General features: G+C 38.2%; 43 protein-coding genes and 1 pseudogene (1 of these 44 only partly in view). 19 read left to right on the forward strand and 25 right to left on the reverse strand.

Annotated features, from left to right (window positions below):
- The 7 genes in view from I6F54_RS13850 to I6F54_RS13880 are tightly spaced (at most 21 nt apart) and all read right to left on the reverse strand, a layout consistent with a single transcriptional unit that may run on beyond the window.
- On the reverse strand, nt 1-1,476 hold the 5' portion of the coding sequence (locus I6F54_RS13850) for a TssA family type VI secretion system protein (RefSeq protein ID WP_165739404.1). The gene continues 96 nt to the left of window position 1, outside the view; the window shows 1,476 of its 1,572 coding nt (coding positions 1-1,476); the start codon lies at nt 1,474-1,476; its stop codon lies beyond the left edge, outside the window.
- A complete protein-coding gene (gene tagF, locus I6F54_RS13855) occupies nt 1,473-2,465 on the reverse strand; it encodes a type VI secretion system-associated protein TagF (RefSeq protein WP_197141886.1) in 993 nt (330 codons plus the stop codon). Before tagF ends, I6F54_RS13850 begins: the two co-directional genes overlap by 4 nt.
- A gap of 11 nt (nt 2,466-2,476) precedes the next feature.
- Nucleotides 2,477-6,148, reverse strand: coding sequence for a type VI secretion system membrane subunit TssM (tssM, locus tag I6F54_RS13860; RefSeq protein ID WP_197120036.1), 3,672 nt, complete (start codon nt 6,146-6,148; stop codon nt 2,477-2,479).
- A gap of 8 nt (nt 6,149-6,156) precedes the next feature.
- A complete protein-coding gene (icmH, locus tag I6F54_RS13865; protein WP_007584493.1) occupies nt 6,157-6,879 on the reverse strand; it encodes a type IVB secretion system protein IcmH/DotU in 723 nt (240 codons plus the stop codon).
- A gap of 15 nt (nt 6,880-6,894) precedes the next feature.
- A complete protein-coding gene (gene tssK / locus I6F54_RS13870) occupies nt 6,895-8,235 on the reverse strand; it encodes a type VI secretion system baseplate subunit TssK (RefSeq protein ID WP_165729450.1) in 1,341 nt (446 codons plus the stop codon).
- Complete coding sequence (gene tssJ, locus I6F54_RS13875; RefSeq protein WP_165729449.1) at nt 8,235-8,702, reverse strand: type VI secretion system lipoprotein TssJ; 468 nt, start codon at nt 8,700-8,702, stop codon at nt 8,235-8,237. Before tssJ ends, tssK begins: the two co-directional genes overlap by 1 nt.
- Nucleotides 8,703-8,723: 21 nt before the next feature.
- Nucleotides 8,724-9,221 carry a hypothetical protein gene (locus tag I6F54_RS13880; RefSeq protein WP_231609714.1) on the reverse strand — a complete coding sequence of 166 codons (498 nt, stop codon included), beginning with the start codon at nt 9,219-9,221 and terminating at the stop codon, nt 8,724-8,726.
- A gap of 274 nt (nt 9,222-9,495) precedes the next feature.
- Between I6F54_RS13880 and I6F54_RS13885 the strand changes: the two genes are divergently transcribed.
- The 8 genes from I6F54_RS13885 to I6F54_RS13920 all read left to right on the forward strand — a co-directional run bounded on the left by I6F54_RS13885 (nt 9,496) and on the right by I6F54_RS13920 (nt 18,391).
- On the forward strand, nt 9,496-13,059 hold the full coding sequence (locus I6F54_RS13885; RefSeq protein WP_197141888.1) for a contractile injection system protein, VgrG/Pvc8 family: 3,564 nt from the start codon (nt 9,496-9,498) through the stop codon (nt 13,057-13,059).
- A gap of 9 nt (nt 13,060-13,068) precedes the next feature.
- Complete coding sequence (locus I6F54_RS13890; RefSeq protein WP_197141890.1) at nt 13,069-13,815, forward strand: PoNe immunity protein domain-containing protein; 747 nt, start codon at nt 13,069-13,071, stop codon at nt 13,813-13,815.
- Between the two features lie 5 nt (nt 13,816-13,820).
- A complete protein-coding gene (locus I6F54_RS13895) occupies nt 13,821-14,627 on the forward strand; it encodes a PoNe immunity protein domain-containing protein (RefSeq protein WP_197141892.1) in 807 nt (268 codons plus the stop codon).
- A 9-nt stretch (nt 14,628-14,636) separates the two neighbouring features.
- On the forward strand, nt 14,637-14,981 hold the full coding sequence (locus tag I6F54_RS13900) for an immunity protein YezG family protein (RefSeq protein WP_197141894.1): 345 nt from the start codon (nt 14,637-14,639) through the stop codon (nt 14,979-14,981).
- A gap of 511 nt (nt 14,982-15,492) precedes the next feature.
- Nucleotides 15,493-16,926: an HNH endonuclease gene (locus I6F54_RS20475; protein ID WP_331461807.1), complete on the forward strand. Its 1,434-nt coding sequence runs from the start codon at nt 15,493-15,495 to the stop codon at nt 16,924-16,926.
- A gap of 4 nt (nt 16,927-16,930) precedes the next feature.
- The gene (locus I6F54_RS13910; protein ID WP_165729443.1) at nt 16,931-17,407 is read left to right on the forward strand and encodes an SMI1/KNR4 family protein; all 477 of its coding nucleotides are present in this window, start codon (nt 16,931-16,933) and stop codon (nt 17,405-17,407) included.
- A gap of 87 nt (nt 17,408-17,494) precedes the next feature.
- Complete coding sequence (locus I6F54_RS13915; protein ID WP_197141896.1) at nt 17,495-17,827, forward strand: immunity protein YezG family protein; 333 nt, start codon at nt 17,495-17,497, stop codon at nt 17,825-17,827.
- A gap of 219 nt (nt 17,828-18,046) precedes the next feature.
- Nucleotides 18,047-18,391 carry a PEGA domain-containing protein gene (locus tag I6F54_RS13920; RefSeq protein ID WP_007586203.1) on the forward strand — a complete coding sequence of 115 codons (345 nt, stop codon included), beginning with the start codon at nt 18,047-18,049 and terminating at the stop codon, nt 18,389-18,391.
- Nucleotides 18,392-18,446: 55 nt separating this feature from the next.
- Here the strand turns inward: I6F54_RS13920 and I6F54_RS13925 are convergent, their stop codons facing one another.
- Nucleotides 18,447-18,839 (reverse strand): DUF1294 domain-containing protein, encoded by a 393-nt coding sequence (locus I6F54_RS13925; RefSeq protein WP_165729441.1) that lies wholly within the window; start codon nt 18,837-18,839, stop codon nt 18,447-18,449.
- A 52-nt stretch (nt 18,840-18,891) separates the two neighbouring features.
- On the opposite strand from I6F54_RS13925, the gene I6F54_RS13930 reads away from it, so the two are divergent.
- Entirely contained in the window at nt 18,892-19,422 is a 531-nt protein-coding gene (locus I6F54_RS13930) for a hypothetical protein (protein ID WP_197141898.1), read from the forward strand.
- A 67-nt stretch (nt 19,423-19,489) separates the two neighbouring features.
- Here I6F54_RS13930 and I6F54_RS13935 read toward each other — a convergent pair whose 3' ends face one another.
- Nucleotides 19,490-20,032 (reverse strand): carboxymuconolactone decarboxylase family protein, encoded by a 543-nt coding sequence (locus I6F54_RS13935; protein ID WP_197141900.1) that lies wholly within the window; start codon nt 20,030-20,032, stop codon nt 19,490-19,492.
- A gap of 112 nt (nt 20,033-20,144) precedes the next feature.
- Here I6F54_RS13935 and I6F54_RS13940 point away from each other — a divergent pair, with 112 nt between their 5' ends.
- Nucleotides 20,145-20,732, forward strand: coding sequence for a TetR/AcrR family transcriptional regulator (locus tag I6F54_RS13940; RefSeq protein WP_010553549.1), 588 nt, complete (start codon nt 20,145-20,147; stop codon nt 20,730-20,732).
- Between the two features lie 103 nt (nt 20,733-20,835).
- Here I6F54_RS13940 and I6F54_RS13945 read toward each other — a convergent pair whose 3' ends face one another.
- The 5 genes from I6F54_RS13945 to I6F54_RS13965 form a co-directional block, all read right to left on the reverse strand.
- Nucleotides 20,836-22,956, reverse strand: a complete 2,121-nt coding sequence (locus I6F54_RS13945; RefSeq protein ID WP_197141902.1) for a methyl-accepting chemotaxis protein — start codon at nt 22,954-22,956, stop codon at nt 20,836-20,838.
- Nucleotides 22,957-23,061: 105 nt separating this feature from the next.
- The gene (arsJ, locus tag I6F54_RS13950; RefSeq protein ID WP_197141903.1) at nt 23,062-24,279 is read right to left on the reverse strand and encodes an organoarsenical effux MFS transporter ArsJ; all 1,218 of its coding nucleotides are present in this window, start codon (nt 24,277-24,279) and stop codon (nt 23,062-23,064) included.
- Between the two features lie 24 nt (nt 24,280-24,303).
- Nucleotides 24,304-25,314, reverse strand: coding sequence for an ArsJ-associated glyceraldehyde-3-phosphate dehydrogenase (locus I6F54_RS13955; protein ID WP_197141905.1), 1,011 nt, complete (start codon nt 25,312-25,314; stop codon nt 24,304-24,306).
- 39 nt (nt 25,315-25,353) lie between these two features.
- Nucleotides 25,354-25,707 (reverse strand): metalloregulator ArsR/SmtB family transcription factor, encoded by a 354-nt coding sequence (locus I6F54_RS13960; RefSeq protein WP_165729438.1) that lies wholly within the window; start codon nt 25,705-25,707, stop codon nt 25,354-25,356.
- Between the two features lie 163 nt (nt 25,708-25,870).
- Nucleotides 25,871-26,299 carry an organic hydroperoxide resistance protein gene (locus I6F54_RS13965; protein ID WP_197141907.1) on the reverse strand — a complete coding sequence of 143 codons (429 nt, stop codon included), beginning with the start codon at nt 26,297-26,299 and terminating at the stop codon, nt 25,871-25,873.
- A gap of 122 nt (nt 26,300-26,421) precedes the next feature.
- Between I6F54_RS13965 and I6F54_RS13970 the strand changes: the two genes are divergently transcribed.
- From I6F54_RS13970 to astB, 3 genes are all read left to right on the forward strand, one after another.
- Nucleotides 26,422-26,856 (forward strand): MarR family winged helix-turn-helix transcriptional regulator, encoded by a 435-nt coding sequence (locus I6F54_RS13970; RefSeq protein WP_197141909.1) that lies wholly within the window; start codon nt 26,422-26,424, stop codon nt 26,854-26,856.
- 47 nt (nt 26,857-26,903) lie between these two features.
- Nucleotides 26,904-28,019 carry an L-dopachrome tautomerase-related protein gene (locus I6F54_RS13975; RefSeq protein WP_197141911.1) on the forward strand — a complete coding sequence of 372 codons (1,116 nt, stop codon included), beginning with the start codon at nt 26,904-26,906 and terminating at the stop codon, nt 28,017-28,019.
- Between the two features lie 634 nt (nt 28,020-28,653).
- Nucleotides 28,654-30,000 (forward strand): N-succinylarginine dihydrolase, encoded by a 1,347-nt coding sequence (gene astB, locus I6F54_RS13980; RefSeq protein WP_197141913.1) that lies wholly within the window; start codon nt 28,654-28,656, stop codon nt 29,998-30,000.
- 44 nt (nt 30,001-30,044) lie between these two features.
- Here the strand turns inward: astB and I6F54_RS13985 are convergent, their stop codons facing one another.
- The 3 genes from I6F54_RS13985 to I6F54_RS13995 all read right to left on the reverse strand — a co-directional run bounded on the left by I6F54_RS13985 (nt 30,045) and on the right by I6F54_RS13995 (nt 34,566).
- Nucleotides 30,045-31,094: a hypothetical protein gene (locus tag I6F54_RS13985; RefSeq protein ID WP_197141914.1), complete on the reverse strand. Its 1,050-nt coding sequence runs from the start codon at nt 31,092-31,094 to the stop codon at nt 30,045-30,047.
- Between the two features lie 5 nt (nt 31,095-31,099).
- Complete coding sequence (locus tag I6F54_RS13990; RefSeq protein WP_231616594.1) at nt 31,100-33,358, reverse strand: thrombospondin type 3 repeat-containing protein; 2,259 nt, start codon at nt 33,356-33,358, stop codon at nt 31,100-31,102.
- Between the two features lie 353 nt (nt 33,359-33,711).
- Nucleotides 33,712-34,566 carry a mechanosensitive ion channel family protein gene (locus I6F54_RS13995; protein ID WP_197141918.1) on the reverse strand — a complete coding sequence of 285 codons (855 nt, stop codon included), beginning with the start codon at nt 34,564-34,566 and terminating at the stop codon, nt 33,712-33,714.
- A 273-nt stretch (nt 34,567-34,839) separates the two neighbouring features.
- Between I6F54_RS13995 and I6F54_RS14000 the strand changes: the two genes are divergently transcribed.
- Nucleotides 34,840-35,520 carry an SDR family oxidoreductase gene (locus tag I6F54_RS14000; protein WP_197141920.1) on the forward strand — a complete coding sequence of 227 codons (681 nt, stop codon included), beginning with the start codon at nt 34,840-34,842 and terminating at the stop codon, nt 35,518-35,520.
- A 131-nt stretch (nt 35,521-35,651) separates the two neighbouring features.
- On the opposite strand, the gene I6F54_RS14005 is transcribed toward I6F54_RS14000, so the two are convergent.
- Nucleotides 35,652-35,990, reverse strand: a complete 339-nt coding sequence (locus I6F54_RS14005; protein ID WP_197141922.1) for a carbon starvation protein CstA — start codon at nt 35,988-35,990, stop codon at nt 35,652-35,654.
- A 133-nt stretch (nt 35,991-36,123) separates the two neighbouring features.
- Here I6F54_RS14005 and I6F54_RS14010 point away from each other — a divergent pair.
- Nucleotides 36,124-36,261: pseudogene (locus I6F54_RS14010) on the forward strand (short-chain dehydrogenase); the annotation flags it as partial.
- 155 nt (nt 36,262-36,416) lie between these two features.
- Here the strand turns inward: I6F54_RS14010 and I6F54_RS14015 are convergent.
- Together I6F54_RS14015 and I6F54_RS14020 are read right to left on the reverse strand one after the other, a co-directional pair.
- Complete coding sequence (locus I6F54_RS14015; RefSeq protein ID WP_197120062.1) at nt 36,417-36,653, reverse strand: hypothetical protein; 237 nt, start codon at nt 36,651-36,653, stop codon at nt 36,417-36,419.
- Between the two features lie 93 nt (nt 36,654-36,746).
- Complete coding sequence (locus I6F54_RS14020) at nt 36,747-37,592, reverse strand: hypothetical protein (protein ID WP_197120061.1); 846 nt, start codon at nt 37,590-37,592, stop codon at nt 36,747-36,749.
- A gap of 403 nt (nt 37,593-37,995) precedes the next feature.
- Between I6F54_RS14020 and I6F54_RS14025 the strand changes: the two genes are divergently transcribed.
- Nucleotides 37,996-39,309 carry a M20/M25/M40 family metallo-hydrolase gene (locus I6F54_RS14025; RefSeq protein ID WP_197141924.1) on the forward strand — a complete coding sequence of 438 codons (1,314 nt, stop codon included), beginning with the start codon at nt 37,996-37,998 and terminating at the stop codon, nt 39,307-39,309.
- Nucleotides 39,310-39,373: 64 nt separating this feature from the next.
- Here I6F54_RS14025 and I6F54_RS14030 read toward each other — a convergent pair whose 3' ends face one another.
- The 4 genes from I6F54_RS14030 to I6F54_RS14045 form a co-directional block, all read right to left on the reverse strand.
- Nucleotides 39,374-40,171 carry a response regulator gene (locus I6F54_RS14030; RefSeq protein ID WP_197141926.1) on the reverse strand — a complete coding sequence of 266 codons (798 nt, stop codon included), beginning with the start codon at nt 40,169-40,171 and terminating at the stop codon, nt 39,374-39,376.
- Nucleotides 40,172-40,323: 152 nt separating this feature from the next.
- Complete coding sequence (locus tag I6F54_RS14035) at nt 40,324-41,040, reverse strand: SIR2 family NAD-dependent protein deacylase (RefSeq protein ID WP_197141928.1); 717 nt, start codon at nt 41,038-41,040, stop codon at nt 40,324-40,326.
- Entirely contained in the window at nt 41,037-42,053 is a 1,017-nt protein-coding gene (locus tag I6F54_RS14040) for a Kelch repeat-containing protein (protein WP_197141930.1), read from the reverse strand. The genes I6F54_RS14035 and I6F54_RS14040 overlap by 4 nt, the downstream gene beginning before the upstream one ends.
- Before the next feature lie 444 nt (nt 42,054-42,497).
- Nucleotides 42,498-43,376: a sensor domain-containing diguanylate cyclase gene (locus I6F54_RS14045; RefSeq protein WP_197141932.1), complete on the reverse strand. Its 879-nt coding sequence runs from the start codon at nt 43,374-43,376 to the stop codon at nt 42,498-42,500.
- A 483-nt stretch (nt 43,377-43,859) separates the two neighbouring features.
- Here I6F54_RS14045 and I6F54_RS14050 point away from each other — a divergent pair, with 483 nt between their 5' ends.
- The 3 genes from I6F54_RS14050 to I6F54_RS14060 are packed head-to-tail and all read left to right on the forward strand — an operon-like array spanning nt 43,860 to nt 48,483.
- Entirely contained in the window at nt 43,860-45,920 is a 2,061-nt protein-coding gene (locus I6F54_RS14050) for a TonB-dependent receptor plug domain-containing protein (protein WP_197141934.1), read from the forward strand.
- A 9-nt stretch (nt 45,921-45,929) separates the two neighbouring features.
- Nucleotides 45,930-46,457 (forward strand): YfiR family protein, encoded by a 528-nt coding sequence (locus I6F54_RS14055; RefSeq protein WP_010553524.1) that lies wholly within the window; start codon nt 45,930-45,932, stop codon nt 46,455-46,457.
- A 4-nt stretch (nt 46,458-46,461) separates the two neighbouring features.
- Nucleotides 46,462-48,483: a putative bifunctional diguanylate cyclase/phosphodiesterase gene (locus I6F54_RS14060; protein WP_197141936.1), complete on the forward strand. Its 2,022-nt coding sequence runs from the start codon at nt 46,462-46,464 to the stop codon at nt 48,481-48,483.
- A gap of 253 nt (nt 48,484-48,736) precedes the next feature.
- Here the strand turns inward: I6F54_RS14060 and I6F54_RS14065 are convergent, their stop codons facing one another.
- Complete coding sequence (locus tag I6F54_RS14065) at nt 48,737-49,372, reverse strand: methyltransferase family protein (protein ID WP_010553522.1); 636 nt, start codon at nt 49,370-49,372, stop codon at nt 48,737-48,739.
- Between the last annotated feature and the right edge of the window lie 724 nt (nt 49,373-50,096).

The raw sequence follows: 50,096 nt of genomic DNA on the forward strand, positions 1-50,096 counted from the left end.
CAAACTTGCATAACACTGCTTGGAAAATCGCCATACTTCCATGCAAAAACATTGTTGCCATTGCGCTAAGTCATGCGCTTTTATTTGTTTTAGTAACACGTTTAATAATGCTAAAGCATGTTCGTAATGCTCAGCTTTTATTAATAATTTTGCCTTTAATAATTGCGCTTGAGCTTTATCAAAATCGTTTAAAATATTTATTTGATCGACTTTAATTAATGCCGTCGATAACTGCCCTTTTTCGACGTCTTGTATTAACTCGCTATACTGCTCATCAAACGCACTACTTTGAGAGCTAACAGACTCTGTTTTTGCAGAATGTGATAACTCTTTTAAAAACTCTTTATTTACAGATGAACACAACGGACTTCCATCGTCATACTGTAGGGAAACTAAAGCAGGAAACTGCTCATTTAAATTAACTAATTGTTGCTCAAGCCAATGAACAAGCGGCAATTTATTTAATTTTTTTAATGCATTTAAACTAAGCACTTGGAGATTTAAATTAAATTGCATAGCCCCTTCCATAAACAACCCTTCGGCTAAATTTAAAGCTTGTTCAGGTTGCTCACTTGCCAATGCATTTTCAATTGGAGCAAATGCTGCAGCTCTAGGAGCGGGTAAACGCGTTTTTCCATTTTCGTTAGCCGGTAATGCCAATCTTGTCCAACGTGCAGCTCGCGATAACTTTATTACTCGTTCAATGTTATTTTGTTCTTTATCAAAGTTAAGTAGCTGCCTAACCGCACTTAAATACGCTGTATCTGAGGCAATATCAGCATTACCAATACTAACCTGGCTAGCAACTGCGGCTGGTGCCGAATTATTAGTTTCTGATTTTGGAGCCGTTACAGCTGAATTCTCAGCTAATTTTTGCTCTGTGCTAATCGCTTTTTCTTCTTGCTCTGGTTCAGCTACAGGCACTGGGTTTCGTTTTTCTTGTTCTTTAGCCCACTCATTCAAAGTCGATAGAGGGCCAGATTCGTTGTCTAATAACGCAACACACTGCTCATTGTATTGAGTCAAGGCAGCTATAAGTTCAGGCCATTGTTCAGCGTTTGTATCATGCCCTTGGGCAACACCCTTTAAACGTTCTTGCTGTTGTAAAAACCATGTATTAACTGCAGCGCGCATTCTGGCTTTTAGTGGGTGTACCTCATCCGTATAAGTAGTCAACAAACGATTAAATAACAATAACGTATGCGTTAAACCTGTAACCCCAAACTCACTTGTTGCCGCAAGTGCTAAATAACTAACAATGCGTAAATCTTTACTTTGAGTGTTGAGTAAATCGGATGCTTGTATAAACATCACTTTAAAGTCAACTTCCCCCACCCCTGATGAAGATGCTTTTAATGCTTTAAATGTTTCTTCATATTTTAAATCTTCTCCACACTTGTTCCCCGGCAGAGGAGCACTTAATGCTTCAAGCCATTCAATCCAGGTGGTATGTGTATGCGGCGCTTTATTACTCATGATTTACACCAACGACGAAGTGCATCGTAAACACTCACGTTATCCATATCAGCAAAATTAAGTGTTTGTGAAGACGGCTGTTTTTCTACTTTTAAATTACATAGATCAACAATATCGTTTGTTTTTTTATCGTATTCCCACACACTATTAAAGTATGACGCTGGAATAGGCCTACAAAAAATAGTTAAACTAGGCGCTTGATTCTCATCACCTAACTGATAAAAAAACCAAGGCTGCCAATTATGATCTGCCACCATAGATGCAACTAAGTGCAACCAAAACCCGGCAACTAAGGCACTTTCATGACTAAAACTAGGCATTGGTAGGCGAATACCAAACTGGCTTCTTAAACACCCTCTATTTGCAATCGATTTAAGCACAGCCGAGAGTTCTTCAATTAAAATTGCTCTTTTAGCAATATCGTTCAAACCTAAATGCTGCCAAAAAACACTCATCGGAATCGTTCTAAGTTTATTAAGCTCTAGAGTTAAATTTGGTTGCTGCTTAAGTGCATCAGCTACACGGTTATAATCTTGTGCTTTTTGCTCCATTTCATTAATACTGGCAGCTTGTTTAATATTTTCATTTACACCTAAAAGGTGCTCTATTACTTGGCTTGCAAATAAAAATAAAAAAGCCGGGTGACGCTTATATGTATCAAGCCCACTATGCACAAAAGAGCTAAATGGGTAAAAACGCCCACTGCTATCTTTACTTGGCTGTAAAACCCCAAGTAAGCCACCATCATCAGCATTACCCGATATAAAAAACAACGACTTAGTTCCATTCAAATGGCTTGTATCTGTCGTTTTTCTGCCTCGGTTTAAATGCGCAAAACCTTCTTGTAACCAATGATCAAATGCAACCGATTCTCTTGATGAAATATTAAGCTTTACAAAGTCAGGTCTTACCGGCGTTTTACCCATAAAACCAAAACTATGTTGCTTAACCAGTGTCGGTATTTTCTTTTTAGTAAATAAATTAAACATTGCTAGGCGGCCTATTGCATCGTTCGCGATTGCGATTGAGCCAAACTAGGGCTTTGCGAAAACAAAGAGCTTGGTAATGCAAACGACGTGAGCATGTATTTAGAGAATATACCGCTGTTGCGACCTGATTTAAGAGAAAACTGCACCGTTAACGGCTTTTCAGATTTATCTTTTAATTCCCACGTTGCTAAAAACTCCGTGCCTTTAATCCATTTAACATTGGCTGAGTTAAGTACTTTTAGTAGTGCCCAAGGCCCGTCTTGCTCAATAGAAATACGGCGCCCTTTGTTATCTAAACCATACAGAACCGCTTTTTCTGCAGCCCCTCGACCAGGCCACGAAAAATTACGCCATTCTTCAGGCTCATTACGATAACGATAACCTTGCTCACTAAAGCCTAGGTACGTTTCACGAATACCTCGGTGTGGAACCGGCATCATTTGAAAAGTAAAACCAGCACTATCAGCACCACTAGAGAACAACGAACGAGTTACTTTATTTGCTTTAGTTAAACCATCAAGTAATTGCGCGCTAAAACCAATACCTACACCGTTCCATTGTTTTTCTTCCCATACACCGCGGCGTACTTTCATAAATGGTTTGAGTTGGGTATTAATAAAGCTCCATAAAATCCCAGATTCAGAATTTAAAAACTCAGAAACATCTGCTATAGCAGCATCAGGGCCTGTTAAGTTAAACGGGTATTTACCAGCTAAACTACTGTTGTACATAGTATAAACTTGGTTTTCCCATTCTTGATTAAGCTGAGTACGTGCTTTTGCCATGACAGTCGCTATACCACCGTGAAGCGGGGCTTTAAATAACTTATCTAGCGTTTCTTTAGTTTGAGGGTCTAATGCTCGGGTTTGGCTCTCAATAATAATCCACGAAGACTGCAATGCATTACTTTGGCTGTTACCTGAAAGTAAGTCCTGCGCAAATATCATTGCTTGAGCATCATCTTCATTACTCGCTGCCATAGCTTTAATATCTGAATGAATACTACTTAATGAACTAATGTACTGCCTTAAGTAATCAGAAGAGTTTTTATCTTCATTTGGCTGTGCAAAACGTCTTAAATCAGCAAATCGGCTTTCAAGCTCTGGCGCTCTAACCGTACTCATTTGAGTGATTGTTGGTGTATTTAAAGCTAATTTATTTGCAACATCAGCAGCGGTCTTGCCTATTGAAGCTTGGCTTTTCAAAGGCGCGTCAGCAAGCGTAATATTGTCGTTAATCAGTTTCATTAAATCGTTAAAAGGGCCGTCCATCGATGAAAGGCGTGCAAAGTCGATACTTGCATCGTTTAGATCTCTAAATGCAGGTACTTTTATGCTATCTATAAAAGCAAACCAAGTATTGCCGTAGTCTTTAAAGTAATATGCACGCATAGCCTTTGCCAAGGTTTCAGCTTGTGCTTCGTCAACAACATTTTGACCATTTTCATCGCTTGAACCCATAACCCAGTCACCTGAGAATACCAAACGTGAAATACGTTTAATCTCTGGGAATACATATTCCTGCCAACCTAAGTTTGTATAAACATACGGGATTTTATACTTACTTTTAAATACATCACGATTTTTAGAAATCATAAAATCGTTTAATAACAATGGCTTTTTACGTTCAGCAAAACTTGTAATTACTTGTTGATATAACGGGAAAGCCTCTGGCTGGGTATTTAAGTTATCGCGCGCGAGTGCTATTGATGTTTCGTTAGTTTGCCAAAATGCAATTTTACCTGGTTGCTCTATATCGCTACCCATATTTTGTAGGTACATATCAACTAAGCTACTCAGTTGTGTATAAATTGGCGCTTGCTCTTGTGCATTTATGTCTATATGAAAATGCTCAGCAATAAAATTAAGCAATTGCTCTTTAGCAAACTCCGTTGAAATATGCTCAGGGTTCGTACTCATCATTAAATGCATTTTTAGTGCATCATAATACTGCTGACGAATAGTTGCTTTTGCTTCATCTTCATTGTCAAACCACTGAGTTTCGTACTGCTTTATTTGTGCAAGTAGATGTTCTTCACCTGGGTAAGTAATAAGTTGATTCATTTGATTAAATAGTACATTTGCAACACTATTTAAGGTTTCATCACCTTCATAAATACCAAATATAAAATACCACGGAAGTGAATCTTCGTAAGTTTTAAGCTGACCATAGTGCTCAAATAAAGCTAGCGTAGCCGCGAGCTTTTGCTCATCTTTAGCCTTACTTACATTAGCTTCAACAACAGCTTTTACACGTGACTCACCTTGATTAAGTAATAGTTGATTACTCGTGTATGACGTAATAAGAAGTGCTGTAATTGCGGCAATAGATGCCAAGCCCGAAGTAACGGTTAAACCTTTTAACCAGCGTCCTACTAACCGTTTTTTTCTGTTTCCTCGCGTTAAATCCTGCAGCTTAAAAATAACATCATTAAATACGCGGTTAATAAAATAACTTTGAGTAATACTTTCTTGTTTTTGGTCAACTACAACCGCACCAAATTGATCTCGTACACCATTAGTAATGCGTTCAATAGGCGTTCCTTCTTGCGTACCCGATGTAAAATAAACACCAGCAAACCAAGGAACTTCTTGATACGGATTAGACTTAAACAGCAAGTTAACAAACTCAGTTAACTTAGTTGAAGCCGATTGAAATTGGTTAGGAAAATCTAGTATTAGTTGCTTACGATGCTCATTGCGCTCGCGTGCAACTTTACTTAATCGTTGCTCGCACAGTCGCTCATATAGCTCCTGCATACGAACTTCAAACATTTCCGCAGGATCATTTTTTTGATCTTCACTAATATCGAGTAAGTAAGCACCAAATACTTGCTCACGCTCTTTTTCAGATAAGTCGCTAAAAAAAGGTTCAAAACCACTTATTAAGTCAGTTTTAGTAAAAGTAATATATACAGGAAAGATAACGCCAAGTTGAGTAATTAGCTCCTCTATACGCTCACGTACTAATTTTACATGTTGACGAATTTCTTCACTGTCGGAAGTTAATACATCTGCAACGCTAATAGCCACCATTACGCCATTTATAGGCAGCTTTGGCCTGTATTTTTTAAGGAGCGCTAAAAATGACAACCACTCTTTGTTTTCTGACTGCTCAGTTGTGTAACGCCCTGCTGTGTCAATTAAAATAGCTTGATCTGAAAACCACCAGTCACAATTGCGCGTTCCACCAAAACCTTGGATATGCAATTCACTCGAATTAGAGTAAGGAAAATGTAAGCCCGAATTTGCAAATAAAGTACTTTTCCCTGTAGCCGAAGGGCCAATAATCATATACCAAGGCAAAGCGTATAAAGCGGTATTACCACGATAACCCGCACCTAAATGAGATGCTTTTAAAGACCCCAATGCTTCTTGCATTTTTTCTTTAATTTCGCTTAATTCAGCACTCGAACCGGCATTATGACTTGCTAATTCAGAAGCTAACTTATCGCCTGAGCGCTTAGTCCATAACCAACGAATAAAAATAAATAAAACAAAAACAGCGGTTACAGCACCCATCGCAATTAATTTTTTATCGGTAGTATCTAAACCCACCATGCGACCGGCAAACCACACAATACTCAAAACGGCTATAAAGCCAATAAGTTGACCCGTTGCACGCGATGATACCAAGCCCAATAAAAAATGAACTAAACCGCTTTTATTAACTCTTCCCTGCATTGTGTTACCTATCGTGTTTCGTTGGTTTTATTGAGCTGAGTCAGCACTTCAATTTGGTTGTCTATTACCTGAGTACTCTGCGTTGCTTGCTTATTAATTACATAATGAAATCCAGCAAATAATGAGGCAATAGAACCCAAGCAAATAGCCAAAATCACCCAATAAGGAATATTACGCCCCACCTTCATAGCAAACCCTTCTGCAGGTATACCGTTATCAGATAATTGAGAACTCGGTGTTCCTTTTATATCTTCAATTTGAGCTCTAACATCAACAATTAACGCTTTTAATTGCTCAATGCCTTTAACTTTGTAAATGCCTTCAAAGCCAAGCTGCAGACAAATATAATAAACCTCTAATGCAGCTAGCTTTTGCTCTCCGCCGGTACGCAACTTACCTAAACGTTCAAAAAATTCTTCACCAGCTCGGTTGTTACCAAAAAATTCAAGCTGTAGCGGTCGAGACATCCAATCCATTCTAAAATGAGCACCTGAACTCATAACAAATTCATCACACATAGCCGTAAGAGCAAACTTAACTTCTTGCATTAAACTTGTTGTTACCTGTTGCGAGTAACAATTACGCTCATAGTCATCAAAACTAGTTAGTAAATTTTCTCTAAACTCTTCAAGCTCTAAGTTAGTAGATTGCTTTAGTTTTAATGGTGTTAGCGCATTAATTACAGGCGAAATACACGCGACTAAATCTTGTTCTTTTTGTGCTTCTTGCATAATTTCAACTCAACGTTAATTACGTGCTACGGTAACAATTTCAATTTGTGCACTTTGCAATCCAAATGGTACAAATAGGCTTAATGATTGCTCTTCAATAATTTGCTGCCAAATGAAACCATGCGACTCAAGCCTGAAGTATTCATACCCACTTTTTATGGCCAGCTTATTCGGAGGTCGCTGACAATGCGTTAGTTGTACACCCGCTAAAGCAGATGAAATCATGATATCGAGCTTTTCGCTTGCTCCAACTTTTACTTGGTCACTAAATGTTTCAATCCATTTTGTGTCTTCAGATTCAAAATACACAGCTAAATAAAAGTCGTTATTTGTAAAAGTGGCAGAATCAATAGTGGCAACTTGATAAATAGCGTTAGAGGTTTTTTCAAGTTTCAAGCCCACCATTTTCTTAGGAACAACCCCTTCAAGTAAACGAGTTAATAGGCCATCAAGCTGACCGAATACATTACTTAAATTTTTATGCTGGTATGGTGGTACTTGGTTAACTAAATCGCTGTGCTCAAACATTGAAACTGAACTAATTAAATCAACAAGCTCACAATACAAACGTTCCGGATGAACCAATGACAAGTTTTTAAGATGATCTAAACGCTTGGCTGATGGAGCCATTGCATTAAGTAACAAAAATGTATTCATTTCATTTGGCCCAAAGTCAGTAACTGAGCCATAATTTTTACGTCTACTAAGCAGCACGTTAACTTTTGCATTAACTAAATTAGCAGTTCTGTTTAATAATTCAGTCAAATAAGCAGACGCACTAATATTTAATAAAGGAGGCACAAACTGTTTATTTAAAACAAATGATCCATCTTCCGAGCGACTTATTTTCAAACAGGCAATGGTGTCAAAATAAGTTTTTACATCTGAGTCAGACAGTAATATAAATTTAGGTTTTGCAACTAATACCTCACGACTACGCGACGCATCATGATTATCTTCTAAATCAATATAATCCGCTTCATATGCGCTCAATTGCCCACTCGCCGCATAACCTTCAATATTGCTAACTGTTTTATTTGCAGCAATAGCAATATAAATAACACTCTCTTGGTGGTTATTATCAAGCTCTAGTTTTAAATCATCTTGATGTTGACGATCGAAATCAAGCAAACGGCCATTTTCTAAAAGTAGCTTAAAACTGGTCACTTTTAATATGCCGCGAGCAAGTGCTGATTCATCAATAGCAAAATGCTGTAAACCAAATGCCAACGGTGATATTAGCGCTTGACGTACAACCTGATTTTGATCGTGATAATCGTCAAATAGTTGAAAATGTTGCTGGGCAAGCAAAACACCTTCAGCCCAAACGGGCTTTGCGGGAGCTTTTAAATTCATTACTCAGCCTTATCCACGCCAGGTAACTGAACTTCGTTATTGGTAACCAAAACATCTAATGATGTAGATAACTTAACAGGGCCATCTGCAAGCGGGTAATACGCTTTCCAGTTGTCTCCACTGCGGTCTCTAAATAAAGCCACAATAGCAACAAATCTTGCATTTTCAGCCTGTTCAAACTTAATTTTAGATTGTTCAGAAGGGTGAATTGTTCGCTCTTCTAATGTAATTAAACTATTAGCTAAAACTGACTTATCTGACTTCCATAATTCTTCAAACGTAGCTGTTTTAAAGGTTTGTATATCCGACAATTGATATACCTTTAAAACGACTGGTAACGCTTCATCAAATTGGTTTAAATTTAAGTTATCTGTTGCCTTAACATCTAAACTTACGTTAGTACTCATACAACCAGTTAACATTATAGAAAGTGATAAACCTATAATCGCATTTAAAATAAAGCGCATTTTTTACCTCAATAAATATTTTTATTTAAAATTAAAATTAGTTTTGCAAAGAGTAGCTTCATAAACTGGGCAAATAACTTTATTGAATCTTACATTCGCACAATCAGACCATTTATTAGTTTTAAAAAATCCGAACAAGGTCTTCTTTCTGCTTTTTTCTTGAGAATCAACTAGCAAAGACTGCGTAACAACATCATCTATAGACATAATTAACTTAGTATTTATTAGCGAAAGCTCTTTTATATAAACAGAAACATCACCGTTAATTAAAGTAACTTTTTCATTGCTTTTAGGAGGATTATTTAAAAAAAAGAAAAAGTGTTCTATAGAATTTTCAGAAAAAACGCGATGGGCAGGAATACCTACCTGGTCTAGCAGCGAAGAAACGCTGGCTGTAAGTGACCAAGCTAAGGAGTACAAGCTATTTATTTGATTTATAAACTCTTTTTTATTCACAACATGCTCCTTGTCATCAGTTAAACTAAAAAACTCATAGTCTAAGGCTAGTAATAAATCCATTTATTTGGCGCATAATACAAACACCCTACCGCTATTGTCAACCTATATAAGGTTTAAAATATTAGAATATTAATGTAATTAATTAATTAGAATAAACACTCTAATTAATATTTATAAATGATAAATACGCAACAAAAACCCACTATCCTTATTTGCGAGATAATCAAAAGGTAATCTAATTAAATTTTTTATGGTTACAATTATCCAGTTGATCATTAACACACAAAAAGGTATGTTTACGCCACTAATTTTACTGAGCAGGGATTGCAACGTTTTGACTAAATCTAATTTTTTTTTGAAGGTTAATGACAAAGACTTTAATGTTACTTACCTACATGGCTACGAAAAAATTAATAAAGGCTTTAGTTATTCACTCACCGTTGAATCTTCAGTAAAAATTAATACAGATATCCTACTTGCTAATGCCAGTGTTATTTTTGTTAATAAAAACAAAAAATATCGAGAGCAATGCGGCTTGATTACATCTGTTACCAATATGGGTGTATTCAACAATCTACATCGCTTTAAAATAAACATTCAAGATCGACTATCCACCTTAAAAAACACCTCAAACAGTAAAGTCTTTATTACTGTAAATGTACAAGATGTATTAAATTATTTAGCACAAAAAGCAGGTTATTCATCAGGACAAATCGTTTTTAGGACCAGCTCCGCCTTACCGCATTTAAAGCAATGTGTGCAAGCAATGGAAAGTGACTGGGCCTTTTTTAATCGCTTGATGTCACAGCATGGCCTTTTTTACTGGATTGAAAGCGAATCAAGCACCGAAACACTTGTTATAAGTGACAGCAACCTCAACAGCCCTTATTTAAGTACGGGTGTATTAGAAGTTAAAGCAAACGCGGGGATGAACGCCCAGTACTGGGGTAACTTTGTCGGCTTTATGCACAGTGAAGTAACACAAACCTTATATAATAATGCAGCGCAAAGTAATGCCCATGGGCAATTTCAAAAAGTAGCCAGTAACAGCCAATCTTTTTTCGAGCCTGCTGCAAACTCAAGCGCAGAAGCATCAGCACAAACACAAAGCTTTAGTAATGCATTAGCCACACACAATAAACTGGTTACGCTTACGGGTAATGTATCGGATATATTTGCGGGCTGTTCAATTTCGCTTGACGATAATATGGGCTTTGCCAGTGGTGATTTGCTATGCATTGCAATAGAGCACACCCTTAATCAAGCAAATGACGAAAGCAGCCATGAAGGTGAAACCCACTACCACTGCACAGCGCAATTTATAGAGCGCGGTACCCCTTACAAAGCAATGCCTGAGCCCCACTCGCCTAAGCCCATGGTATTCCCCGCAACTGTAGAATCTCTCACAAGTAATGCATTTGTAGATGAACACGGCCAATACCGTATTCGTAACGAGTTTGATAAAACAGCTCGCCCAGTAATTCAATCAAGTCCGGCACTAAAAAAGCTCGCGCTCTATGCCTGTGAAAACCAACCTCAAGCCACTGGCTGGCACTTCCCACTCGTTGGTGGCTCTGAGGTACTTATTGGGTGTATTAATAACGACCCAAACAACACATTTATAATGGGCTTTGCACTAAACGCCGATCAGCCAAGTGTAGTTACAGCTGCTAGCCCAACACATAATCGCCTATTAAGCGCGGCGCAAAATGAACTCCTGTTTGATGACGACAAAGATGTGCCCAAAGTCATCTTACAAACACTCGCCAGTGAGCACTATATTGAATTAAATGCTATAAAATCAGGCCGCCAATTTATTCAATGGATAAGCCAGCTCGGTACTATTAATCTACACGCAGGGCGCGACCTATGCCTCGAAACAGAACAAAACAATGTTCAGTTTGTTATTAAAAACAATCAATTTATTGATGTTAAAAATACCGTGTCGCAAACCACAACTAACAGCCATGTAAATTATCAAAGTGGTGGCAGCCAAGCGTTCAGTGGTAAAAATGCAACCCTTACGAGCGATAGTGAAATTTCACTTCTCACTGGGCGTGCAGTAAAAGTGCACGCACAAAGCGACATACTCCTTAAAACTAATAACAGCGACTTAAAGCTTAATGTGCCTACTGGCTCTACGTTTTTACAAACAAACAATAATATAAGCATTACGGGCTCAGGTAATGGCGATTTAATTATTCACAACGCAGGCGGCGAGATAAAACTCGACAGCCAAGGTAATGTTGATATTACCGCCACTAACGTACTCACACTCGATGGCACATTTATAACCTTTGATGGCCCAGTTGATTACGACATAACCAGCCCACAAACAGCGCGGGCACCAAGCAATGCAAGCCCTGCCAATATTAGCCGCATTAGTGATATAACCATTAATGACTCCGGTATTGCTGCAACAACGTCAAGCGTAGTGGATTTACTTTATGTTTATCAAGATGGCAGCCCTGTAAAAAACGCACCTTATACAATTAAATTTGATGATGGAACACAAAGCACAGGCCAGCTAGATGAAGACGGTATAGCACAATTAACCGACGTACCAAATGGTCAGTTTACTATTCAGTATGGGGAAGATACGCGCGAATATGAGCCTCAAGATAACGCAACGCCAAACCCACTTTATAAAAGAATAACCCCCGCCTCTGCTATACAAATGAGCAGAGCTGGGCAAACAGCAACACTTGATGAAGCAAGCAACATAGCCAGCCAAGCAGGTGATTGGTTATGGGGAGCACTGCAAGGCGACTTTAACAAAGACCCTACAACGGCGCAGATTGTGGTAGGCAGTATTATTTCAATGATACCGGTTATTGACCAAGTCATGGACGTGCGGGATATTTTAGCCAATGTAATGCTACTGACTGATGACGATAAAGCCAACGACAGTGATGGATGGATAGCCTTTACGCTCACCGCGATAGGTTTAGTGCCTGTGCTCGGCTCCGCGGTAAAAGGCGTCGGTAAAGTGGTGATTAAAAACAGCGGCGACACAATAGAAGCCGCTATTGCAGTCCTTCGTAAGTTGGGTAAAGGCGACCCTGTTCAGTATTTACGTAAAATAAATTGGCAAAACCTAGGTAAACAAGCAGCCAGCGAAGTAAAAGCCTTTATAAAAGGCCTGCACGATACACTCCATGAAATATCAACAAGTTGGCAATACGACCTACTGCTGCCACAGCTTGCCATAGACGGTATGCAAGCCACTATTAAACAGCTTGATGAAATAGCACCTAAAATAGACCAAGGCGTTAAAGGCGCAGCCAGTGAAATTGGCAATCGCGTAAACAAAGCCCTTGATGAATTCGAGCCGCCGAAAAGCACCGGTATTGTGGGTAAACCTAAAAAGACCGTTGCGAATGAACTAGATGCGCCAATTAGTAATGAACTTAAAGGGGCTAAAGCAGCGAGTCGCTTAAGCCTGAAAACACCTGATGATTTTAAAGACATGTTTAAATCACTTAATCATAGAAAAGCAGCCGCAGGTGAATATAATGCCCATGCGTTAATGACCTCAAAAAACTATAAACCCATCGGTAATACAAATGGTCAGTATAAAATGGGCGAAACGGGCATTGATGGTATTTATTCTTATGTAGGCCCGCCACCAAAAACAGCCATTACTGAAGCCAAGTACAACAAGGCCAGGCTAGGAATGACTAGTGACGGAAAGCAAATGAGTGACAAGTGGGTTAATGATGAAAGACTTGAAAAAGCAGGGCTAAGTAGGAAAGAACGATCGAAGATTTTGAAAAGCCTAGATAAAAATGATGGCTCAGTTGAAAAAATATTAATACGCAATAAGCCTGATGGTACGCTTGTTGTAAAAAAATTAGATATTAGTGGGAGTGTCATCGGTACACCCCTAGGCTTTTAGGAAGAAAAAATGCTTAGAGATAAATTAAAAAGTAAAGCTTACTTTGATGAACAAGTAGAATTTAGTCTTGAAACAATTCAAGAATACATTGATGACCTAAAAAATGATAACAGCTTAACTGTTAATTCAAAAATGAGGTTTTCTTTTAGACTCGTAGATTACACCTCAAGATTGCTTCACGAACGTTACTCTCGCGGAGACAACTTAACTGAGCTTAAGCCTCATTTACTTGAAGCACTTGAATACCGTCAATGGCAAAAAGACTATGCTGACGCCTTACCTGCAAATGAGCAAAAAAATCGTATCGATTGGGAGGAGTTACACGAAGATGATTTAAGACGCACAATTATTTGGCTTACCTTTGCCTACTGCTTGGGCATGGGTGAAGACTATTACCTAAAAACATTAGAGCTTATCGCTAATCAAGGACAAGATGCTTTACTCGATAACCTTGCTATCGCGATGGGAGATAGTGAACGCCAAGCTGCAACAAAGCCGTTATTCAAAAAACGTTTTGGTAAATTATATAACGTTATTGAAGGGTCACCCGAGCAGCGACCTGAATTAGTGAAAGCATATCTCGATGCATGGTATAAAGCCGAAGGAAGCCCTGATTATCATTTAATGGATACGGATGCTTACATTGGCTACTGGTGCTGGGGTTCGGCTTTAGTCGTTAAACTTTATAATATTGACGACAGCAGTTTTATTGACCACCCGTATTACCCTAAAGATTTAGCTCACTTTAAAGGATGACATGAATGCTACGTGATAACCGTAAGGACGCTGACTATTTTCACGAACTTATTAGTGACCTTGATGAAGCGCTAACTGAAACACAAGCCGCACTCGACGACGCTGTATTTACATCCCCTACTCAGCGCGTTGATGTGGCTCAGAGACTGTTTCAACTAGCGATTATGCGTGCTGTAGCGCATTATTCTTATGGTGCCTCTATTGATGAATTACGCCCTTTTGTACTCGCTATTTTACCTTATCGTGAACAGCTCACGTCGGTAGCTGATAACATTCCACAACCCCATCAGTTTTACCGTGTTGATTTTGAGCAACTTGGCGGCGCCGGCGAGGCATGTGGCTCTGCAAATATAAATCGCTATATTTATACGCTTTGGTGGCTGTCGTTGCTAGTTGCCTGCGACGCGCCCACTGAGCATATTAATAAAACGCTTGATGTCATTGGTGAACAAGGTAAAGATGCATTATTTGATGCTATTGCCGTAAAGCTCGGTGATTCACAACGCCCTGTGGCTAAGACCCTCTATTACCCTGATGTTTACCAGTGTTTGTTTGACGCCTTTAGTCTTGATAAAAATACGCAAGCACAGAAGTTAAACCAATTTATATCTCAGTGGTATGCTCAACTTGATGATGCCGACTGGCACGGCAACCATGAATGTGATTGTGAATTTGAATATACTGATTATTACATTGGCTACTGGTGTTTAGAGCATGCGTTAGTGGCAAACTTACTTGGTATAACCAAATCACAACTTACGCCACACCCAATGCTAGCCAATGATTTAATACGTAATAAACCTGAGCGCTAAGGAAAGCACATGCAACCAGACATTAAAAACATCCCACAACACCTAGGTCAGTACCTTTACCAGCAAATTGATGAGCAATGGCATGAAGCACTCCTCATTTTAGATTGCGAAAATAGCAATGTACTTGAATGCAAGGCCCACTTTATAAAAGCAGATGACAAAACACAGCATGCAATTGCTGTATCTGAAAACATAACAGCGTTGTTTAAAACGTTATTTGACCACGCCATTAAAAATGAAGTAGAAGATTGGCAGCGCGCTATTTTTACTATCACTCGTCAAGGCCAATTTAATTTAAACTTTGAGCGCGATAATAATGATGAAGAAGTAATCGCCGCTGTTCCAACACGTTAAGTATTAATTTAACCCGCTCTTTAACAACATGGATGTTGTGAGGTTAGGCGCTAAAAATTAGCGCCCTAACCTTTCATATAATGGCTGCTTTTTATGGTTAACGCCCTCATTTACTTCTCATTCTTTTCTCTATGTGCGAACAATATTTAAGTGAATTATTTACAAAGAGATTAAGAGGCGCAGCGCTTAAAGAGTAAAAGTTTAATGTGCCTAATGGCTCTACGTTTTTACAAACAATAATATAAGTATTACGGGCTCAGGTAATGGCGATTTAATTATTCACAATGCGGGCGGCGAGATAAAACTCGACAGCCAAGGTAATGTTGATATTACCGCCACCAATGTACTCACACTCGATGGCACATTTATAACCTTTGATGGCCCAGTTGATTACGACATAACCAGCCCACAAACAGCGCGGGCACCGAGCAATGCAAGCCCTGCCAGTATTAGCCGTATTAGTGATATAACCATTAATGACTCAGGTATTGCTGCAACAACGTCAAGCGTAGTGGATTTACTTTATGTTTATCAAGATGGCAGCCCTGTAAAAAACGCACCTTATACAATTAAATTTGATGATGGAACACAAAGCACAGGCCAGCTAGATGAAGACGGTATAGCACAATTAACCGACGTACCAAATGGTCAGTTTACTATTCAGTATGGGGAAGATACGCGCGAATATGAGCCTCAAGATAACGCAACGCCAAACCCACTTTATAAAAGAATAACCCCCGCCTCTGCCATACAAATGAGCAGAGCTGGGCAAACAGCAACACTTGATGAAGCAAGCAACATAGCCAGCCAAGCAGGTGATTGGTTATGGGGAGCACTGCAAGGCGACTTTAACAAAGACCCTACAACGGCGCAGATTGTGGTAGGCAGTATTATTTCAATGATACCGGTTATTGACCAAGTCATGGACGTGCGGGATATTTTAGCCAATGTAATGCTACTGACTGATGACGATAAAGCCAACGACAGTGATGGATGGATAGCCTTTACGCTCACCGCGATAGGTTTAGTGCCTGTGCTCGGCTCCGCGGTAAAAGGCGTCGGTAAAGTGGTGATTAAAAACAGCGGCGACACAATAGAAGCCGCTATTGCAGTCCTTCGTAAGTTGGGTAAAGGCGACCCCGCTCAGTATTTACGTAAAATAAATTGGCAAGACCTAGGTAAGCAAGCAGCCAGCGAAGTAAAAGCCTTTATAAAAGGCCTGCGCGATACACTTCACGAAATATCAACAAGTTGGCAATACGACCTACTGCTGCCACAACTAGCCATAGACGGCATGCAAGCCACGATTAAACAGCTTGATGAAATAGCGCCCAAAATAGACCAAGGCGTTAAAGGCGCAGCCAGTGAGATTGGCAATCGCGTAAACAAAGCCCTCGATGAATTCGAGCCGCCGAAAAGTACCGGTATTGTGGGTAAACCTAAAAAGACCGTTGCGAATGAATTAGATGCGCCTCAAGGAAATGATTTAAAGGGGGCTAAAGGTAATAGGCCTGTTAAGTATGACTTAAACTACCAAACTGAAGCATATGCAAATTTAATAAACTCTAATAAACCTTGGTCGTGGAAGAATTTTCCTGACGGTGATAAATTAACAATAAAGCAAAAGCGTGAAATAAAAGCAAATGCAGTTAAACGCGGATTAGTCCCTGAAGTGAAATTAAAAGCAGGTACAAAATATCCTGACTTTGAAAGTGCTGGTTTATTAGAGAAAGTAGAGTCCTTACCAGAAAAGTTGTGGCTAGCTTCTGACTACCAACAATTTAAATGGCTAGACTCAAGAATCCCTGGAGGCAGACCTGATGGCTTCACCTGGCATCACTCGGAAATTAGTGGGAGAATGGAGTTAGTTCCATTTGGCGCACATAATATAATTAATCATCAAGGTGGCCGCTCTGTCGGTCATTGGGCATACGGAAAGCGATAGCATAATGAAAGATTTAAGTTTAGAGAAAAAAGTTTCTATAACACATGATGAGCTAGATTCATTAGAAATGTTTTTTAATATTAAGTTACCAATTAGCTACAGGGAATTTATTTTAAAATTCAATGGTGCATCCCCAGATGAAGTTATTATAAAAGTTAACTCTGAGGAGCGGGTATTGGAAAGATTTCTAATAGTTTCGGAAGATGAAAATCTCGATGGTTGCCTTATGCAATACGAAATTAAAGTCGTAATGGCTCAAATTGAGGAAAGGCTTACAGATAACGAAGACTTGATTGGAGCCGAGGCCTTACCTTTTGCTTACCTATTTGGTGGTGATTTTTTATGCTTAGATTTCAAAGAAGATGCAATAAACCCTAAAGTAGTAATATGGGATCATAATGAGTCTGAAGAGTTATCACCTGTTTTTTACAAAGCTTTTAATAATTTCCAAGAATTCCTTGATGCGATGTCTTTCGGCTAACTCATATTGACAAACCTTATGCTTGATTATTCAATTTTTATGCTTGATTATTCAATTTAAATTCATTTATAACGCTAAGGACAGCCAATGCAAGCCGACATTAAAAACATCCCGCAACACCTAGGTCAGTACCTTTATCAGCAAATTGATGAGCAGTGGCTTGAAGCTCATATTATTTTAGATTGCGCAAATAATAAAGTATCAGAATGCAAAGCTCACTTTATTAAAGCAGACGACGAAACACAGCATGCTATTGCTGTATCTGAAAATATAACAGCGTTGTTTAAAACGTTATTTGACCACGCAATTAAAAACGAAGCGGAAGATTGGCAACGCGCTATTTTTACCATAACTCGCCAAGGCCAGTTTAACTTAAACTTTGAGCGCGATAATAACGATGAAGATACTTTATTACTTTAAATGAGCAGTACAAGCATAGCGTTCAATTTATTTAATACTTCATAAATTAATAACAATAATTGAACCTGAGCTGGATACATATTAAACTGTACGCCAATTTGTTTTTTAAACAAACGAAAGTCAAGGAAGACGAGTTAGGTACCCCAACTTATTAATACTCCTCCATGATATTTCGTGACATTTAACATTTATTATTTAAAATAATTTTACGGAGTACCTATGAAAAAATTAAGCGCACTTTTGGGTTTACTGTTATTAAGCGGTTGTTCTACACCTCCTCCAGCCCAAGAAACTGAGCAAGTAGTTTTAGAACCTATTGCAGAGATTAACGAAGTAGCTGCACCAATTTCATTAACTGTTATTACTAACCCTGCTGATGCTCGCGTTCGTATTATGAATATCAACCCTGTTTACAAAGCTGGTATTGAGCTTAAAGAAGGTAAATACGATATTGAAGTAAGCAAAGCAGGATACCTTACTTACAGAAAATGGGTTTCAGTTGATAAAAAAACAATACTAACTGTTGAACTCGATACAATGGAAGCAAGCCAATCGGCTCAGTAAGCTTCTCAGTACGTTTTAGTTTATATGCCTTAGCCTGGTTAATTTAATAACTGGCCTAAGGCATATTAAATCCTTCATAAAGCCACAAATATCCTACTGCGAAATAACTACCAACATTCACTAAAATACATAACCACAACACAATAATAAAACGTCGCTTTTGCGATTTATGACGAAGTAATTGTTGAGCAAGTAATGCCCCCGGCCATCCTCCAAATAATGTAAGTAGCTGCAGTGTACGCTCTGGCGTGCGGTTTACTTTTGTATGTGAAGAGCGCTTAGCTTGTCGCTTATCCCACGCGTACATTAAAAAAGTTATAGCACTTAATACACTTATATAACCAGGTACATATATTGGTATATAAACAGGTAAGTATTGCAGCGGGTAAGCTAACCAAATGGCAGCTAAATAAAGCAATGAGAATGTGATTAATATTTTCTTTATCAATTAATTATCACCTATACTGGGCTTATAAGAGCCTAACAACGAGAGCCAAATTATGACATATTTTAAATCGCTATTCTTAGTATTATGCTTATGTACATTTAGTAGTTTTGCTACTGAAACTGCCAGTAATCTCGATAAAGAGCTGGAAGTGTTTAAACCTTACCTAGGAACGTGGCAAGCTGACTTTAATGTACCTGAAGGCGCAAAACCTGTGCAAGATGTAGGTAAGTGGGAGCGCGCGCTAAATGGTAAAGCTACACGTACTATGCACTCAATTAACGAAGGTGAGTATGGCGGCGAGTCGATGATTTTTTACGATACTAAAAAGCAGTCACTCGTATTTTACTACTTCACCACCGCAGGATTTTATACAAAAGGGATTATGAAGGTATTAAGCCCTACTCAATTTGTCGCTTATGAAGATGTTACAGGCAGCAAAGATGGGATCACTAAGGTTAAATCGACCAGTAACTTACAAAACGGTAAGTTTGAAGTGTCGACCTCATATCTAAAAAAAGGTGAATGGACTAAACCTGAAAGCCGTACTTATACCCGCAGTACAAAAGCGGTTAAATTTAAATAGCCGCAATTTATATACAAAAGGCAGCCTAGGCTGCCTTTTTGTTATTTCACTCTTTAAAAATCGTAAATTATTTTACGAATTTTTTAAATGGTGCATCTACTGGTGTATCAGCAAGGTGATTAGTGTAGTTGCTCATTACTTTTTGAGATAAACCAACAATAATTTCAAGTAGTTGCTGCTTGCCGTAACCTGCTGCAAAGAACTTTTCGATTTGCTCATCGCTGATCACGCCACGTTCACGTGTCATTGCAAGTGTAGTTTCACGAAGAGTTTCTAGCTTAGGGTTAGCTAGTGGTGTTTTGTTTACAAGTGCATCAACAATATCTTGGTCAACTTTCATTGAAGCTGCAATTGCACTATGTGCTGGTACGCAGTAGTGACATGCGTGCTCAACGTTAATTGATTGCCATACTACTGTTAGCTCTTCTGCATTGAATGATGTTTTTTGAAACAGCTCATGCAGTACTTGGTAACCTTTAAGTAATGTTGGTGCTTCAGCCATTACTGCATGTAAGTTAGGAAGCATACCAAATGCTGCTACTGAATCAGCTAGTAACGGTTTTGCTTCTTCTGGTGCGTTTTCTTGAGTGTATAAAGTAAATTCGGCCATGGTTAGCTCCTAATAATTAATAGTTTTAAGTAACTTCGAGACACATAGTATTTGATTTTGAGCGACTGTTCAAGTTAAAATTGAGCAAATGTTCAAATTGATTGAGAATGATATGGCTAATAAGGTTAAATTTGAACGCGATAATGTAGTTCGCGTTGCAAGCCAGCTATTTTGGCAAAAAGGTTTTCATGCAACCTCAACGCGTGACTTACAAGAAGCCGTTAATATGCGCCCGGGTAGTATTTACTCTGCGTTTGGCTCTAAAGAAGGGCTATACTGCGAATCGCTGAAAGATTACACAGTACAAATGAAAACCCAAATAGAGGGGTTTTTATCAAGTGCCGATACAGTACTTGGTGGATTACGTGCGTTTGTTGAAAACGTGGTAATTAAAACAAAAGATTGCAGCCCAAGCGCTATTTGTATGCTGGTTAAAGCAAACAGCGAGTTTGCAGAAAAAGACTCAAACCTATACGAGTTAAGCTTAGATTTAACAGCTCAATTTGAAGCTTATTTAACGCAGTTGTTTACACAAGCAATAAACAAAGGTGAGTTAAGTAATACGTTGACCGCTGTTGAATATGCGCGCTTTTTTCAGGTGCAATTTACAGGTTTACGCGGTTATTTTAATCGTCCTAATGTAGAGCAATTTGCTGAGCCAATGATCAACCAAATGTTTATGTTGATTAAAAAGTTATAAATAGCAGTTATCGCGCATTCTCAATAAGTCATACTTATTTTACTAAATAAAAATGGCCAGTATTTACTGGCCATTTTTTTGTGCTTAAAACTTAATTTATAAGTTACGTTTTAAGCTTATTTAGCTCATTATCTTGCTGGGCAACAAGTGCATTAAGCGCTTCGCTGCTATCCCCTGCTTGTGTAGATAAGTCAGCAAGTTGCGATGCGGCATCAGATATAAGCGTTAAATTACGGTTTATTTCTTCAGTCACTAAGCTTTGCTCTTCGGCAGCGGTGGCAATATGTGTAATTTGATTGGTTATTTCATCAACTTTAACGACAACACTGTGCAGAGCATCAAAAGCTACTGATGTTTCATCAACGGCATTTTGTGCACGTACTACGCCTTTTTCAATAACGGTAGATGCGTTACCTACTTCAGATAATAAACTATCAATTAACTGGCTTATGTCATCTGTTGATGAACGCGTTTTAGAAGCAAGTGCACGTACTTCATCAGCAACAACGGCAAAGCCTCGCCCGTGCTCACCAGCGCGCGCAGCTTCAATGGCTGCGTTAAGTGCAAGTAAGTTTGTTTGTTCTGAAATAGTACGAATTACATCTAATATTTGCGTAATGTCTTTACTACGCGAAGCGACTTTTTCAACTGCTTGGTTAGCTTCTTTAATTTCTTCAGACATCGTTTTAACTTGTGTCATCGCTGACGATAAGCTCGACTCACTGCTTACTACCAAGCTATTTATTTCATCGGCTTGTTGGGCTGATTGCTCTGATGCTCTGGCTACTTCGAGTGCTGTTGCGCTCATTTCGTTCATAGCCGTTACCACACTTTCAATTTCTTGAAATTGAGATTGAACATTATGCTTAGTATCAATAGCGATGTGTTGTGCTATTTCGCCTTGCTGTTTAGTTTGCTCAGACACCGCTTTTAGTTCAGAAATTAAATCACGTAGTTTTGCTAAAAATCGATTAAACCCACCAGCTAATGCAATAAGTTCTGCGTGGCTATCAACATGCAATGTATGCGTTAAATCACCCTCAGAACTTGCGAGGTTATCAACCCGCTGTTGAATTTGTTGTAGCGGCGCTATTACACCTGCAATTACTAATTTCATAATAACAAAAGCAACCACAGCAATTATTAAGCCTGTAATTAAAATAATAAACCCGAGTGATGCTGCTGTTTCTTGCATGTTTTTTTCTAGCGCTTCAGGCCCTGCAAGTGCTAGGTCTGTAGGTACTTCTATGATTAATGACCACTGAGTGTTTGCTAGTTTTATATCAATTGGATAATTTACTAAATATTCACTATTTGTTTTAAAAATACCGCTTTGCCCTTTAGACTTTTCAATATCATTAAATATAGTAGAACTAACAGCCTCTTTAATTGGGCGCCCTAATTTAGATTTATAATGACTGCTGCCTACAACTAAACCTAAATCACTTAATAAGGTTACTTTAGCTTGACCATTATAAAGCTGCTTAGAAAGTTCCTCAGTCATTGTTTGAAAAGTAGGTAGCGTTAAATCAACACCCGCTAAACCAATAAACTGCCCCGCTTTTAAAATAGGCACAGTTAACGAAGTTAGCATTACTGAATCGCCCGAAGGAATTTCGTATAAGTACGGTTCCATAATACAAGGCTTAAGCGTGTCTTTTGCACATAAGTACCAATGCGCTTCGCGAATACCGAATTCGTTTAAAGAGGTTATATATTTATCGGCGGCATTAGCTACTTTTTGCTGCTCAATTACACCGTTTTGGTCACGTGTTATGTAAACTTCTAAAGTACCATCGCCATTAACGGAGTGTTTGTAGCCTTTTTTAAAGCTCGAATCTTGTCCGTCAAACGCGTTTGGTTCAAACTGAGAATAAATAGATGAGAGTAATGTGTTTTGTTCTAAAATAGAGCGATTTATACTTACTACCGTATCGCGGCTAAGGGTTTCGCTTTTTGCGGTATCACCTAATAAAGCGGCTAAAGAGTATGGTACTCGATAAGCTTCGTTAATAAAGCCCGCTATTTTTTCACCATATATTGCGGCATTCGCATTTAACTTTTCTTCTACTTCAGCAACAATATAACTTTCTGACTTGCTTGCAAGCTCTTCATTACTTGCAGATAACTGCCACCATAAAATGCTCGAAAGCACCAATACGGTAATAAATATACTTCCGACAGTAAGCCACAGTAATTTTTTTGCTAGCGATATTTCCCGCATTCATCTCACCCTTTAATTAAAACTACTGATACAGTTTAGTAGATCTAACCAACGAAGCTATGAATATCGTTAAACAAATTGAAATTAATACAATAAGTTGAGTTTTTAACGCTTAGCCAAGCATGCAGTTGTAATTGTAGCCATAATTAGCAAACACACACTTACCCATAAACATGCCACCAGCCCATATACTTGAAAAACCCAGCCAGAGAGCACAGTACCAAGCAAACGCCCTATTGCATTGGCCATATAGTAAAAGCCAACGTCGAGCGATACCCCATCGTCTTTAGCAAAACTTACTATTAAATAGCTATGCAATGATGAATTTATAGCAAATACACCGCCAAAAATAAGTAAGCCGATTACAAGCGTAAAATGTACCGCTATATCAAATTGCATCAGTAACGCTAAAATACTGGTTACGCCACTTAATAAAGTAACCCACCAATACGCTTTTTTGACTGTGTGTAAGTTTGAATCACTTTGCCCGGTTATACGTGGCGCTTGCGACTGCACTAATCCATAAGCAATAACCCATAGGGCCATAAAGCCACTTACCCACCAATGATCCCAGTTAAACTGAGCAGCTAAGTAAACAGGCAATGCCACTACAAACCACACATCGCGCGCCGCAAATAAACATAAACGCGCTGCGCTAAGTAAGTTTATTGCCCGCGATTTAGAAAATAGCTCTTTAAACTTAGGTTTATTTTTGGCTTTGCCAATATCGCCTTTTAAATAAATTAAACTAATAACCCACGCAACACTAAGTAAAGCTATTAAGCTTACTAGCGCACCTACAAAGCCAAATACGGTAAGTAGCAAGCCACCTAAAAAAAAGCCCACTCCTTTTAACGCATTTTTAGAACCCGTAAGTATGGCAATCCATTTATATAATTGGCTTTGCCCGGCATCGCCTTGCGGTACTAAATACTTAATAGCGCTTTTTGCGCTCATTTTATTTAAGTCTTTAGCTATGCCACTTAGTGCTTGCGCTGCCATAACATAGGCAACGGTTAGCCAATCCCCTGGCACGCAGAGCATGGCCAAAGCGACAAGCTGCAGACCAAGCCCTACATTCATGGTTTTGTTTAACCCTAAATGCGCCCCAAGCCAACCACCGACTAAATTGGTGATCACCCCAAAAATTTCATAAAACAAAAACAGCATGGCTATCGCAAATGCGCCATACCCTAACTGATGAAAATACAGCACCACCAGCATGCGCAGTGCACCATCTGTTAAAGTAAATGCCCAATAATTACCAGTAATTATTAAATATTGTTTTATAGAACTTGGTAAACTAGCTAACTGCGCAAACATAGCGTTAAACCTTTTAAAACGAGATTAAACCACATCACTTTTTGCAACTTTAAGCATTAGCTCAGCAGTACGGTTTGCATAACCCCACTCGTTATCATACCAAGCGTATAACTTAAGCTGCGTGTTGTTAATTACCATGGTTGAAAGGGCATCTATGGTGCAGCTACGCGGATCTGTTTTGTAATCTATAGATACAAGCGGTCTTTCTTCGTAGCCTAAAATGTTTTTTAGCTCGTTATTTGCAGCGTTTTTAAACCAAGTGTTTACCTCATCTTGTGTAACACCGCGCTCAAGCTCAAATACGCAATCGGTAATTGACGCATTAGTAAGCGGTACACGCACGGCATGGCCGTTTAACTTGCCCTTAAGCTCAGGGAATATATGCGTAATAGCTGTTGCACTACCGGTTGTGGTTGGTATTAAACTAGTCCCACACGAACGTGCGCGACGTAAATCTTTATGCGGTGCATCAATAATAGTTTGTGTATTGGTTATATCGTGAATCGTGGTCATTGAGCCGTGCTTGATGCCCACTTTTTCTTGCAAAACCTTTACTATTGGCGCTAAACAGTTAGTAGTACACGAGGCGGCTGTAACAATTTTATGCTCACTTGGGTTATAAAGATCATCGTTTACACCCATTACTACATTTAATATGCCGTCTTCTTTTACTGGCGCCGTTACTACAACGCGCTTAACACCTTGTGCTAAATATTGGTTTAGCAACTCGGTGGTTTTCATTTTTCCGCTGGCTTCTATTACTACATCGCAACCCGACCAATCAGTTTCATTTATAGTTTTATTATTCGTCACTAAAATAGTGTGTTTACCTACACTAAATGAGTTTTCATCGCTGGTAATATGTTGTGCTAAGCGCCCGTGTACCGAGTCAAACTCAATTAAATGGGCATGGGTTTTAGCATCGCCCGCTACATCGTTTATTTTAATAAACTCTATTTCTGGCCAATCAACGGCTGCGCGCAGTGTTAAACGCCCCATACGGCCAAAACCGTTAATACCTACTTTAATCGTCATAATAAAATACCTTAATGAGTTAATTTATTTACTAATTAGTTAACAACAGCTAGCTGCTCTTTCAGGGCGATTACCCATAGTATTTAACCGCGTTAAATCGTTTTCATAAAATGAAGGGTTAGCAGTCAGGGTTTGCGTTAATACATTTTTAGCCCATTCAGGCAGGGCTTTATTAATGCTGTAATAAACCCATTGATTTTGCTTACGATCGCTCAGTAATCCGCATTGCCTTAATTGTGCTAAATGGCGCGACACTTTAGGCTGGCTTAGTTCAAGTGCAGCAACAAGTTCGCACACACACAGCTCTTCTTGGTCGCTAATTAATAGCATTGCTTTTAAACGCGTATCGTCCGCTAGGCATTTATAAAATTGAAGTGGGTTGAATTGTTCCATAGTGTCCTCGCAGTGTTAGTGCATATACAATAAAACAAAAATTCAACATATGGAATAGTGAATATACGATTATTTGTATGTTTAAATTATTTTGCTTTAAAACGCAAAAAGCACACAACGACTACTTATCGTTGTGTGCTTTTAATAATTACGTTATTTAGTGTTAAATAACAGAAAGCTCTATTTCAATATTGCCACGTGTTGCGTTTGAATATGGGCATACTTGATGCGCTTTATCTACAAGCGTTTGCGCTGCTGCTTTATCCATATCACCTAGTGATACAGCTAATTTTACAGCAATACCAAAACCGCCTTCAATCGCGCCAATAGACACTTCTGAATTAATATGTGTGTCGCTTGGTAAATCTATTTTTTCGCTACCCGCTACAAATTTAAGTGCGCCAATAAAACATGCTGCATAACCTGCGGCAAATAATTGCTCTGGGTTAGTGCCTTGTCCGTCATCGCCGCCTAAACCTTTAGGTGTTGATAGTTTTACATCTAAACGGCCATCATCAGATTTAGCTACGCCTTCACGGCCGCCAGTTGCAGTTGCTTTTGCTGTGTAAGCTACGTTTTGTAATACATTCATAATGAACTCCAAAGTTTAGTAATCAATTTAGTTTGTGTGCAAAATAATAGATCAAGTAATTAGAGATTGCAAATACTTTGCATGCAAATTAAAATACGACCATCGCTAACAGGAGAAAAGCTATGTCGTTTGAGCAATTAAAGTTAAAAAATCAGTTATGTCATCGTTTATATATGGCATCAAACAGTATTGCTCGCACTTATAGAGGATTTCTTGCTGCTCTTGATTTAACTTACCCGCAATACGTAGTAATGATGGCGCTGTGGGAGCAAGACGAAATAACAATTGCAGAGCTGATAGATAAAACCGCGATCGACGGCGGAGCAATGACCCAAATACTCAAAAAAATGACAGACAAATCACTACTTGCTGTTATTAAAGACGAGCGCGATAAGCGTAAACGACTCGTGCAACTTACCCAACATGGTCAATCACTTAAGTTAAAAGCGGCTGATATACCTAAAAACATTCAATGTAAATTCGACAGTATTAATACGGCTCAAGCACAGCAGTTAATGCAACTGCTCGATTTAGTAGTAAACGACTTAGCCAATTAGGCACTTTATAGTTAACCAATCAATTTACTTTAAAAGGTATAAATTAAATGACTCATATAAAAAAATTACTCTTAGCAGCGGCGTGTAGCACGGCACTTTTAAGTAGCAACGCCGTATCTGCCAATACTGCTAATACTGCTGGCCAAAATGCTGATTTAAAAACAGTAGCCACGTTTGATGCGCAGCACCCACCGGGTAACATTGCTATTACGCCATCGGGTAGAAAGTTTTTATCAGTACATGGTTTTTACGGCCAAAAGCAAAAAATTATGGAGCTTTTAAGCGATGGCACAACTAAGCCCTACCCTAATGAAGAATGGGCTTACGCGTACAATAACGGTAAAGGTTTTTACGATGTACTTGGCATAAATGTATCAAGCGATGGCGTTTTATGGATGCTCGACACCTCAGGGCCAGATCGCGCTGGGCGCTTAGTGGGTTGGGATACAAATAAAGAGCAACTGCATAAAATTATTTACCTCGCAAAACCAATGATTACCGACACCTCATTTTTAAACGATTTAGTCATCGATAATAAACATGGCGTTGTATACATTGCCGACACAGCCCATGGCAGCCAAGCCGCTATTATTACGGTTAACCTTAAAACAGGTGTCGCTCGCAGAGTATTACAAGATAGCCATTACACTACAGCCGAAAATATCGATATGGTTATTGATGGCCGCACTATGAGCATTGGCGGACAACCTGCCCGCTTAGGTGTTAACCCAATTACGCTTGACCCTAACGAAGACTGGCTTTACTTTGGATCTATGTCGGGCACGTCGGTTTACCGTATTGCCACCAGCGATATAAATAACGAGAGCCTTTCGGCTAAAGCACTTGAGGATAAAGTTACGCGTTACGGCACTAAGCCAATTTCAGACGGTATTATTGTTGATGGCGGCGGTAACGTATACGTAACCGACATAACCAACGGTGCAATTGGCGTAATTAAACCTACTGGCGACTACGAAGTATTATTTAAAGACGACCGTCTTAGCTGGCCAGATGGGTTTAGTTACGGAGCTGATGATAAAATATACTTTACCGTTGACGATTTACATAATTCGCCTGTACTTAATAATGGTAAAAATAAAAGCCACGGTAAGTTTAAAGTAATGTCGTTTGAGCCTTTAGTAAAAGCAAAAGTAGGCCGTTAATTACTTTTTGATACCTATACTTTTTAAAAGCCTTGCACATTTAAGTGACCCCAATAGTTGCAGGGCTTTTATTAGAAAAAACACCACGCTGGTGCACTTTTTAATAATGCTTCACCACTTTGGTGCTAACCCTTAAGTATGTATTTACACTTAAATACTAAACACCTGATTTCTATTCATAAAATATTCAAGTTAATGTTGGCATACTTCTTCCTATAGACTGATGTGTTCAGTGAAAATACCAAGGAAAAACCATGTTCAACTTATATCATACCCTTTACCTTTTATGGCGTTTAGACATTAGCGTTTGGCAAGTTAACGACCCTACAAATACCCGCACTACCGCTGATAAAGAACGCGCCTATGTTAAGTAGCATCTTATTGTGTAAAGGCTTGGCATAAAGCTTAAATGTATAAACCTACTTTAGGCTAAGCTTTTGCGCACTATGAAATTTATGCGTACATTTTTTATTAAACTTAAATTAACCGTTCAATATAAAAACAGCCCTCTTGTAATAAACTCCACATTTAAAAACATCAAAAAATTAGTAAAAACACTGCGTTTATAACTTTGCAAGCAGCTCAATTGCATTGTATTGTTGCACCCTATTGAAAATTTTTAATTGGAACGTGTATGAACGCTTTGGAAGTTAATTTTGATGGCTTAGTGGGTCCTACTCACAACTACGCTGGTTTATCGTATGGTAATGTTGCCTCGTTGAATAACGCAGCAAGCTTTTCAAATCCTCAAGAGGCGGTACTTCAAGGCCTTGAAAAAATGAAAGCCATGCACGACAAAGGCCTAACTCAAGGTGTATTTGCCCCTCATGCACGCCCCGACTTAAACGTACTACGCCGCTTAGGCTTTACCGGTAACGATGCACAAGTCATTCATAAAGCGTTTAAAGCCGATCCTATTTTATTACGTGCGTGTTACTCAGCGTCTGCAATGTGGACAGCCAATGCCGCTACGGTATCGCCATCTCCTGATACAACCGACGGCAAAGTACATTTTACTTCAGCTAATTTAAATAATAAGTTTCATCGTTCATTAGAGCCTGCAACCACTACGCGCTTATTAAAAGCCATGTTTAATAACGACAAATACTTTGCACACCATACCCATTTGCCTGACCAAGGCTTTTTTGGCGACGAAGGTGCAGCAAACCATACTCGTTTTTGTGACAGCCACGGCGAGCAAGGCCTTGAAATGTTTGTATTTGGTGCCAGCGCGTTTAACAGCCAATTACCAAAACCCGCTAAGTTTCCTGCAAGGCAAACACTCGAAGCCTCAGAAGCAATTTGTCGCTTACATAACTTAAAAGATTCAAGCCAAATTTTACTACAGCAAAATCCAGACGTAATAGACCAAGGCGTGTTTCATAACGATGTAATTGCTGTAGGTAACGCCAACGTATTACTGTGCCACCAGCAAGCATTTTTAAACCAAGCTTTGGCACTGCAAGATATTCGCGAAGCGTATGTGGGCAATAAAGAATTTTATATTATTGAAGTACCTACCGAAAAAGTAAGCATTACCGATGCAGTAAGTAGTTACTTATTTAATAGCCAGCTTGTAAGCCTTGCCGATGGTTCAATGCTGCTAGTTGCACCACAAGAGTGTAAACGCAACAGCGCAGTTAACGCCTACATTGAAGAAATGATAATGGCTGATAACCCAGTAAACCAAGTGCAGTTTTTTGATTTACGCCAAAGTATGCAAAATGGCGGCGGACCTGCGTGCTTGCGTTTACGTGTAGCCCTTAACGAGCAAGAACTTGCTGCAGTAAACCCAGAGGTTATTTTAACGGATACTAAATACACACAACTGTGTGACTGGGCAAAGCGTAACTACCGCGACAAGCTAGGCGCAAGTGACTTTGCAGACTCAGCCCTACTCACCGAAAGCTACCAAGCACTTGATGAGCTTACACAACTACTTAATTTAGGCTCAGTGTACGACTTTCAATTAGAGGGTTAATCAATTTTATAATGCAGCGATATAAGTGTCGCTGCATTATTGTTTCAATGTTGTTTATCCGCAGCAGTTGCAATCACTACTTTTATATCTGCACTTACAAAATTTTGAATATGTAGTTCTTTTTCTATTGCTCTTTTTGTAGAAGGACTTCTTTGAATTGCTATATCAAATAATTTTTTCACTTGCTCAGCAGAATTTTTTGATTGCGTAGAACTCCATTTGATTAAAGCGGCAGTCGCTTCATATTGCCCCATATTAGCAAGCGTATTTAGTGCTGTATTTTTTATAATAGCGGTTGAGCTATCTTTTAAATACCCCGTTATATGAGGAACTAAAGATTCATCATGAATAGTGTTCATCGCACGCTTAACAAACAGGCGCTTGCTCTCATACTTTTCATCAATAAAACCAAACAAATACTCTATTTGTTCACTCTGTGCGTGCCGAGCGATTGTAGTAGCTAACTCGCCAATAAATGGGCTATCCTCATCCGCAATTGTAAATGCTTGCTGCGCTAAAGCGGTGTATTCACCACTTCGATTTAGCTTTTCTATCGACTTTTTAACGTTATATATAGCCCTCGATCCTTGCCAATCATTTTTGGCAACAAAATCAAAAAACACTTCACTCGCTCTTTGAGTATCTATTGCGGCCAAAAGGCTTAAAGTATATTCAATTAATCTATCATCATTTTTATTACCCTTAATTGCTGATTGTAGTTTTTCAACAATAAATTGATAAACGCCTTCTTTATTTGTAGTTTTTAAATAAGTTAACAGTTCTTTTTCAGCATTAAAATCAATGGCTTTACTATTATAAACACGACTTAAAAGCATTTTAGTAATAGTTAAAGCATCCTTATCACTAAGTTCTTTTTTTTCAACATTATTATCTTTGACATTTTTTGATGATTTAGAGGTAGCCAAAGTAGTGTCTGTTTGGTGTGTTTGTACATTAGATACAGTATCTTTAATCCCTCTAGGTTTAGCACCTGTATTCACCGGTAACTCTGCATACTGAACAACAGGCAAAAACCAATAAAAAGTAAACGCTATCAGTAAACATATAAAAGTTAAAAGTATCACTTTTTTCATAATACTTATTTCCACCCTAAATCTGTATATAAAGCATCAAGTAACCTGAAAATATCGGTTACTCTTTCAGTTTCTTCTGTGTGCAAAATATTTACAGCTGTTTGTGTATCTTCTTTAGTAATTGATATACCTTGTCTTTCTAACAATAAACTCAATTTTTGGCTATAAGCAGGTACAATTCCATCACCAATAAATGAAGCTCTTGTTTGTCCATTTTCAATATACCTTAGCGTTTCTGGATGCGGATGGTCACCAGAAAATAATGCTCGATAGGCATACAAATCATAACCCGAAATACCAGCGTCTTTCGAAAGGATTCCGAAGTCAGTCCCTTGATAAGCCAGTTGCCCTATTACTAAATCATCAAGGCTCGTTAAGTCGCTGTTTAAATATTGTATTGAAGATGACTCTGGCGATAAGAAATCGATACTTGGGGATTGCAAGTCCATTTGATAATCTAGTCCGAAATCAACCCCAAAATATGTTCTTGTACCATCGAGCATCTCAACAACTTCCCAGTTATCTTCACACTTTCCGTTATCTTGTCGATAAGTACTTTCTGGAATGCAATTGTCGTTCATATATTGATAAAAACGCCCTAATGGAGAACCTTGATGTGGAGTACCTGTTGTTGCGAACCCTTTAACAAAAGACTTATACATAGCTTCATCATTCTGCAAATAAGAGCGAGCAGCTAGGCCACCTCGGCTATGCCCAAATAAAAATATTTCAGTATCTTCACCTAAAGACTCAACTATTTTCTCTACAGCCTTTTCTACTTCGTAACCTAAGCCTTCAAAAGAGGTAAAATCACCATCACAACCCAAAGCATTAATACATGATTTAGCATCTAAGCCTGTTCTTGCATGAATGCCTTCTCTATCAAATGCTCCAAACTCCAAATTAAAACAGCTAATGCCGTCACTATTAGCTTCAACTACTGGAAGAGTATTATCGTCATTAGTTAATATTTGGCACTGACCATTAAAAAAGCTATCGTCATTTACCATTGCATCCCATGTACTAGGACTTGAAGCTAATCCGTGTAAAAGTAGCATTGCCTTTTTATATATAATATTTTCTGTCGTCGCTAATAAATTAAAAGTCGCGCCTTCTTTCGCGAGTATACCAATGTTGTAAGTAGTAGCCTGATGAACACGTATTGCACAACTTTCATTTTGAGTAGTACCTAAATTAGAACGACATTGATACTCAAATTTGGTTGGAAAATCATCTTCCTCTACGTATAAATCAATATCGCCCGATAAATTAAGTAACGTAATATTTAGTATTCTATTTTCAGGTGCTTCAACGATAAAATACTGCCATTGACCTTGAGAAATATCACCTACAATCATTTGTTCTATAGCTAACTCACCTGGGTTTTTAATCGAATTATATTCAGCTATGTATGGGTTTTCATCTTCATCATTGAGGATACCATCACCGTCTATATCTGGATCGCTATTATTACCAATACCGTCACCATCTAAATCTTCCCATTCAGTTGCATCAAATGGGAACATATCTGAGGCATTAGCTACGTTATCGCCATCGATATCAGGATCGCTATTATCGCCAATACCATCATTATCTAGATCATTCCATTCGGATATATTATATGGAAAAGCATCTTGTGTATTTAATACACCATCCCCGTCAATATCTGAATCTTCACTATCAGCAATACCATCTAAATCTGTATCGCCTGACAACTTACCGGTGCTATCTCTAATAATATATATTTGGCTGTCCGCTTTTTCTTTTAACACTAAGTACTCATTTAGTTCATTGAATACACTCTCACTATTATTAATATCACTAAGCAATTTCGCTTCTGAACCAGGAATAATAGCAAGGCGAACTAAATCAGCAGCCACAGATTCATTCTGAGCATGACCTTTAATAATAAAGTCTTCTAATAAACTTTGCGGAGCTACATTTAATAACTGACTAATTTGAGAAATAGCGGAGTTTATATCAAGCGTTTTTCTGTTTTTCAAATAAACAAGTGTCGTTAAAGGGCTAATTACTTGTTCACCTTTCGGTGAAGATAATATAAAGTTTTCATTAACAACCTTATTTAAGCTTTCATCAAATGTTTTACCCTCTTCAGCAAATAAAATTACACTATAATCTTCAGGATTAATTTCAGATGAAAGAGTCAGTACTCCTTTACCGTTAGCTTGGGTAATAGCGCTAGGTTCATCAGTATCCTGTCTTCCATTATTATTTAGATCTAGCCATACAACTGCAGAACGCAAATAACCATCAATAGCAGTTATAGTATATGTTTGAGTTACTGTTTCGGGAGATTTCTCGATGGGTTGGGAAGAATCAGAAGATTCTCCACCACCGCAAGCAAGCAAAGTATTTATAGACACACACAGAAAAAATAGACGTAGGGAGTTTCTCGCAGCCATCCTTGACACCAAAATTTAATTTAAAAAGTATTTGTATATTATAGCCTTATTTAAATTTAACTATCAATTTATTAACAAACATAATCAAGTATTTTAAAAATGAAATTAATATATCGCTCAGTTAGTACAGTCTATATAAATAAAAATAGCGAGCAAAGGCTCGCTATTTTTATTTGCGCTTATGCTAATAGAATTTAAACGTCTTTACTTACCGTAACTGCCGATGCCATCGACTCCGATATATGCAAAGTACGCTGCGGAAACGGAATACTCAGCCCAGCACCTTCAATAGCTTCTTTAACGCGTTTATTTAGATCCCACACGGTTTGCCAATAATCACCATTTACAGTCCATGCGCGTAATTGAATGTTTACCGCGCTTTCACCTATTGATGTCACCATTACTTTAGGCGCAGGCTCTGCGAGTAATCGGCTCTCTGATGCCGCTAATTCTTTAAGTACATTTAAACCAACGTCAATCGAGTCGGCATAGGAAATACCCACCACTATATCCATTCGTCTTTTGCCATTACGGGTAAAGTTTTTAATATTGCCACCCCATACTTTACCGTTAGGCGATGCGATATAAAGGCCGTCGGTGGTTTTAAAAATAGTGGTAAACAAGTTTATTTCACTCACAGTACCAAGCGTGCCACTGGCATCAACAAAGTCGCCTATTTTAAAAGGTCTAAGTATTAGCAGCATAATACCCGCAGCAATATTGCTCAGCGTATTTTTAAGGGCTAAACCAATCGCTAAACCTGCAGCGCCCATTAGCGCAATTAAGCTTGCCGTATTAACGCCAAAAATATCTAAAATAAATAGCCCGCCAATTATATAAACCAAATAACCAGCAATACTCGATAAAAGAGGAAGCAGCGTACTATCCACTCTTTTTAATGGCGATTTAGAGTTTTTAATCGCTTTTTTAACCGAGCGTGCAATAAGCGCGCTCGCAACTAAAATCGCCAATGCTAAAACCACTTTGTAACCTAAAGTGATGATTGTTTCTGAATGGCTTTGCCAAAACGCTAAAAGTTTATCTTTCATGTTTGTTCCGATAAATGTGGCTGAAACTCAGCAAAATAATGGTTAAATTTAATAAAAACCGACTTCAAAAGAAGTGGCGCGAGTATATAGAATAAAAAATTTAAACCTACCTTTTTTAATCACTTATTTCAATTTTAAAAACACCGTTAAAACCATGATTTTTGAGATGTAAAGCACACCTATTTACGGCAAATTTATAGCGACTATTCAATGTAGGTTAATCGTTTATTGGTATGGTGATTTTAAGTTTTTAACTTAAAAAAGAGGTTATTTATGGCAAAAGAAAAAATAGTACTCATAACCGGCGCTTCAAGTGGCATTGGTGAAGCAACCGCAAAAACCCTTGTAAATAATGGTCATAAAGTAATACTTACCGCTAGACGCGAAGATAAGTTAACTGAGTTAGTAGAGTCATTAGGCTCAAATAACGCACTTAGCGTAGCCGCAGATGCAACCGACTTTACTGCGCTTGAAAACGTAGTTACCAAAGGCATTGAAAAATTTGGTCGGTTAGATGTAGCCTTTGCTAATGCGGGTATGGGTGTTTCAACCGCAGGCACCGAAAAAGGCGACCCTGATGAGTGGTCAACCATGATCGACATAAACATTAAAGCCCTACTGTGGACGGCAAAATTAACCCTGCCGCATTTACGCCAAAACAAAGGTCACTTTATATTAACCAGCTCTGCCGCTGGCCGTAAGCCAATTGGCGGCTCTATTTACGGTGCAACTAAATGGTTTGCTTATGGGTTTGGACAAAACTTAGCTGAGGAAATGAGCGAGTGGAATGGCCGCTGCACCACCATAGCACCGGGTATGGTAAACACCCCATTTTTTGATGAAGCTAAACCCGACAAACTCGACCCACAAGATGTAGCCGACGCGGTATTGTTTGCAATAGAAGCAAACCAGCGCAACAGCGTACGTGAGATTTATTTAATGCCGACTAATTAACGTTGATTGGTTGAGTTCGGGCTGTCAGGTTTAATGCTAATGGTATTAAACCTGATGGTTATTAGTGCTTAGCTTGGGTTAGATGTTAGTAGGTAAGAATGAATTAAAGGTATTAGGCATTTAAAGTCTTATTAATTGCCAATGCTGCCCTTAAACCATATGTAAGCAAAATATAGAGCAACGGCAATATATCCAAAAGAAATAATTAGATTTACTTTCCAAAGGTTTAGCCAAAAATCACCTCTGAAATAAGTGCGTTCTCTTACTTTATGGTAAAACAATGCTACTGAAGAGGGCACTAATATTAACGCAGACCAACCAAGCATAGGTAACACCATAAACATAATGCCTATGCCTGCACCTCCTGCTGAAGCGTCGGATGCTTCACCATCAATTGGGGCTAGCATCACATAGCCTAAAATAAACCCGGCAATCGCAAGTATAAAACCTAAAAGCTGAAGTGTTCGCATAATTATCCTTGGCAACTAACGAGACTGTAAAATAACGCCAACAGCCAAATTCAATTAAAAACAAGATCCTGTAATTAACTCTAAGCGTTTTTAAAGCATTACAAAATTTAGGTTGGGTGTCACTGTAATTCACATAGTAAACACTCCGTTTTTTGATGAAGCTAAACCCGATAAACTCGACCCACAAGATGTAGCAGACGCCGTATTATTTGCCATAGAAGCAAACCAGCGCAACAGCGTACGCGAAATCTATTTAATGCCGACTAATTAACGTTGGCTCGTTAAGTTAGGGCCATCAGGTTTAATGCCTATAGCGTTAAACCTGATGGTTGTTAATATCGAATACATTTTTAATGCACACTGAAAAAATGAAATAAGAGCATTGGTCGTCTAAAGTTTTTGTACACGTACTGAGAACTTAAAAAATTACTTTAATTCACCATAAATGTAGTTATTTCCATGATCCCAAAGTTCTATTTTTTTCCCTTTTAAATCACCGTATATGTAGTTGTTCTCGTGATCCCATAATTCAAACTTAGTGCCTTTTAATTCACCATAAATATAATTATTTCTATGATCCCACAATTCGATTTTATTATTAGGCTTCAATTCACCAAATATGTAGTTACTACTGTGATCCCATAATTCAATTTTAGAATTCATACTATCTCCATGTACATATAACGCCCGAGGCACGCGTGGCTTTGTAATGAAGACGAAGCCTCAACGGAAAAGCCATCGCTGTGACTGAGCTTGTTAAATTCCTAGCACTCGGACTTGCAATATTGTGGAGTAAAGCCACAAAATCAGTTGAGCGCTGCGTTTCTCTGTATTAAAGCTAACTTCACTACCGTGAAGAATTTTATTTCTCGTTTTAGGAATAGTTTCTTCCGAGTCGCCTGCAACAAGCTCGTATGTCTTAATTTTTGAATAGTATGATTGCAGTTGATCTTGTCGAGTTATTGCGTGTTCAAGCTTAGGCACTAAACCCGTTAAATTAGATTTATTGTTAACAGAACCGTCTTCTTTGACTGGGTTTGTTTTCCTTTGATTTATAATGATGTAATTAGCTTTCTCAAATGATTCCGTGAGAACACCTTCAATCTGTCCATAGAGCAAGCAAATACTACCAGCATAGTGACCACTGTTATGTAATTCCAAAGCTTCTTTTATTAAAGGCAATCGATTTTCATCTAGTGTCAAATTGGAATAAAAATTAATAAGTGAGGATTGAAAAGCTTCGCCAGATATTACATCAAGAAGAGAAATTGCACTGGGGTCTTGTTGAAGATCTATAGTTTCAAAAATATGTGCTAATTCAACAACGTCATTCGCAATTTCAAAGTCAGGATCATTTAACCCATAAGTGATGTTATTTATGTAAGGCTCAAGTTGAGGATAAACCTCAGCGAATTGAATCCATAACTCAATACTTTCTCTATGCTCTTCGATAAACTTAGATAACGCTTTGTTCACAGCCACCGCAATTTGCTGCCATTGCTTAATGTGTGGCTCCAGAGCTTTACGAGTAGCAATCAATCCTGGGCCAAAGTCCTCTTTCCACCAAGTCAAAAAATCCTTATGTTCTGGTTGATTACTCACTATACCCTCCTCTGGAATTTGACAATTTAGCCTACAACATTTGTCGTTTTACAAACCGATAAGTGTACCTGTATTACAATGATTTTATCCTAGCTATAAAATAAACAACTGTAAACAGATAGTTAGCTTAGCCTTATCTTTTCTAAATACAGCAAAACCACCAAATTGGTGGAGATCAGTAATATCAGACAAATCGTTGTTTAGTTATACAGCTTGATTATTAGTTAAAAGGTTATATTTTAAATATCTGTGTTTAAACCAATAACGCGTACACCCCATAATTATTAAACTTGTAACTCGTTATTACTTATAAAATTAGTTAAAAATCACAATCTACTCCTATTGAATCCTGTGTATTTTTACTTCATATTAAATACTCTTATTTCTCACTTATTATGCTGTTATGTCATTTTTAAAATTTAGCCATGCACTTATTCTGACCCTTGCTAGTACCCTGCCGCTTACAAGCCATGCGGCGCTTGATAAAAACGAGCGTGAAATAGTAAAACAGGTCGATACAAATATTCCCCAAGCTCTGCAACAAATAGAGCAAGCCGTAAATATTAATAGCGGTTCGCTTAATATTGAAGGTGTAAAAAAAGTAGGTGCGCTGACAAGCGAGCAGCTTAAAGCTATTGGTTTTAAAGTAGAATGGCTTGATGGCAGTGCGTTTAACCGCGCAGGGCATGTATTAGCAACCCATGAGAGTGATGATCCCAATGCAATAAAAATACTGATGATCGGCCATCTAGATACGGTATTTGCCAAAAACGATAACTTTACAACTTATAAACAGCTTGATGCCGATACAGCCAGTGGCCCAGGCGTTGCCGATATGAAAGGCGGCAACACGATAATAATTACCGCTCTTAAAAGCTTACAAGCCCTTAACTTACTCGAAAATGTAAGCATAAAAGTATTACTGACTGGCGATGAAGAAAGCAGCGGTCGCCCGCTTAGCTTATCTAAACAAGCTATTGTTGATGCCGCAATTTGGGCCGACGTAGCGCTTGGCTATGAAAATGGCGATAACAATATAAAAACAGCGATGGCGGCGCGCCGTGGTTATACCGGTTGGACGCTAAACGTAACGGCCAATGCGGCGCACTCCTCGCAAATATTTAGCGAAAGCGTTGGTTATGGCGCTATTTACGAGGCATCGCGTATTTTAAATGATTTTAGAGAACAACTTGCCACGCAACCTAACTTAACATTTAATCCGGGGCTTATTGTGGGCGGTACCAATGCCGACTACGACAGCGCTAATTCGTCAGCAACGGCATTTGGTAAAAGTAATGTAATAGCACAAACCGTGCATGTTGCAGGTGATTTACGCGCACTTTCGCCAAAACAATTCGAAAATGCAATAAGGTCAATGCAACTCATTGCTAGCAACAGTTTAAATGGCAGTAAAGCTGAGCTTATTTTTGAAGATGGTTACCCACCAATGGCATTAACTGATGGCAATAAAAAGCTATTAGAATTGTACAGCGACGCAAGCCACGATTTAGGCTTCAACAAAGTAGTAGCCGCCAACCCTCGCAACGCAGGTGCAGCTGATATTTCGTTTGCGGCAAGCCATGTTGATATGGCACTTGATGGTTTAGGTTTGATGGGCAGCGGCGCGCATACTAAAAACGAAACAGCCGATTTAACCAGCCTTGATAAAAACATTAAAAAAACTGCATTACTCATTTATAGATTAGGAAAACTGTAATAGTAAATGTATTTTAAAGATGAGCGTAGGCCAAATAATAACCGTCCTACGCTTGTACTTACTTTTAAGACATTATTTTATACAGTAATTCTCGCACTGTGGCCGGTTCAAATGGTTTATCACAAATAGCATCAACTCCCGCTTGAGCAATATTAGCTAGGTGGGTGTCGTTTGCCTCTGAGCTCACCATTAAAATAGGAATATGTGAGTAGCTATTTGAGCTTCTAACGGCTTCTGTTAGTTCCCGTCCGTCCATTTCTGGCATGTTGTAGTCGGTTACTATTAAGTCAAACGATTGGTTGTTTAAGTGCTCAATAGCTTCTTTACCGTTTTCAGCTTCTACTGGTGCAGGTATTCCCATACCGGCAAGTACGCGAATAATGTGCTTGCGCGCAAAGCGACTGTCATCTACAACCAATACTCGTAGTAATGTTACATCGAAATGTTCAAGCTCTACTTCTTCTTCACTAATTATGTCTAGCGTGGCTTTAAGTGCGCGTGTAATTGCGGTTGCACTAAAAGGCTTTGGTAAAATGGCTAATACACCCGATTGACGTAGTTGCTCTAAATACTTTTTATTTCGCTCGCTTGATACAAGCATAAACGGTTGATGCTCGGTGCTTGGGTTTGATCTGATTTTTTGCAATAAGGTGTCGGCCGTACCATCGGCCAAATACATGGCGCTTATTACTAAATCTGGTTGGTATTTAATAAGCAGTGCTAATGTTTGCTCTTGTGTGGTTGCCGTTTCTACTTGTTTAACGCCACTATCTAATAACGATTTTATAATTATTTTTTGTTGAACGTCTGAAGGTTCTACTAAAAGTATTGATAAATTGGCTATTGCGGTTAAATCACTCATTTATGTCTCTTGTATATTATTATGCTTTTATAAAGCGATTGCTTTTGCTAATTAATATTATAGAACAACATGTATAACTGGAGAGATAAAAACTTTGCAAAATTGTAAATAACATTAAAGATTGCGCGTTAAATACTCATAACGCGCTTACTTTAGTTGTTTTGAATGTACTCCAGTGCCGTCATTTTTTTATAGCTTACATTAGGGTGTAAAATATGAGCTGGTTCGGGGTCTACAACTTCAATGGGAATGTTGTAATCGCGGGCTATTTCTATTGCCATTTGTGTAATATTAACGCTAAACGAGGTACCCATAAATACGATTTTATCGGCGTTGCTCATACGCTTTTGCGCTTCGCTAATTCTATAAAGCTCGGTGTAGTACTCGTCAAACAGCAAAACAAAGGGTTTAAAAGAATGATTAAGCTCGGGTGCTTGGTTTTTAATATTAAACACTTCAAATAAAGAGTTGTGCAGGCGGCTTTCATCAACATCTTCCCACGGAGCGGTAAATGGCGTTACATCGTCGCCTTGCTCATGAAACAAGGTCATTTGATCAAGCCTGCCGTGTATAGCTATGTAATTTTTGTTACCTGCTTTGCCATCAAGCCCATCTATATTTTGAGTAATTAGGTTTTTGTCACTTAGCCAATGGTGCACGTCGTTTGGGCCATGGTTACGATACGTTGCAAAGCGATGGTAGTACCATGCTAAAAACTCTTTAGGAGCGTTTTGGTACATTGCGCGTGTTGCCATTTCCATAGGCGTATAATTTTTACTGCCTATGGTCCAGTAACCATCCTCCCCTCGAAATGTAGGAATGCCACTGGCTGCGCTGACTCCCGCCCCGGTAATGTAAAGGGTGTTCATTTTTGAACCTCGTAACCGAGTACGTTAGCACTTACTTGCTGGTTATTATCAAAACCGCCAATTCGGTATAAAACACCGTTGTGCTCAAGTAAACCACGGTGATCCATACTTTTTACGTCAACCGGTGATAAAACCTGCCATTCGTTTTTATCAACACTAAAGCGCCAAACATGATTGCTTGCTGGTGCAGGCTTGCCGTCGTAGCCTATTGCGCTGTAGTTATATGGGTTATTAGAGCCTGCCAGCATATAAATATTGCCGTTATAGCTGGTGGCTGCCATTCGATAGTGAGCAGTACCCGTTGGATGTGGCAACGTGCGCCAATCTATTTTTTGTGGATTAGTTGAATCTATAGTGCCTTTTAAGCACTGTGCTACGCCTGCAAACGAGCGACGCGAATCTGGATTTGCTTGTGTTTTAACACCATCACAAATAACAATGGTATTATCGCTAATTGCAGCAGCTTGGCCAAATACGGGCTCACCTAAAAATGGCGAGGCTTGTTGCCATGTATTATTTTGTGTGTCGTACACTTGTACTAAATTTACGTTGCCGTCGTTATGCCAGCCGCTAATTAAGTAAATGTAACGCGCTTTATAGCTAAGCGCTACACTGTCGTCTACGGGTACTGGCATACTTGCAAGATGCGTGTAAGTATCTTTTATTACGTCGTACTTATATACGTCTGGGCTTGAAACTTCAGTATGATCCTCTGCTACCGTATAGCCGCCAAAAACATAAGCGTACTCGCCTAAGCCGACTGCGGTGCTTGCTAAGCGCCCTTTTAATGGCAAGCTTGAAGGCACACCAGTTTTAGATTGCCACTGTGAATCGCCAACTTTAAGCGCCCACACTTTGTTATGTACGGACGAGTATTGTTTATCGCCCCCCAGCCCCATAAAGCTTAAAAAATAGGTTTGGTTTTGTACTGTAACTTTAGCCACAGCATTATTAGCAACTGGCTCTGGTAAAGCGGGAAGGCTTGCTAACGCAAGAGAAAAAAGAAGGCTCATAAGGCAAATAATTTAATAAGAATTAATACGCTCAGATTAAATTATTTTAACCTTATGAGCCAGTATTGTTATATCTAAATAATCAAACGCTTTTGATTAGTAACCATATTAGTAGGCAATACCAATATGCTGATTTACGTGCGCTGCATTTTGCGCTTCATCAACCATTGCAGTTGCATAATCAGTGACCTATACCTTGCTTTCGCCTGCATCATTCGTAAAAAATGTATTACTGCCGATACGGTAATCGCCTTCATTATCATCTGGACATAATTTGTGGGCAGCCTATTTATCAAGGAACTACCAACAAACTGTTGTAAGAGCATTTATAGATTTTTTAGCGCAGCACTGGCAAACCGATATTAAAAAATATGTCGGCAAGTAAGGCATTGTAGTTAAGGACGCTGTGACTATTGTTTAACCTAAGGTGATAGTTCAGCTTAGTTATTGAGGTAAATAGGTTACGTTATCTAAGCCTCGTTGTTTATTTTTGTACATAGCTTGATCAGCATACTTTATGAGTTCGTGATCTGTTTGGCCGTGCTCGGGGTAGTTTGCAATTCCTATACTGGGTGAAATATTTAGTAGTACGTCATCTAACTTAAAGACGGCTTTAAACTCAGTGAGGACTTTATTTTTTATTCTGACGGTTTCGTGGCTAGAACTTAAGTTATCTAAAATAATTAAAAATTCGTCTCCGCCTAAACGCCCTACTGTGTCGTAATGCCTTACTGACGCTGAAAGCCTTTTTGCTATAGCGCATAAAAGCTTATCGCCAATTTCATGTCCGTGAGTATCGTTTACTGCTTTAAAGCCATTTATGTCTATAAACAGTAAAGAAAAAAACGTGTTGTCTCTGGTTGCACTAATAATTACTTTTTCTAATCGATTCATTAATAAAGAACGATTTGGTAGGCCAGTTAACACATCGTGCCGTGCCATATAATGGAGTTGATCTTCCATTACTTTACGTTCAGTTATATCGTGCGCGACAGCGATTCTTACTTGATGTTGCTCTGACCAACGAACAGACCATAATATATGAACTACTTGACCATCTTTTCTCATCCAACGGTTTTCAAAGCGAGGGTTCACCATTCCGCCAGACAACAGCGAAGTTACGGCATTATGCGTTTTATAATGATCACCTTCGTAAACATAGTTAATCATTTTTTTGCCTACAACTTCGTCGGCCGTATAACCAAAAATTTGCTCAAATGCTGCGCTTACAAAAACAAATGTGCCTTGTTTATCTACCACGCATACCGCATCAAGCATTAAATCGAGTACTTCTTCTACATTAATTAATTCATTTTTTTCCATACTTTGGTGCCTTCAAAGCAAAACCAAGCGAATTTAAGTATTCTATATACCTTTAATAAAAGCAAAGGTAATTGAAACTACAATAATAGTTAATACAAAGTTAGATTAATCGTGCACGTATAATTAATATCGCCCTTGTAAAAGCATGATATGCAAAGTTAAATAATCAATAAGCGCAAAATACTTTGAAGTCCTTCAAAAATAGACTAAATTTTAAATAGTATATAATCATATAACTCTCAGTAACTTCTATTTTTTGACTCTTTAATAAATGTAATTGTATAAAATGTATCTACTTTATTTTTTAAATTTTACTGTTTTATTGGCCGAAGTTAAATTTTTTAACTACTACAAAATTAGTTGTTTTGATTTAATCGCATTTATACTTTTACGCTGTTAATGTATGTTAATATTGTGTGATATCACATGTATTACAAAAACAGTCATTGTTTTTGATTTTTTGATTGCGCAGGAGACTTTTGGGTGAAAATATCACAACGTTTATTTTGGCCATTACTTTTTGTGTGCCCTCTTATAACGGCTGAGCCGTTTGAAGATGAAGATCTCGATCTTGATGCTTTAATGGGTATGGATGTGCAAGCAACCTCTGCAATGAAAAGAGCGCAATCAGCATTTGATACCGCTTCATCTATTTACGTTTTAAGTAAAGAGCAAATAACAAAATCTGGAGCAACCTCTGTTCCCGAAGCACTCAAAATGGTGCCTGGTTTAATTGTACGTCAGCTCGATAATAATCAATGGGCTATTTCATCAAGAGGCATTGCCTCTCGCTTTTCAAGCAAACTGTTAGTAATGATTGATGGGCAAAGCTTGTATACCCCAAAATTTGCGGCAGTTTACTGGGAAACCCTAAACGTGCCTTTGTACGATATTGAACGCATTGAGGTAATACGCGGACAAGGCGGGTTACTTTGGGGTAGCAACGCAAATAATGGTGTAATTAACATTATTACTAAAAATAGTATTGATACTCGCGGTGGATACGCAAATATAACCACTGGTAACCAAATAAATGCTGATGCAAACCTTCGCTACGGTGGTGATATAAGTAACAAAGGAAGTTACCGAGTTTACGGCCACTTAAAAGATGCCAATGAGTCAAAAAAAGGAATTTCACTCACTCCAAGCGATACAACCAAGCAAAATTCTTTAGGTTTTAGGGCTGACTTTACCCCTAGTGATGAGTGGTCAGCACTACTTCAAGGCGATATAACTCACTCAAAACTTGGCCAAAACTATCGAGGCGTTATAGATGAAACCAACGCAAACATTGCATTTTCGGATGATTTAAAACGAACAGACTCACGCATAATGGCAAGGTTAGAAAATAGAATGTCGCCAGATGCAAACCAGATGCTACAAGTTTCTTGGCTTAAACAAAATGGCTCTCAAAATTATATTAAAGAAGACTTTCAATCGATAGATATTGATTATCAGATGAACTTTATATATCAATCTCTACAGTTAGATTGGGGGTTGAACTACCGATACAATTCTATATCTTTCGCAGAAAGCGTATTTTTAGATAGTGATAAAGACTTCGATAACCTCACACAATATGGTGTACTTGTCCAAGCTCAGTACAATGTGATTCCTGATACCCTTGACTTTATTATTGGTACTAAACTTGACCATAACGATTTAACTGGGTGGGAAAATCAACCATCAGCAAGACTTATTTATAAGCCAGCCGACAACAACATTGTATGGGGTGCTGTATCACGAAGTGTTCGAACTCCTACTCTAATTGAGTTTAACGATAACTTTAAAGTTAATGGTACAGAAATTAAAGATCTTACCGGTTTAAGTTCAGGCTTTGACCAAATAGACGACTACCGAATTGCAACCTACCTAAATGGTAATGACAAAGTTAAATCAGAAAACTATCTATCTTATGAATTAGGCTACCGTTTTACTGCTAACGATTGGTCATTGGATCTTTCTACTTATTATACCGATGCTAAAAACGTAGCGGTTATTGATATGAATACACATGCTGAACAATTCACTCCTATACTTGATTTATTTCTAGCAGGGAGAATTCCAGAAGTATTTCAAGCACTAAGAATGACTCGTATAGATTTAGACTTTGCATCTGTAGCAGACACAACCACTAAAGGGTTCGACTTAGTAGTATCATGGCAACCAATTGATAATCTCAATACTGAGTTTGGTTATAGTTACACCGATTATAACTACGATTTACCTCCTAGAGTAGAGCCCGCTATCGGGTATGACTCTAAAAACAGGCAGTTATTTGCAAAAGCCGATTATTCTTTTTTAACCAACCATAACGTGTTTGCGACATTACGAGCAGTAAACTCAAATGCATATAATACTGATAATTACACAACGTTAGATATTAGTTGGAATTGGCAGGCTACGCCTGTGTGGTCTACTGCAGTTTCGGGTAAAAACCTATTTTCAGGTTCACATATTGAGTACAGTAATACGCGCGAAACCTATACATTACCAAACTATATTGATGAATGTATTACGTTTACAATTTCAGCAAATTTCTAAGCTAATTAGATGATTAAATTAAGAAGCCTAATTCACAGAAGCTTAATAGCCTTGGTACTTTTAAGTACCAGCGTTGACGCTGTTGAAAAAGAATACATGCTAAAAGCAGGCTTCTTGTATAACTTTGCACGTTTTGGACACTGGGATTCTCATTTAGAGCCCCTTGATCAATTTACTATTTGTAGCCCTGATAAATACTTTATTGATGTGGCTAACACCGCTCTAAAAAATCGCACTATAAAAAAATTACCTTTACATAATAAATTAGTCACTCTTGATGAAGTCACAACATCTGCCTGTAACATGCTATTTATCACCTCAGATACATTTGCTCAGTGGCAAAACATAACTCCTTTAGATCTAAAAAATATTATGGTCATTGGTGAAACAGACTCATTTATTGAAAATGGCGGCCATATCAGATTCTTTCTTTCCAGTGGTAAAATTCGCTTTGAAATTGCACCACAACAGCTTAAAGATGCAGGCATTACTATGAGTTCAAAAGTACTACGACTTGCACGCGTTGTAGATAGGTAATGCAATGAAAAAACTATTTGCATTAAATACAATGAGCAAAAAATTATTATTCATCTTAATGAGTGTCGCACTTGTATCAACCGCTACAGTAACCATTGTATTTAGTGCTTATGAAATCACCAGCGCTAAAGAAGAACAAATAGAAAGCCTGGGGTCGCTGTCTAAAATGCTTTCACCCAATATAACTGCTGCACTTATGTTTAATGATATAGATGCAGTACAAGAGCTTATAAACCCAATACTTATACGCTCAGATGTTATTAGTATAATGGTAACGAGTATGACTGGTGAACAACTTGTTGTTGCTCAAGCCGAAAATGAAGAAATAGAACAAAGCATTGAGGTTAATACCCCCCTTCAGCTCGATATGCATGATTATGGCGTATTAAAAATACGCGCTAACAACAGTTACATTCAAGACAGAATCACTTTTTACTTTAAATTTATAATGATTTTGATGGTCTTTACCTTTGCTATCAGCCTCATTTTATCCCTTTTGCTAAGGCGCCGCTTTTTAAACCCTATTTTATATTTAGCACAAACAGCAAATAAAATAACAACGTCACATGATTATAGTTTACGCGCTAAACAACTATCACAAGATGAAGTCGGACAGTTAACTTCTTGTTTTAACGATATGCTATACAACATTGAGCAAAGAGAAAGCTCATTAGAAAACCAAGTTAGGCTTCGTACTAATGAACTTGAAAATGCAAATATTCAGTTGCAACAATATGCTTACCAAGACGGGTTAACCGATTTACCAAATAGACGGTATTTTTACGAGAAACTACAAAGCTTAGTAAGTATTAAGGGAATGAAATTCGCACTTATATTTATAGATTTAGATGGTTTTAAAGAAGTAAACGACAGCCTTGGACATGACTACGGTGATTTATTATTACACCAGGTAGCAACGAGGCTGCAAAGCTGTATAACAACAAAAGATACAGTAGCACGCTTAGGTGGAGACGAATTTACATTAATTTTAGAGGGTGTAAGTAGCCCTGATGAAGTATCAAAAATTGCCGAAGCTGTAAAAAGTAGTTTAATGCAGAGCATTAAAATAAAAAAAGAAACAGTCTATGTTACTGCAAGCATAGGTTTAACGTTTTTCCCTGCTGATGGTTTAACAGTAGAAGAGCTCGTTAGACGTGCTGATCAAGCGATGTATTTATCTAAAAATAAAGGGCGGAATCGCTATGAGTTTTTCTCCTATGCTATCGAAGAAAAAGCCACAGAAAAGCGTCGCCTGATAGAAGAGATACGCACTGCAATTGTAAAAAACCAATTTGAATTATATTACCAACCTATATTTTCAATTGATGGGAAATCAGTACCAAAAGCTGAAGCCCTTATTCGTTGGAACCACCCTGAACGAGGCCTAATAGGCCCCAATGAATTTATACCTGTTGCTGAAAAAAATGGATTAATAAACGACATAGGCCAATGGGTAAAATCTCAAGCAATTCAAGATACCGTCCTATTCAATGTTTTAAGTGAAAAGACAATTCAAGTCAGTGTAAATACATCACCTCTTGAAATTGACCGCGCTGGTTGCTGGGTGGATGAATGGATTGTTGCAAGTAAAAAGTACCAACTACCCGCCAACACTATTTTAATTGAAGTCACTGAAAATACCTTAATGGATCCAGATTCGTCAATACAGCGACAATTAAAACGCTTAAGCACTATTAATATAGACATAGCGATTGACGACTTTGGTGTTGGTTATTCTTCTTTGGCGTATCTACAGCGCTTAGATATAGATATTTTAAAAATAGATCGTTCATTTATAAGCGATATTGAATCAAACGATAATAGTATCGCTCTCGTGAAGGCTATTATAACTATGGCTCACAACCTAGATGTAATGGTGGTAGCGGAAGGTGTTGAAACACAAAAACAGTATGACCTATTAAAGCTGCTTGCTTGCGATTATATTCAAGGCTACATTTTTTCAAAGGCAATTACTAAACAAGAGTTTATGAAAAAGTATATAATACCAATCCGCAATAATACTTAATCATTTTGCGGGGCTGAATGTGTCGCTACCTGTGTTAAAAAATTCTCATTTAGAACAACTAAATAGCAAATTTTTTGCCTAGCTATCAACACGTTTTTCCATCCTCAAAATAGATCACTTAATTAAGCGAATTGGTATAAAACAAAAAGAAGTGATCTGATTTATGTCCATCTTGCTAAATTTTAGCAAGCCAACACAGAACACGTCTTTACTCTTGCGTTAAAATTTCATGTATTTAAAGCTCAATCCCAAGCTATAACCAGCGAGGGACTAGTTGTTTATACTCTTTATATTGTGTTGAAAAGCGATGAGCTAAATGAGCTTCTTCAACTAACGTCTGTCTATATATAGCTATAAAACCAATAACCAAACAGGTCAAACTAAATATACTAGGTAAGGCTAAAAAGAAACCCACCTGTGCAGCTACAACACCTAAATACATCGGATTCCTAGAGTATTCATATAGTCCTGATGTTTTAAGCTCATGTGGTCCCTTAGGATCAATTCCTGAACGCCAAAGTGCTGCCATATGAAAATGTACAAACATCGTCAAAATAAAACCTGCACTCAATAAAATATCGCCAAATAATACACCTGGCCAGCCATTGAGAATTGGAAATAGCCCAAGGTAGCTATCTAACTCAGGTACAAACACTCTAATTACACATATAAACCAAATAGCAGCCCTGAAAAACTTAAAAACCATATGGTTCCACCAACTAGTACAAAACTTATCTCCGGGATAAATAACGCCTGATGGTGTGTCTCTATTTTTATAAATAATTCTAAATGTATAAAACCCCGCAACAAAAGTATAAAAAATAGCTAAGTAAATACGTGTAAATTCAACTAGCGAAGTAGAGTCATCTAAAAATGTTTCATAGGGCATCTAGTTACAGCTCACAATCATTATTGGTAGTAATTTTAAAACAACTAACTCAATAAATTTTAGTTATAAGGTCATGAAATTATATTAGTATTCATTGCCTTCATAAACAAGTTAAGTCAGTAGTTTGTTAACGAGTAATCATTAACTCATACCATTAATTTAAAATAACTTTGATTTATGAGGATCTCATACTTTTTATATAATACCAATCTGCTTATATATTTGAATTGATATTATTCACTCATATTTTTACATTCTATATATGCAAAAAAACGACTATTTAGGTTAGGACTTTCTTTAATTCGAAGCTTTGTACAGTGCAATAGTACCCTCAGCGTTAGGAAGTCACAGTGAAAAACTACACTCGCATCGGCGATGCGGCGATGCCACTTTAACTCGTTAAATTAAGTAGATTATTCACTGAGAGACGCTTCGCTCTAGAGGAATACCTGAATCACTTTTCTAAAAATGTAAAAAGCCCAGCTCGTTAGGTTCGGGAGCTCTACAACTTAATGCTTGTGTGATGTCATGATACCTTCAGCGGTGGAGAGTCATAGTGAAAATGCTGCGCACTCATCGTAGAGCGTAGGTTTTTATAATTTTAACAGCAGGAGTCGCTTTGCTCGCCCGCCCTGCGTGTTGATGTGTGTAGTGGTCAATAAAATTTGGCCACAGTTTTAGAATCTTGATATCTAACCTCAGATTCATTTGGCGCTAAACCGGC

Origin of the sequence: Pseudoalteromonas sp. SWXJZ10B, from assembly GCF_015864475.1 — a bacterium.
Taxonomy (GTDB): domain Bacteria; phylum Pseudomonadota; class Gammaproteobacteria; order Enterobacterales; family Alteromonadaceae; genus Pseudoalteromonas; species Pseudoalteromonas arctica.

Bases quoted from the DNA above. Each gene is read 5' to 3' on its own strand.
- I6F54_RS14030 (WP_197141926.1), bottom strand. From the start codon at position 40,171: ATGAGTGATTTAACCGCAATAGCCAATTTATCAATACTTTTAGTAGAA.
- I6F54_RS13910 (WP_165729443.1), top strand. From the start codon at position 16,931: ATGAAAGATTTAAGTTTAGAGAAAAAAGTTTCTATAACACATGATGAG.
- I6F54_RS13895 (WP_197141892.1), top strand. From the start codon at position 13,821: ATGCTACGTGATAACCGTAAGGACGCTGACTATTTTCACGAACTTATT.
- tssM (WP_197120036.1), bottom strand. From the start codon at position 6,148: ATGCAGGGAAGAGTTAATAAAAGCGGTTTAGTTCATTTTTTATTGGGC.
- I6F54_RS13930 (WP_197141898.1), top strand. From the start codon at position 18,892: ATGACATATTTTAAATCGCTATTCTTAGTATTATGCTTATGTACATTT.
- I6F54_RS13970 (WP_197141909.1), top strand. From the start codon at position 26,422: ATGTCGTTTGAGCAATTAAAGTTAAAAAATCAGTTATGTCATCGTTTA.
- tagF (WP_197141886.1), bottom strand. From the start codon at position 2,465: ATGTTTAATTTATTTACTAAAAAGAAAATACCGACACTGGTTAAGCAA.
- I6F54_RS13900 (WP_197141894.1), top strand. From the start codon at position 14,637: ATGCAACCAGACATTAAAAACATCCCACAACACCTAGGTCAGTACCTT.
- tssK (WP_165729450.1), bottom strand. From the start codon at position 8,235: ATGAATTTAAAAGCTCCCGCAAAGCCCGTTTGGGCTGAAGGTGTTTTG.
- I6F54_RS13915 (WP_197141896.1), top strand. From the start codon at position 17,495: ATGCAAGCCGACATTAAAAACATCCCGCAACACCTAGGTCAGTACCTT.
- I6F54_RS14025 (WP_197141924.1), top strand. From the start codon at position 37,996: ATGTCATTTTTAAAATTTAGCCATGCACTTATTCTGACCCTTGCTAGT.
- I6F54_RS13890 (WP_197141890.1), top strand. From the start codon at position 13,069: ATGCTTAGAGATAAATTAAAAAGTAAAGCTTACTTTGATGAACAAGTA.
- tssJ (WP_165729449.1), bottom strand. From the start codon at position 8,702: ATGCGCTTTATTTTAAATGCGATTATAGGTTTATCACTTTCTATAATG.
- I6F54_RS14035 (WP_197141928.1), bottom strand. From the start codon at position 41,040: ATGAACACCCTTTACATTACCGGGGCGGGAGTCAGCGCAGCCAGTGGC.
- I6F54_RS13985 (WP_197141914.1), bottom strand. From the start codon at position 31,094: ATGAAAAAAGTGATACTTTTAACTTTTATATGTTTACTGATAGCGTTT.
- astB (WP_197141913.1), top strand. From the start codon at position 28,654: ATGAACGCTTTGGAAGTTAATTTTGATGGCTTAGTGGGTCCTACTCAC.
- I6F54_RS14060 (WP_197141936.1), top strand. From the start codon at position 46,462: ATGAAAAAACTATTTGCATTAAATACAATGAGCAAAAAATTATTATTC.
- icmH (WP_007584493.1), bottom strand. From the start codon at position 6,879: ATGCAAGAAGCACAAAAAGAACAAGATTTAGTCGCGTGTATTTCGCCT.
- arsJ (WP_197141903.1), bottom strand. From the start codon at position 24,279: ATGTTTGCGCAGTTAGCTAGTTTACCAAGTTCTATAAAACAATATTTA.
- I6F54_RS13955 (WP_197141905.1), bottom strand. From the start codon at position 25,314: ATGACGATTAAAGTAGGTATTAACGGTTTTGGCCGTATGGGGCGTTTA.
- I6F54_RS14005 (WP_197141922.1), bottom strand. From the start codon at position 35,990: ATGCGAACACTTCAGCTTTTAGGTTTTATACTTGCGATTGCCGGGTTT.
- I6F54_RS14000 (WP_197141920.1), top strand. From the start codon at position 34,840: ATGGCAAAAGAAAAAATAGTACTCATAACCGGCGCTTCAAGTGGCATT.
- I6F54_RS13920 (WP_007586203.1), top strand. From the start codon at position 18,047: ATGAAAAAATTAAGCGCACTTTTGGGTTTACTGTTATTAAGCGGTTGT.
- I6F54_RS14040 (WP_197141930.1), bottom strand. From the start codon at position 42,053: ATGAGCCTTCTTTTTTCTCTTGCGTTAGCAAGCCTTCCCGCTTTACCA.
- I6F54_RS13935 (WP_197141900.1), bottom strand. From the start codon at position 20,032: ATGGCCGAATTTACTTTATACACTCAAGAAAACGCACCAGAAGAAGCA.
- I6F54_RS14055 (WP_010553524.1), top strand. From the start codon at position 45,930: ATGATTAAATTAAGAAGCCTAATTCACAGAAGCTTAATAGCCTTGGTA.
- I6F54_RS13940 (WP_010553549.1), top strand. From the start codon at position 20,145: ATGGCTAATAAGGTTAAATTTGAACGCGATAATGTAGTTCGCGTTGCA.
- I6F54_RS14045 (WP_197141932.1), bottom strand. From the start codon at position 43,376: ATGGAAAAAAATGAATTAATTAATGTAGAAGAAGTACTCGATTTAATG.
- I6F54_RS13960 (WP_165729438.1), bottom strand. From the start codon at position 25,707: ATGGAACAATTCAACCCACTTCAATTTTATAAATGCCTAGCGGACGAT.
- I6F54_RS14015 (WP_197120062.1), bottom strand. From the start codon at position 36,653: ATGAATTCTAAAATTGAATTATGGGATCACAGTAGTAACTACATATTT.
- I6F54_RS13965 (WP_197141907.1), bottom strand. From the start codon at position 26,299: ATGAATGTATTACAAAACGTAGCTTACACAGCAAAAGCAACTGCAACT.
- I6F54_RS13880 (WP_231609714.1), bottom strand. From the start codon at position 9,221: ATGGATTTATTACTAGCCTTAGACTATGAGTTTTTTAGTTTAACTGAT.
- I6F54_RS13945 (WP_197141902.1), bottom strand. From the start codon at position 22,956: ATGCGGGAAATATCGCTAGCAAAAAAATTACTGTGGCTTACTGTCGGA.
- I6F54_RS13995 (WP_197141918.1), bottom strand. From the start codon at position 34,566: ATGAAAGATAAACTTTTAGCGTTTTGGCAAAGCCATTCAGAAACAATC.
- I6F54_RS14065 (WP_010553522.1), bottom strand. From the start codon at position 49,372: ATGCCCTATGAAACATTTTTAGATGACTCTACTTCGCTAGTTGAATTT.
- I6F54_RS13975 (WP_197141911.1), top strand. From the start codon at position 26,904: ATGACTCATATAAAAAAATTACTCTTAGCAGCGGCGTGTAGCACGGCA.